The organism is Azohydromonas lata NBRC 102462, assembly GCF_001571085.1.
In the GTDB taxonomy this organism is placed as follows: domain Bacteria; phylum Pseudomonadota; class Gammaproteobacteria; order Burkholderiales; family Burkholderiaceae_C; genus Azohydromonas; species Azohydromonas lata.
In genome coordinates, this window is the sequence record NZ_BCTC01000040.1 from 1 (window position 1) to 53,425 (window position 53,425).

General features: G+C 69.5%; 49 protein-coding genes. 18 read left to right on the forward strand and 31 right to left on the reverse strand.

From position 1 onward, the window contains the following. Positions 1-103: 103 nt before the first annotated feature. From pqqB to pqqE, 4 genes are read left to right on the forward strand one after another with little or no spacing between them, the layout of a single operon-like run. Positions 104-1,024: a pyrroloquinoline quinone biosynthesis protein PqqB gene (gene pqqB, locus ALA01S_RS15065; protein WP_066337753.1), complete on the forward strand. Its 921-nt coding sequence runs from the start codon at positions 104-106 to the stop codon at positions 1,022-1,024. Positions 1,025-1,065: 41 nt separating this feature from the next. After that, positions 1,066-1,815, forward strand: coding sequence for a pyrroloquinoline-quinone synthase PqqC (gene pqqC / locus ALA01S_RS15070; protein WP_066337754.1), 750 nt, complete (start codon positions 1,066-1,068; stop codon positions 1,813-1,815). Then, on the forward strand, positions 1,812-2,096 hold the full coding sequence (pqqD, locus tag ALA01S_RS15075; protein WP_066337756.1) for a pyrroloquinoline quinone biosynthesis peptide chaperone PqqD: 285 nt from the start codon (positions 1,812-1,814) through the stop codon (positions 2,094-2,096). Before pqqC ends, pqqD begins: the two co-directional genes overlap by 4 nt. Then, complete coding sequence (gene pqqE, locus ALA01S_RS15080) at positions 2,096-3,268, forward strand: pyrroloquinoline quinone biosynthesis protein PqqE (protein WP_066337758.1); 1,173 nt, start codon at positions 2,096-2,098, stop codon at positions 3,266-3,268. Before pqqD ends, pqqE begins: the two co-directional genes overlap by 1 nt. A 73-nt stretch (positions 3,269-3,341) precedes the next feature. Here pqqE and ALA01S_RS15085 read toward each other — a convergent pair whose 3' ends face one another. The 4 genes from ALA01S_RS15085 to ALA01S_RS15100 are packed head-to-tail and all read right to left on the reverse strand — an operon-like array spanning position 3,342 to position 6,547. Then, positions 3,342-4,340 carry a S49 family peptidase gene (locus tag ALA01S_RS15085; RefSeq protein ID WP_084267594.1) on the reverse strand — a complete coding sequence of 333 codons (999 nt, stop codon included), beginning with the start codon at positions 4,338-4,340 and terminating at the stop codon, positions 3,342-3,344. A 49-nt stretch (positions 4,341-4,389) separates the two neighbouring features. Further along, positions 4,390-4,809, reverse strand: coding sequence for a Rieske (2Fe-2S) protein (locus ALA01S_RS15090; protein WP_084267595.1), 420 nt, complete (start codon positions 4,807-4,809; stop codon positions 4,390-4,392). Further along, entirely contained in the window at positions 4,802-5,464 is a 663-nt protein-coding gene (locus ALA01S_RS15095) for an HAD family hydrolase (RefSeq protein WP_066337760.1), read from the reverse strand. Before ALA01S_RS15095 ends, ALA01S_RS15090 begins: the two co-directional genes overlap by 8 nt. A 21-nt stretch (positions 5,465-5,485) precedes the next feature. Beyond that, positions 5,486-6,547 carry an RluA family pseudouridine synthase gene (locus tag ALA01S_RS15100; RefSeq protein ID WP_084267596.1) on the reverse strand — a complete coding sequence of 354 codons (1,062 nt, stop codon included), beginning with the start codon at positions 6,545-6,547 and terminating at the stop codon, positions 5,486-5,488. 550 nt (positions 6,548-7,097) lie between these two features. Between ALA01S_RS15100 and ALA01S_RS15105 the strand changes: the two genes are divergently transcribed. The 3 genes from ALA01S_RS15105 to ALA01S_RS15115 all read left to right on the forward strand — a co-directional run bounded on the left by ALA01S_RS15105 (position 7,098) and on the right by ALA01S_RS15115 (position 12,440). Beyond that, positions 7,098-10,451, forward strand: a complete 3,354-nt coding sequence (locus ALA01S_RS15105; RefSeq protein ID WP_066337764.1) for an Rne/Rng family ribonuclease — start codon at positions 7,098-7,100, stop codon at positions 10,449-10,451. Between the two features lie 259 nt (positions 10,452-10,710). Beyond that, a complete protein-coding gene (locus ALA01S_RS15110) occupies positions 10,711-10,977 on the forward strand; it encodes a PAAR domain-containing protein (protein ID WP_066337765.1) in 267 nt (88 codons plus the stop codon). A gap of 32 nt (positions 10,978-11,009) precedes the next feature. After that, on the forward strand, positions 11,010-12,440 hold the full coding sequence (locus ALA01S_RS15115; RefSeq protein ID WP_066337767.1) for a hypothetical protein: 1,431 nt from the start codon (positions 11,010-11,012) through the stop codon (positions 12,438-12,440). A 190-nt stretch (positions 12,441-12,630) separates the two neighbouring features. Here ALA01S_RS15115 and ALA01S_RS33050 read toward each other — a convergent pair whose 3' ends face one another. From ALA01S_RS33050 to ALA01S_RS15120, 3 genes are read right to left on the reverse strand one after another with little or no spacing between them, the layout of a single operon-like run. Continuing rightward, the gene (locus tag ALA01S_RS33050) at positions 12,631-13,155 is read right to left on the reverse strand and encodes a hypothetical protein (RefSeq protein WP_157119029.1); all 525 of its coding nucleotides are present in this window, start codon (positions 13,153-13,155) and stop codon (positions 12,631-12,633) included. Next, entirely contained in the window at positions 13,148-14,170 is a 1,023-nt protein-coding gene (locus tag ALA01S_RS33055) for a hypothetical protein (protein ID WP_157119030.1), read from the reverse strand. The genes ALA01S_RS33050 and ALA01S_RS33055 overlap by 8 nt, the downstream gene beginning before the upstream one ends. Positions 14,171-14,185: 15 nt before the next feature. After that, positions 14,186-16,981 carry a type VI secretion system Vgr family protein gene (locus ALA01S_RS15120; protein WP_066337768.1) on the reverse strand — a complete coding sequence of 932 codons (2,796 nt, stop codon included), beginning with the start codon at positions 16,979-16,981 and terminating at the stop codon, positions 14,186-14,188. 475 nt (positions 16,982-17,456) lie between these two features. On the opposite strand from ALA01S_RS15120, the gene tssF reads away from it, so the two are divergent. Beyond that, positions 17,457-19,391, forward strand: coding sequence for a type VI secretion system baseplate subunit TssF (gene tssF / locus ALA01S_RS15125; RefSeq protein ID WP_066337769.1), 1,935 nt, complete (start codon positions 17,457-17,459; stop codon positions 19,389-19,391). Positions 19,392-19,526: 135 nt separating this feature from the next. Here tssF and nagZ read toward each other — a convergent pair whose 3' ends face one another. The 22 genes from nagZ to ALA01S_RS15235 all read right to left on the reverse strand — a co-directional run bounded on the left by nagZ (position 19,527) and on the right by ALA01S_RS15235 (position 39,288). After that, positions 19,527-20,591: a beta-N-acetylhexosaminidase gene (nagZ, locus tag ALA01S_RS15130; RefSeq protein WP_066337770.1), complete on the reverse strand. Its 1,065-nt coding sequence runs from the start codon at positions 20,589-20,591 to the stop codon at positions 19,527-19,529. Further along, positions 20,588-21,010, reverse strand: a complete 423-nt coding sequence (gene acpS, locus ALA01S_RS15135; RefSeq protein ID WP_066337771.1) for a holo-ACP synthase — start codon at positions 21,008-21,010, stop codon at positions 20,588-20,590. Before acpS ends, nagZ begins: the two co-directional genes overlap by 4 nt. Continuing rightward, positions 21,007-21,804: a pyridoxine 5'-phosphate synthase gene (locus tag ALA01S_RS15140; protein WP_066337773.1), complete on the reverse strand. Its 798-nt coding sequence runs from the start codon at positions 21,802-21,804 to the stop codon at positions 21,007-21,009. The genes acpS and ALA01S_RS15140 overlap by 4 nt, the downstream gene beginning before the upstream one ends. Before the next feature lie 38 nt (positions 21,805-21,842). Beyond that, positions 21,843-22,613, reverse strand: coding sequence for a DNA repair protein RecO (recO, locus tag ALA01S_RS15145; protein ID WP_066337774.1), 771 nt, complete (start codon positions 22,611-22,613; stop codon positions 21,843-21,845). Then, positions 22,610-23,536: a GTPase Era gene (gene era, locus ALA01S_RS15150; RefSeq protein WP_066337825.1), complete on the reverse strand. Its 927-nt coding sequence runs from the start codon at positions 23,534-23,536 to the stop codon at positions 22,610-22,612. Before era ends, recO begins: the two co-directional genes overlap by 4 nt. Before the next feature lie 300 nt (positions 23,537-23,836). Beyond that, positions 23,837-24,541, reverse strand: a complete 705-nt coding sequence (rnc, locus tag ALA01S_RS15155) for a ribonuclease III (protein ID WP_066337775.1) — start codon at positions 24,539-24,541, stop codon at positions 23,837-23,839. Between the two features lie 31 nt (positions 24,542-24,572). Continuing rightward, the gene (locus ALA01S_RS15160) at positions 24,573-25,031 is read right to left on the reverse strand and encodes a DUF4845 domain-containing protein (RefSeq protein WP_066337777.1); all 459 of its coding nucleotides are present in this window, start codon (positions 25,029-25,031) and stop codon (positions 24,573-24,575) included. Further along, positions 25,028-25,993 (reverse strand): signal peptidase I, encoded by a 966-nt coding sequence (lepB, locus tag ALA01S_RS15165; RefSeq protein ID WP_066337783.1) that lies wholly within the window; start codon positions 25,991-25,993, stop codon positions 25,028-25,030. The genes ALA01S_RS15160 and lepB overlap by 4 nt, the downstream gene beginning before the upstream one ends. Positions 25,994-26,001: 8 nt before the next feature. After that, on the reverse strand, positions 26,002-27,810 hold the full coding sequence (lepA, locus tag ALA01S_RS15170; RefSeq protein ID WP_066337784.1) for a translation elongation factor 4: 1,809 nt from the start codon (positions 27,808-27,810) through the stop codon (positions 26,002-26,004). 505 nt (positions 27,811-28,315) lie between these two features. Beyond that, positions 28,316-29,821 (reverse strand): DegQ family serine endoprotease, encoded by a 1,506-nt coding sequence (locus ALA01S_RS15175; protein ID WP_066337785.1) that lies wholly within the window; start codon positions 29,819-29,821, stop codon positions 28,316-28,318. A 27-nt stretch (positions 29,822-29,848) separates the two neighbouring features. Beyond that, positions 29,849-30,844 carry a MucB/RseB C-terminal domain-containing protein gene (locus ALA01S_RS15180; RefSeq protein ID WP_084267598.1) on the reverse strand — a complete coding sequence of 332 codons (996 nt, stop codon included), beginning with the start codon at positions 30,842-30,844 and terminating at the stop codon, positions 29,849-29,851. A gap of 14 nt (positions 30,845-30,858) precedes the next feature. After that, positions 30,859-31,509, reverse strand: coding sequence for a sigma-E factor negative regulatory protein (locus ALA01S_RS15185; protein WP_084267599.1), 651 nt, complete (start codon positions 31,507-31,509; stop codon positions 30,859-30,861). Positions 31,510-31,525: 16 nt separating this feature from the next. Continuing rightward, positions 31,526-32,134, reverse strand: coding sequence for an RNA polymerase sigma factor RpoE (rpoE, locus tag ALA01S_RS15190; protein ID WP_066337791.1), 609 nt, complete (start codon positions 32,132-32,134; stop codon positions 31,526-31,528). Between the two features lie 7 nt (positions 32,135-32,141). Then, positions 32,142-32,615 (reverse strand): hypothetical protein, encoded by a 474-nt coding sequence (locus ALA01S_RS15195; RefSeq protein WP_066337793.1) that lies wholly within the window; start codon positions 32,613-32,615, stop codon positions 32,142-32,144. A 30-nt stretch (positions 32,616-32,645) separates the two neighbouring features. Beyond that, positions 32,646-33,890: a beta-ketoacyl-ACP synthase II gene (gene fabF / locus ALA01S_RS15200; protein WP_066337794.1), complete on the reverse strand. Its 1,245-nt coding sequence runs from the start codon at positions 33,888-33,890 to the stop codon at positions 32,646-32,648. A gap of 7 nt (positions 33,891-33,897) precedes the next feature. Continuing rightward, positions 33,898-34,137: an acyl carrier protein gene (acpP, locus tag ALA01S_RS15205; RefSeq protein WP_066337796.1), complete on the reverse strand. Its 240-nt coding sequence runs from the start codon at positions 34,135-34,137 to the stop codon at positions 33,898-33,900. 107 nt (positions 34,138-34,244) lie between these two features. Continuing rightward, the gene (fabG, locus tag ALA01S_RS15210; protein ID WP_066337798.1) at positions 34,245-34,994 is read right to left on the reverse strand and encodes a 3-oxoacyl-ACP reductase FabG; all 750 of its coding nucleotides are present in this window, start codon (positions 34,992-34,994) and stop codon (positions 34,245-34,247) included. After that, positions 34,991-35,929 carry an ACP S-malonyltransferase gene (gene fabD / locus ALA01S_RS15215; protein ID WP_066337800.1) on the reverse strand — a complete coding sequence of 313 codons (939 nt, stop codon included), beginning with the start codon at positions 35,927-35,929 and terminating at the stop codon, positions 34,991-34,993. Before fabD ends, fabG begins: the two co-directional genes overlap by 4 nt. A gap of 54 nt (positions 35,930-35,983) precedes the next feature. Then, a complete protein-coding gene (locus ALA01S_RS15220) occupies positions 35,984-36,979 on the reverse strand; it encodes a beta-ketoacyl-ACP synthase III (protein ID WP_066337802.1) in 996 nt (331 codons plus the stop codon). Continuing rightward, complete coding sequence (gene plsX / locus ALA01S_RS15225; protein WP_259375522.1) at positions 36,976-38,022, reverse strand: phosphate acyltransferase PlsX; 1,047 nt, start codon at positions 38,020-38,022, stop codon at positions 36,976-36,978. The genes ALA01S_RS15220 and plsX overlap by 4 nt, the downstream gene beginning before the upstream one ends. Before the next feature lie 210 nt (positions 38,023-38,232). Next, a complete protein-coding gene (gene rpmF, locus ALA01S_RS15230; protein WP_066337804.1) occupies positions 38,233-38,415 on the reverse strand; it encodes a 50S ribosomal protein L32 in 183 nt (60 codons plus the stop codon). Positions 38,416-38,706: 291 nt separating this feature from the next. Beyond that, complete coding sequence (locus ALA01S_RS15235; RefSeq protein ID WP_066337805.1) at positions 38,707-39,288, reverse strand: YceD family protein; 582 nt, start codon at positions 39,286-39,288, stop codon at positions 38,707-38,709. Positions 39,289-39,337: 49 nt separating this feature from the next. Here ALA01S_RS15235 and ALA01S_RS15240 point away from each other — a divergent pair, with 49 nt between their 5' ends. From ALA01S_RS15240 to ALA01S_RS15250, 3 genes are all read left to right on the forward strand, one after another. After that, the gene (locus ALA01S_RS15240; RefSeq protein WP_066337807.1) at positions 39,338-39,934 is read left to right on the forward strand and encodes a Maf family nucleotide pyrophosphatase; all 597 of its coding nucleotides are present in this window, start codon (positions 39,338-39,340) and stop codon (positions 39,932-39,934) included. 61 nt (positions 39,935-39,995) lie between these two features. After that, the gene (locus tag ALA01S_RS15245; RefSeq protein WP_066337809.1) at positions 39,996-41,309 is read left to right on the forward strand and encodes a capsule assembly Wzi family protein; all 1,314 of its coding nucleotides are present in this window, start codon (positions 39,996-39,998) and stop codon (positions 41,307-41,309) included. Then, positions 41,306-42,082, forward strand: coding sequence for an SAM-dependent methyltransferase (locus ALA01S_RS15250; RefSeq protein ID WP_066337811.1), 777 nt, complete (start codon positions 41,306-41,308; stop codon positions 42,080-42,082). The genes ALA01S_RS15245 and ALA01S_RS15250 overlap by 4 nt, the downstream gene beginning before the upstream one ends. A gap of 27 nt (positions 42,083-42,109) precedes the next feature. On the opposite strand, the gene ALA01S_RS15255 is transcribed toward ALA01S_RS15250, so the two are convergent. Together ALA01S_RS15255 and ALA01S_RS15260 are read right to left on the reverse strand one after the other, a co-directional pair. Next, positions 42,110-43,636: a DEAD/DEAH box helicase gene (locus tag ALA01S_RS15255; RefSeq protein WP_084267600.1), complete on the reverse strand. Its 1,527-nt coding sequence runs from the start codon at positions 43,634-43,636 to the stop codon at positions 42,110-42,112. Then, on the reverse strand, positions 43,581-44,765 hold the full coding sequence (locus tag ALA01S_RS15260; protein ID WP_084267601.1) for an MraY family glycosyltransferase: 1,185 nt from the start codon (positions 44,763-44,765) through the stop codon (positions 43,581-43,583). Before ALA01S_RS15260 ends, ALA01S_RS15255 begins: the two co-directional genes overlap by 56 nt. A gap of 185 nt (positions 44,766-44,950) precedes the next feature. On the opposite strand from ALA01S_RS15260, the gene ALA01S_RS15265 reads away from it, so the two are divergent. From ALA01S_RS15265 to ALA01S_RS15295, 7 genes are all read left to right on the forward strand, one after another. Next, a complete protein-coding gene (locus tag ALA01S_RS15265) occupies positions 44,951-46,918 on the forward strand; it encodes an SLBB domain-containing protein (RefSeq protein WP_238455815.1) in 1,968 nt (655 codons plus the stop codon). Between the two features lie 13 nt (positions 46,919-46,931). Beyond that, a complete protein-coding gene (locus ALA01S_RS15270; RefSeq protein WP_066337814.1) occupies positions 46,932-48,089 on the forward strand; it encodes a Wzz/FepE/Etk N-terminal domain-containing protein in 1,158 nt (385 codons plus the stop codon). Positions 48,090-48,149: 60 nt separating this feature from the next. Next, entirely contained in the window at positions 48,150-49,211 is a 1,062-nt protein-coding gene (rfbB, locus tag ALA01S_RS15275; protein ID WP_066337815.1) for a dTDP-glucose 4,6-dehydratase, read from the forward strand. Positions 49,212-49,244: 33 nt separating this feature from the next. Next, on the forward strand, positions 49,245-50,141 hold the full coding sequence (gene rfbD, locus ALA01S_RS15280; RefSeq protein ID WP_066337816.1) for a dTDP-4-dehydrorhamnose reductase: 897 nt from the start codon (positions 49,245-49,247) through the stop codon (positions 50,139-50,141). A gap of 41 nt (positions 50,142-50,182) precedes the next feature. After that, positions 50,183-51,076 (forward strand): glucose-1-phosphate thymidylyltransferase RfbA, encoded by an 894-nt coding sequence (gene rfbA / locus ALA01S_RS15285; protein WP_174548630.1) that lies wholly within the window; start codon positions 50,183-50,185, stop codon positions 51,074-51,076. A 28-nt stretch (positions 51,077-51,104) separates the two neighbouring features. Next, on the forward strand, positions 51,105-51,656 hold the full coding sequence (gene rfbC / locus ALA01S_RS15290) for a dTDP-4-dehydrorhamnose 3,5-epimerase (protein ID WP_066337818.1): 552 nt from the start codon (positions 51,105-51,107) through the stop codon (positions 51,654-51,656). Between the two features lie 250 nt (positions 51,657-51,906). Next, positions 51,907-53,337: a mannose-1-phosphate guanylyltransferase/mannose-6-phosphate isomerase gene (locus tag ALA01S_RS15295; RefSeq protein ID WP_066337819.1), complete on the forward strand. Its 1,431-nt coding sequence runs from the start codon at positions 51,907-51,909 to the stop codon at positions 53,335-53,337. Positions 53,338-53,425 lie beyond the last annotated feature (88 nt).

A 53,425-nucleotide genomic window follows, 5' to 3' on the forward strand; every position in this document is an offset into this window, starting at 1 on the left:
CGGGGCGGCACGGTGCAAGCCGTGCCGCCCCGCCCACATCCGCCAGGCGCTTTTCTTGCCGCCGCGGATGCCAGGCTCACCAGACAGACGAACACGGGACGCCATGCGCATCACCATCCTGGGCTCCGCCGCCGGCGGCGGCTTTCCGCAGTGGAACTGCAACTGCCGCAACTGCGCCGGGGTGCGCGCCGGCACCGTGCGGGCCAAGCCGCGCACGCAGTCTTCCATCTTCATCCAGCCGGACGCCGGCGGCGACGGGCTGCTGCTCAACGCCTCGCCGGACGTGCTGCAGCAGATCAAGGCCACGCCCGCGCTGCAGCCGGGCCGCGCGCTGCGCGACACGGCCATCGCCGCCGTGCTGCTGATCGACGGCCAGATCGACCACTCCACGGGCCTGTTCATGCTGCGCGAGCGCAACGGCAAGCTGCCGCTGTGGTGCACCGACGCCGTGGCCCAGGACCTCACCACCGGCAACCCCATCCTGCGCGTGCTGGAGCACTACTGCGGGGTGGACCGCCGCTGCCTCCAGCCCGACGGCACGCCGTTTGAAATTCCAGGCCTGGCGCCGCTGGTGTTCCGCGCCATTGCGCTGTCCAGCAAGGCCGCGCCTTACTCGCCGCACCGCGACGCGCCGGAGCCGGGCGACAACATCGGCCTGTCCGTCACCGACCCGCGCAGCGGCAAGACCCTGTTCTACGCGCCGGGCCTGGGCGAGATCGACGGCCCCGTGTTCGCCGCCATGCAGGCCGCCGACGCCGTGATGGTGGACGGCACCTTCTGGACCAACGACGAGATGCAGCGCATGGGCTTGAGCCGCAAGACGGCCCACGACATCGGCCACCTGGCGCAAAGCGGCGCCGGCGGCATGGTGGAGTGGCTGGACAAGCTGCCGGCAAACACGCAGCGCTTCCTCATCCACATCAACAACACCAATCCCATCCTCGACGAGGACTCGGCCGAGCGCGCCGAGCTCACCCGCGCCGGTATCACCGTGTGCGAGGACGGCATGGCCCTGGACCTTTAAGCAGCAGTACCCGACACACACGACAACAACGGAGACTTCCCATGCGCGCCGACATCCTCTACCACACCGCCCCCGCTGCCGACGGCCGCCCCGCCTGGAGCCGCGAGGAGTTCGAAACCAAGCTGCGCGAGCGTGGCCGCAGCTATCACATCCACCATCCGTTCAACGTCATGCTCAACACGGGCAAGGCGACGCCGGAGCAGGTGCGCGCCTGGGTGGCCAACCGCTACTACTACCAGATCGCGATTCCGGTGAAGGACGCCAACGTCATGGCCAACTGCCCGCACCGCGACGTGCGCCGCGGCTGGGTGCAGCGCATCCTGGACCACGACGGGTTCGAGATCGGCGGCATCAAGGACCCGGGCGGCATCGAGGCCTGGCTGCGCCTGGGTGAGGCCGTGGGCCTCAAGCGCGAGGAGATCGAGGACCTGCGCCACGTCATCCCGGCGCTGCGCTTCGCGGTGGACGCCTACATCAATTTCGCGCGCAAGGCGCCGTGGCAGGAGGCGGTGTGCTCGTCGCTGACCGAGCTGTTCGCCCCCGAGATCCACAAGCAGCGCCTGGCCACCTGGCCGGAGCACTACACCTGGATAGAGCCGGAAGGCCTGACCTACTTCCGCAACCGCGTCAGCCAGGCGCGGCGCGACGTGGAGCAGGGCCTGGCCGTCACGCTGGACCACTTCAACACCCGCGCGCTGCAGGAGCGGGCGCTGGAGATCCTGCAGTTCAAGCTGGACATCCTGTGGGCCATGAACGACGCCATGGCGCAGCGCTACGGGGTCAACGCATGAACGCGGCGCCGCAACTCGACAGCAGCCCGCGCATCAGCCGGGGCTTCCGGCTGCAGTGGGAGGAGGTGCAGCAGTGCTTCGTCCTGCTCTACCCGGAAGGCATGGTCAAGCTCAACCAGAGCGGCGGCGAGATCCTGAAGCGTTGTGACGGCACGCGCAGCGTGAAGCAGATCGTCGCGGAGTTGGAGCAGGCCTTCAACACGCAGGGGCTGCAGGGCGACGTGGTCGCCTTCATGGACATCGCCGGCAAGCAGCGCTGGCTGGAGTGGGAGGCGGCCTGATGAACGCCTCTCCCCTGCCCGCCACCAGCGCGGCGCTGGCCGCCGCGCGCCCGGGGCCGCCGCTGTGGCTGCTGGCGGAAGTGACCTACCGCTGCCCGCTGCACTGCGTGTTTTGCTACAACCCGGTCGATTTCGCGCAGCACGAGCAGGAGCTTTCCACCGCCGATTGGGTGCGCGTGCTGCGCGAGGGCCGCGAGCTCGGCGCCGTGCAGTGCGGCTTCTCCGGCGGCGAGCCGCTGCTGCGCGACGACCTGGAAGAGCTCATCGCCGAGGCCCACCGCCTGGGCTACTACACCAACCTGCTGACCTCCGGCGTGGGCCTGACGCCGCAGCGCGCCCAAGCGCTCAAGGCCGCGGGGCTGGACCACGTGCAGCTCTCGTTCCAGGACTCGACCAAGGAAGTCAACGACTTCCTCTCGCACACCAAGACCTTCGACTTGAAGCGCCGCGTCGCCGCGCTGATCAAGGAACAGGGCTGGCCCATGGTCATGAACGTGGTGCTGCACCGGCTCAACATCGACCACATCGACCCCATCATCGCCCTGGCGGACGAGTTGGGTGCCGAGTACGTCGAGCTGGCCAACTCGCAGTACTACTCCTGGGCCTTCATCAACCGCGAGCAGCTCTTGCCCACGCGCGAGCAGCTCAAGCGCGCCGAGGCCGTGACCGACGCCTGGCGCGTGAAGCTGGGCGACAGGATGAAGCTGTTCTTCGTGTCGCCCGACTACCACGAGGGCAAGGCCAAGAAGTGCGTCAACGGGTGGGGGAGCATGTTCATCACCGTCACGCCCGACGGCGACGTGCTGCCCTGCCACACGGCCAAGATGCTGCCCGGCCTGACCTTCCCCAACGTGCGCGACAGCTCGCTGCGCTCGGCCTGGTTCGACTCCGACGGCTTCAACCGCTACCGCGGCACGGGCTGGATGAAGGAGCCCTGCGCGAGCTGCGAGCACAAGGAGCAGGACTTGGGCGGCTGTCGCTGCCAGGCCTACCTGCTGGCCCAGGACGCCGCCGCCGCCGACCCCGTGTGCCCCAAGAGCCCCCACCACCACCTGGTGCAGGAGGCGGTGCAGCGCGTGGAAGACGGCGTGGCGGCGCCGGTGCGGGCGCAGCCGCTGGTATTCCGCGACCCGGGCAATTCGCGGCGGCTGAGTGAGGCGCTGAAGGGCTGAAAGCCAAGCGCTGAAAAAGGAAATGCCCGCTGACGCGGGCATTTCCTTTTGGGGAGCCGGTATCGCGGCGCCGTCAGCGCAGGTGCACCGACGACTGCAGCGCGTGCACCGCGCCGGCGCCCACCGCTGCGCCGAAGCGCTTGGCCAGGCGCTCGGCCACGTTTTCCTTGGGCGTGTAGTCGATCACTTCCTCGGCCTTGACCACCTCGCGTGCCACCATGTCCAGGTTGCCGAAGCTGTCGGCCAGGCCCTGGGCCACGGCGTCCTCGCCGTTCCAGAAGAGGCCGGAGAAGGTCTGCGGCGTTTCCTTCAGGCGCTTGCCGCGGCCTTCCTTGACCACCGCGATGAACTGCTGGTGGATCTGGTCGATCATGGCCTGCGCAAAGGCGCGCTGCTGCGGGTTCTGCGGCGAGAACGGGTCCAGCATGCCCTTGTTCTCACCGGCGGTGAGCAGCCGGCGCTCGATGCCCAGCTTGTCCATCAGCCCGTTGAAGCCGAAGCCGTCCATCAGCACGCCGATCGACCCGACCAGGCTGGCCTTGTCCACGTAGATCTCGTCCGCGGCCACGGCGATGTAGTAGGCGCCGGAGGCGCACATCTCTTCCACCACGGCGTAGACCGGCTTCTTGTGCAGCGCCTTCAGGCGGCGGATCTCGTCGTTGATGATCCCCGCTTGCACCGGCGAGCCGCCGGGGCTGTTGATGCGCAGCACCACGGCCTGCGCGCCGCGGTCTTCGAAGGCCGTGCGCAGCGCGGCGACGATGTCCTCGGCGTTGGCCTCGGTGTCGGCGGCGATCTCGCCGCGCACTTCTATCAGCGCGGTGTGCGGGCCGGTGGGCGCGGCGACGTGGGTACGCTGCACCAGCAGCGCCCAAGCCACGGCCAGGAACAGGCCCAGCCAGGCCAGGCGGAAGAAGATGCGCCAGCGCCTGTCGCTGCGGCGCTCGCGGACGAACTCCCGCGCCACCTGCTCCATCACGGCTTCGTAACTGGCGCGCGGCGCCGCGGCGGCGTCACGTTTGGGCGTGGGCATGGCCTCCGGCGCATCGCCGGGCCGGGCTTCGTCGTTCATGGCGGGGAGCTTTCAGCGGAGTGGTTTTGCCAGCGGTGCCGGCCGGAGATCAGCCGGCGCGGTCCACCGGTCGAATGTCGGCGCAAGGATACCAATACACCTCGCCACCCTTTTCCTCCACATGCAAGGGCTTGAGACGGCCCCGTCCGCACGGTCCCCAGGCGCAGCGCCCCGTGGCCGGCTCGTAGGCCGCGCCGTGTATGGAGCAGAGGATCCACTGCCGCTGCGCGTCCAGGAACTCGCCGGGCTGCCAGTCCATCTCCACCGGCACGTGGGCGCAGCGGTTGACGTAGGCCACCACCGCGCCGTCGAAGCGCAGCGCGAAGGCCGTGGCCGCCTGGCCCCACAGCAACACGTCGAACACCAGCGCCTTGCCCTTCTCCGCCAGGTCGGCGCCGGCGCACAGGCGCCGCGGCTCGGCGGGCGGCGATGACGGCGGCGCGGGCCGGGGCGGCGGCGCCTCAGGCATGGCCCAGCAGCCAGTCGCTGAGCTCGGCCGTGGAATGCAGCACCGCCAGCGGGCCGTAGGCCTCGAAAGCCTCGGGCTCGTGCGCGCCGTAGCTCACGGCCAGGCTGGGCGTGCCGGCGTTCAGGGCCAACTGCAGGTCGTGGGTGGTGTCGCCGATCATGAGCGTGCGCTGCGGCTCCGCGCCGAACTCGCGCATCAGCTCCAGCAGCATGCGCGGGTCGGGCTTGGAGGCCGTCTCGTCCGCGGTGCGGGTGCCGTCGAACAGGCCCGCGAGCTGCGAATGCGCCAGCGCCTCGTCCAGCCCCCGCCGGGCCTTGCCGGTGGCCACGGCCAGCCAGTGGTGGCGGGATTTCAAGGCTTGCAGCATCTCCAGCGAGCCTTCGAAGAGGCTCAGCTCATGCTGGCGGGCGAAGTAATGCTGGCGATAGCGCTGCGCCAGCTCCGGGTAGCGCGAGGCGTGCAGCCCGGGGACGGCGTGGCGCAGCGCGTCCTGCAGCCCCAGTCCGATGACGTAGGTGGCGGCCTCGTTGCTGGGCACGGTCACGCCCAAATCGGCGCACGCATCCTGGATGCAGCGGACGATGAGCGCCGTGGAGTCGAACAGCGTGCCGTCCCAGTCGAAGACGATCAGATCAAAGCGTCGTGGCAGGTTCATGGCGTTGCCTTCAAGCAGGGATCAGGCCACCGGGGCCGGTGCAGCCGTCCCCGCGCGGCCGGCCAGCGGTTTCAGATGCTCCAGCAGTTGCGCGCACTCCGCGGGCAGCGGCGCCTGCAGCTCGATGCGCTCGCCGCTGGCCGGGTGGTCGAAGGCCAGGCGCCGCGCGTGCAGGAACATGCGCTCGAAGCGCACGCCCGCCACCCGCTCGCCCCGCGCCAGGGCGCGGTTGAGGGCGAAGTCGCCGTACTTGTCGTCCCCGGCAATCGGACAGCCCTCGTTGGCCAGGTGCACGCGGATCTGGTGCGTGCGCCCGGTCTTGATGGTCACGTCCAGCAAAGTAAAACCGTCGTAGCGCTGGGCGATGCGCACCAGCGAGATGGAGCGGCGGCCGTCGGCGTGGTCGGCCGCCACGGCGCGCACGCGGCGCTCGCCGCCGGCGTCCAGGTATTTATGGAGCGCCACGTCGATGACCTTGCGGTTCTCCGGCCAGGGCCCCGTCACCAGCGCCGCGTAGGTCTTGCCGGTGTCGCGGGCGCGGAACTGGTCCTGCAGCGAGGTGAGCGCGCTTCTCTTCTTGGCGATGAGCAGCAGCCCCGAGGTTTCCTTGTCCAGCCGGTGCACCAGCTCCAGGAATTTCGCTTGCGGCCGCGCCTGGCGCAGTTGCTCGATGACGCCGAAGCTCACGCCCGACCCGCCGTGCACCGCCACGCCGGCGGGCTTGTCGATGACGAGCAGGTGCTCGTCCTCGAACAGCAAGGGGAATTCGCGGGCCGGCACCGGCGGCGCCTCGGTGGGCGCGGGCAGCCGCACGGGCGGCACGCGGACCTCGTCGCCGATTTCCAGTCGCGTGTCGGCGCTGGCGCGGCCCTTGTTGATGCGAACTTCCCCTGAGCGGATGACCCGGTAGACGTGCGTTTTAGGCACGCCCTTGAGCACGCGAAGCAAGAAATTGTCCAGGCGCTGGCCCTGCGAACCCTCGTCCACCGTGAGGCGCTGCACGGATGGTGCGGGCGCGACGGATGAGGTCTTGACAGACGGCTTCGCCGCGGCGGAATTGCCGCCTATAATGCGTCGGCCCATGTGTGTTGTAAGTGCTTGATTTTTCAGAGTTTACCGGCACTGCAACATGCACCGGCAGCGCGCAAGCGCAAAACCCGGTGATGCAACGCGGTCGCCCCGGCGGCGAGCCCGGTCCCCAAGTGACCCGGCAGCCGGCCCGGCGCAGCGGAAGAGACACCGTAGAAGAAGCCCCCCTGTTGCAGGGAACGAACAAGGTTTTCGGGGCCGAGAAGGTCGAAACGGCCAGCTCGCCCCACAGCGTCCAGTGACCGTGCGCATGTCGTCGCCGTCTTCCCAAAAACTGCCCACCCAGCGACCCCGGTTCTCCGGCGCGGTCGCCGTCGGCGTGCCTGTCGCCTGCGGCGACGGGCCTCGGAGGAGCGACTTCGGAGCCTGTTTTCTCTGTGCCGCGTGCAGCCCCGCTGCCGTGCCAGGCGAAGGCCTCACGGCAGCCCCGGGCGATTCCTGACCGACGCTTCTTCCACGACTCTCGTGCATCGGACAGCCGCCTGTGGGAGACACGGGCGGCAGCTGAGAGAAGCGGCCGCCCAGAACGGCCGCAGGAGTGCACATGAAGCGCATGCTGATCAATGCCACGCAGCCCGAAGAGCGGCGGCTGGCGATTGTCGACGGCCAAAAGCTGCTTGACTTCGAAACCGAAATCGAAGGACGCGAGCAGCGCAAGGGCAACATCTACAAGGCCGTCGTCACCCGCGTCGAACCTTCGCTGGAAGCCTGTTTCGTCGACTACGGCGAGGACCGCCACGGCTTCCTGCCTTTCAAGGAAATCTCGCGCCAGTACTTCAGGGAAGGCGCCGAGGTCAAGAACGCGAGGATCAGCGACGTCATCCGCGAGGGCCAGGAGCTGCTGGTCCAGGTGGAAAAGGAGGAGCGCGGCAACAAGGGCGCGGCGCTGACCACCTTCATCAGCCTGGCCGGGCGCTACCTGGTGCTCATGCCCAACAACCCGCGCGGCGGCGGCGTGAGCCGGCGCATCGAGGGCGAGGACCGCGAAGAGCTCAAGGAGGCGATGGACCAGCTCGAATACCCCAAGGGTATGAGCCTGATCGCCCGCACCGCCGGCATCGGCCGCTCCGCGGGCGAGCTGCAGTGGGACCTCAACTACATGCTCAAGCTGTGGAGCGCCGTGGACGGCGCCGCGCAGTCGAGCAAGGGCGCCTTCCTGATCTACCAGGAAAGCTCGCTGGTCATCCGCGCCATCCGCGACTACTTCACCGTGGACGTCGGCGAGATCCTGATCGACACCGACGACATCTTCGAGCAGGCCCAGCAGTTCATGAACCACGTGATGCCCGAGCTGGCACCGCGTGTGAAGCGCTACCGTGACGATGCGCCGCTGTTCAGCCGCTTCCAGATCGAGCACCAGATCGAGACGGCCTTCGCCCGCACGGTGAACCTGCCCTCCGGCGGCGCCATCGTCATCGACCACACCGAGGCGCTGGTGTCCATCGACGTCAACTCCGCCCGCGCCACGCGCGGCGGCGACATCGAGGAGACCGCCAGCCGCACCAACCTCGAAGCCGCCGACGAGATCGCGCGCCAGATGCGGCTGCGCGACCTGGGCGGCCTGATCGTGGTGGACTTCATCGACATGGAGGAGTCCAAGAACCGCCGCGAGGTCGAACAGCGCCTGCGCGACGCGCTGCGCCAGGACCGCGCCCGCGTGCAGTTCAGCTCCATCTCCAAGTTCGGCCTGCTGGAGCTCTCGCGCCAGCGCCTGCGCCCGGCCCTCTCCGAAGGCAGCCACATCACCTGCCCGCGCTGCAACGGCACCGGCCACATCCGCGACACCGAATCGTCGGCGCTGCAGATCCTGCGCATGGTTCAGGAAGAGTCCATGAAGGACAACACCGCCGCCGTGCACGTGCAGGTGCCGGTGGAGGTGACGAGCTTCCTGCTCAACGAGAAGCGCACCGAGATCACCAAGATCGAGCTCAAGCAGCGCGTGACCGTGCTGCTGGTGCCCAACAAGCACCTGGAGACGCCCAACTACAAGCTGGAGCGGCTGCGCCACGACGACCCGCGGCTGGAGAACCTGCAGGCCAGCTACACCATGATCGAGGAGCTTGACGACGAGGTCGGGATCACGCGCCGCGAGAAGACCAAGCCCAAGCAGGAGCCGGTGATCAAGGGCATCCTGCCCGACACCTCCGCGCCCATCGCCCCGCCCAAGCCGGCCCCGACGCCCGCCCCGGTGGCGGCGCCCGCGCCTGAGCCCGTGGCGGCCCCGGCGCCGGCCCCGATCGGTGGCGGCTTCTTCAGCTGGGTCAAGCGCCTGTTCGGCGTGGACAACGGCCAGCCCGCCGCCGTGGCCGCCCCGGCCGCCGCGCCGGCCGTGGCCACCGCCCAGGACGGCTACCCCTTCCCCGGCGAAGCCCGCGACAGCCGCCGCCGCGAACGCGGTGAGCGTGGCGAACGCGGCGGCGAGCGCGGTGAACGCAGCGGCGGCCGCCGCGACGGTGGCCGTGACGCTGGCCGTGGTGGCCGCGGCGACGAGCGCCGCAACGGCAGCGACGTGCGCGAAGCCCGCGGCGGCGAGCGCACCGAGCGTGCTGACCGTGGCGAGCGCAGCGAGCGCGCCGAGCGTCCGGAACGCGCCGAGCGCCCCGAGCGCAGCAGCCGCCGCCAGGAAGCCTTCGACGCCAACGGCTACGACGAGCGCAGCGAGCGCCCGCAGCGCGGCGACCGTGCCGAGCGCGCTGACCGTGCCGACCGTGCAGAGCGTGGTGACCGCGCCGAGCGTGGCGAGCGCGTGGAGCGTGCCGAGCGCCCGGAACGCGCCGAGCGTCCTGAGCGCGTCGAGCGTGCGGAACGCGGTGACCGTGCCGAGCGCGCTGACCGTGGCGAGCGCGTGGAGCGTGCCGAGCGGCCGGAACGTGCCGAGCGCACCGAGCAACGCGAAGACCGTGGCGACCGCGCCGAGCGTGGCGACCGTGCGGACCGTGGCGAAGGCCGCCGCCCCCCGCGCCCTGAGCCCGTGCGTCCGGCGCCCCTGGCCGAGGACCCGCTGGCCGTCGCGGCCGAGCTGAGCTCGGCCGAGGCGGGTGCCGCCGAGTTCGCGCCGCCGGCCGAGGAGCTGGACTACGACGCGCAGGCCGAGCAGGCCCGCCGCCGTCGCCGCCGCCGCGGTGGCCGCGACCGTGACGAGCTGCGCGCCGATGGCGAAGCCGGCCCCGAGACGGTCACGCCCGCCGAGGCTGCCGTCGAAATCGCCGCCGCCCAAGGCGCCGAGGTGATGGGCGACACGGCCGTGGCCGCCGCCCCCGTGGCCGAGCCCGCGCCGCAAGCCGCTGCCCCGGAAGCTGCCGAGTCGGAAGCTGCGCCGCAAGCCACGGCTGAAGCCGCTTCGGAGACGGTCGCCGCTGCGGAAACGCCGGAAGCCGTGGCCGAGGAAGCCGGCGATGCCGCTGAGCCGCGCCGCCGCCGCCGCAGCCCGCGCCGCGAGCGCGAGCCGGCCGTGGAGGCGCTGGAAGCCGCCGCCGTGGCCGAGGGTGGCGTGTCCGCCCGCGCCGACTTGGGCGAAGCCGCCGTGGCCGCCGCGCAGCAGGAAGCCGAGGCCGCGTCCGCCGAGCCGCACGTGGACGGCGTGCCGCTGGCGTCCGCCGCCGAAGTGCTGGCCCCGCTGGCCGACGCCGTGGTGGAAACCGTGCCGGCCGTGCCCGCCTTCGAGCTGCCGTTGGGTGACCTGCAGTCCCTGGCCGAATCCGCCGGCCTGCAGTGGGTGCACTCCGACGCCGACAAGGTGCGCGCGGTGCAGGAGGCCATGGCCGCCGAACCCAAGCCCGTGCACGTGCCGCGCGAAATCAAGCCCGTGGTGCTGCTGGACGAAGGCCCGCTGGTGCTCGTGGAAACGCGCAAGGACCTCACGCAGGTGAAACTGCCCTTCGAGCTGGAAGCGCAGTGACGCGCCGCCCGGCCGCTTGGGCCGGGTGAAGCGTCAAAAGGGCTTTCAAGCCCACAAGGAAAGAGCGCCGCGAGGCGCTCTTTTCGTTGGGGGCAGGTGTTCGCATCCCGGCAGCCAAGGCGCTCCGCCCCCTGTTGCGTCATCCCCGCCCGCCGGCCTTACCTCCAGGTCACCCCTCCCTCCGGCCCACCCCTCATAGCCTTCGGAAACAATTTGAATCACTCTTGAGCCCATCCCCACTCCCGAGAGGAGCACCCCGATGGCCAAGCCTTTCATCGTCCTGGGCGACAAGACCTCCCACGGCGGCACCGTCATCTCCGGCTCGCCCAGCACCGACAGCCACGGCAAGCCGATCGCACGCGTGGGCGACCAGGCCACCTGCCCGTGCAGGCACCACGGCGGCGTGAGCCCCATCGTCTCCGGCGACGCAAGCTGCCTGCTCGACGGCCGCCCCGCCGCCCGCCACGGCGACCGCACCGCCTGCGGCGCCACGCTGATCGCCTCGCAGAGCACCACGCTGGACTGACGGCCCCCGCCACCGCGCCGCCTGCCCGCCTCATGCGCTCCCTGCTGAAACACCTCCTCCTGCTGGCCGCCCTCGGCCTGGCGACTTGGGCCGTCGTCCTGGGCACCTGGTACGCGCAGCGCCGCGTGGTCGGCCTGGACGACGTGCTGCAGTACCTCCTCGTTCTCCCGCTGCTGCTGTTTGCCGGCGTGCTCGTCCTGCGCAAATGGCCCCTGGACAAAACCGCCACGCCCCCGGCCCCCTCGGCAGATGGCAAGGCCGCCGCTGACACCGCCGACGCCGTCCCGTCCGCCGGCACCGGCGCCGATGCAGCCCTGCCGCTGCTTGCCGCCTGGGTCCACACCCCTGCCGGCGCCGACGTCTCCACATTGCTGGCCGCCCTGGCCGAAGGCCAGCCCCGCCCGCGGCCGGACCCGCTGCTGCGCGACCAGGACGGCCTGCCCATGCTCACCGCCCGCATCGCGGCGCTGGACCTCGCCGCCGTGCAGGCCGACTGGCCCGCCCAGGACGCGCCACCGCCGTCCCCCGCCGCGCTGCGCGCCTTGGCTGCCCTCTCGCCGCTGCTGGACCAGGCGGCCCAGGCGCTGGCCGACGCCTCGCCGTCGGACATGACCGGCCCAGCGCCCACGCTGCACGTGCTGGCCCACTGGCCCGCCGAGTGGAGCGAGGCCCAGGCGCAGGCGGCCCAAACCTGGCTGGCGCAGCGCCTGTCCACGCTCGCCCCGGCCGGCTTGGCGGGGGCCGCCGACCTGCGGCCGTTGCGCGGCGGTGGCGCACTGCTGGAACAGGCGCAAACCCGCCTCACGGCGCTGCGCCGCGCCGGCCGCGACGCCCGCCTGCTGCTGCTGGCCTGCCACAGCGACCTGGACGACGAGGCCCTGCAGCGACTGGAGCGCGAAGGCCGCCTGTACGCCCTGCCCCTCCGCCCGCGCGGCCTGATGCCGGGCGAAGCCGCCGCCGCGCTGCTGCTATCCACCCGCGCGGACGACGCCCCAGCCCCGCCGTCCGACGACGCCACCAGCGCTCTCGCCCCCGTGCATCTGCGCGCCTTGCGCTTCCAACCCTGCCCTCCGGCGGATCACGCCCGCCGCCCCCTGGACGCCGCGGCGCCACTGCAGGTGCTGCTGGACGGCGCCCTGCGCGCCTGCGGCATGGACGCCGCCGCCCTGGCCTGCCTGAGCACCGACGCGGACCAGCATGGCGACGCCGCCACGGCGCTGTACGCCCTGGCGCAATCCGCGCTGCCGCACCTGGACCCCATGGACGACCTCCACCTGGCCGGCACCTGCTGCGGCCACACCGGCGCCGTGGCGCCGCTGCTGGCGCTGGCCGCAGCCTGGGGGCGATGCGCGGTGAGCGGCACGCCGGCCGCGGCACTGTCTCTCACCGGTGACGAATACCGCATGGCGGCCATCCTCGCGCCGGACGCTTCGGCGCTGTCCGCCCAAAACCGCGCCGCCTGAATCGGCGCGAATTGGGAAAGGGCCCATTACTTTTTTCCACCAACGTCCATCAGCCGGGCCGGCGCTGGAAACAATATCCGGCCCTGGAATCCCGGCCCAATTTCATCCAATATGCCGACCTTTCCTCATTTGGAATGTCGGCGCTTTTTTCATGCCGGCAAATCTCCACCCGCGACCACATCAATATCGCTTATGGTCGCCGCACAAATCGACCTTTCACAATCTTGTACCGATGCTGCATCGGAGCATCTACGCCAGGATTGGTCAATGGCGGAGTACTCCAGAATTCAATCCAATCGTCATGCATTTCAATAAATGACAGCGGCTCCACCGGCACTTCCATGGCCTGATTCGTCAACAGCACACCCTTCTCACAACTATTGATCTCCAATTTATCAAGCAACGCCAACCTGGCATTCTGATATCGAATCAGCATCAATACATCCTCCGTGCCGGCACCGCAACGACTCAAGGGCAACGAATGACTGGGCTTGCTTACATAGGCCACATATAACTCCGGCGAATGCACCGCCCCATTCAATATCGTCACATCCCCCCCCTTAACCGCTTCTCCAAGCTTCCGATCCAATCTTTTACTTTCAACAACGACACCGTCAATGTGGAATTCTCCTTTTTTCCAAAATATTCCCTGCGCCAGGCAGGCTGACTCAAACATCGACAAGGCAACCACGCCTATCAATATCTTCTTACTCATCAGCATTGCGCAAATGATCTGCATAGCAGATCCCAGAGTACTGCCAGCGATGCTCATCGTCCTGCCCCTTTTTTCCCAGCCTGTAAACATCCTTGTCGCGATCACGCAAATCAGCCTCTGTTTTCCCAGAATTTTCTGGATCAACCATATTCCAGCCAATATTGCCAGTAGAGGAATCACACAAGATATTCACACGCAGCACCCATTTATTTGCTTTCACATCCCAACCGTAATAACCACCACCATTCCACCTGGCATAGGTTTCATTTATCAGCATCTCTTCAGAATAAGGCAGGTGCGCATCAAGCATTTTCTTTGCTCTCTGCCGGCATGCAGCATATAAACTGATACCCGCCTTTATGTTTTCCTTCCAATTCCACACCTGATGGTAACTCGGAGCCGGATTTGTAAGCTGCGCCAAGCCATAACCGTTGTCAAAAGCAACCACAGGCTCTCCATCAATATCAAGAAAATGCTTAGCTTTTGTTTCTTGTTCAATTATTTTTTCGTAGCCACTAGAATCAGAAAAAGATGATAGATATGCCAATATCTCACTTTTCTCTGGATTTTTGCCACATATATGCACACTGCGCTTGTATTGATTTCCATCCACAACAATCTGAACAGTCAGAACTCCACCCAATACATCGCCATTCAAATCAAGCCTCCATTTCGGCTTGTCTGTAGTTGTTTTGCCGGATAACTTAAATGTTTTCAACAAAACACCTCTAGGAAGTTTTTCACGCAAACCACTGACCTTGGCACCCCACTGCATGCTCCATTCCCAAACAAAGGGGCCAGCAGCATCACAATCAATTTGAAATATTACTTCAGGCAAAGCTGGCGCCACACTGAGAAAGAACTTCTCACCTGCTTGCGGCGAAATCCATTTGCCAACATCTTCAAGAACCACCACCTTCACCAACGAGCCTTTCTTGTCATTGGTTTTTCCAGCGCTCTTTTTAGATGACGCCAGCTTACTCTTGCTTGCCGATTTACTCTCAGATGCAGACATATGAAGCCTCTCGATTTATTGGCCACTCAATATCTCCATAAACAACTCAACCGATTCAACCGTGTAGATCCGCTTGGTCATTCCTTGCTCGTCGGTGAGCCCTTCCCAGGTTTGACCATTGGAGCCAACAAGGCGATATCGCTGTCCTGCAATTGGTCGGTCGTTTTCGTCAACCAGCCGAAACTGCTCGTCATATCCCCCTGCATCCCAAGCACAAGCAGGTGGAAGGCATGGCAGGAGCGCGGGTGAAGAAGCTGCCCCCAAAAACTCATGCACCGCCCCCCGCACCGTCACCGTCCCCGGTGTGGCGAGCTCGATGTCGGCCCCGTCCAGCGTCAAGGCCGAATCGCCGCCCACCAGACGCACGCGGCGTTGGGCGCAGCTGCGGATCTCGTCGCCCGTGCTCACCACCGTCACAGGGCCGTCGGCCAGCAGCCGCAAGGCGTCCGCGTGGGCGCGCAGCGTCAGCGGGCCGTGCGCGGCGCGCGCCGTCACGCCGCCCTGGTGCGCGTACACGCCGGCCATGCCGCCACAGGCCGTGCAGACGCTGCCCGCGGCGCTGAATTGCGCGTCCCCTTGCGCCAGCCAAGTGAAGGCTTCGCCGGCATGAGCGTGCACGGAGGTGCTGCCGGCCAGCAGCACGGCGCCGGCACTGTCCAGCAGCGCCAGCGGCTCATTCAAGGCCGGCACGGGTTGCGTGCCTGGGCTGCGTCCGTCGCCCCCGGGCTGCAGCGCCGGCTGGCCGTTGACGCGTGCCGGGTGACGCCCAAAGCGCGTCGGGTCCAGCGCGTCCAGGAGGCGGGACAGCGGTGCCTGGCCGTCCGCCGCCGTCTCCAGCCCCGGCGCTCGCACGGCGCGCGCGGCCGCACCCAGGCGCTGCGCCAGCTCCAGCGCGGCACGGAGTTGGGACAGGCCCTCGGCCGCGTCCATCTGCGTGCCCTGGGCACTGCCATAGCGGCCCGGCCGTGCCTGCGTGCTCAGCAGCAGGCCGGCGCCGGCGCGCACGCTGCCCCAGCCTCGTGTGATGCCCTCGAAGCCGCTGCCGCGCCAAGCACCGCGCCACGCACTGGAGGCGCCTTGCTGGATCAGGTGCCCAAGCCCCCACTCGCTGCGCGCCGCGCTCGCGTGCAGCCGCATGCGCAACTGGCCGCGGCTGTCGTCCAGCACCCACTGGTTGAAGCCCTCACCCGCCACCGCCCGCGTGTGCACGCCGGACAGCGCCCCGCCGTGGTTCGCGCCGCTGTGTTGCCCTGCGGCAAAGGGTGGCGCGTCGGCGCCGTGATACAGCCCGCCGGCCACCAGCGGGCGGTCCAGGTCGCCGCTTTCGAACACCACGCCGACCTCCGCGCCCACGCGCGGCACGGCCACCGAACCCCACCCGGCCCCCGCCGCGGGGCCGAGCACGCGCAGCCAGGCACCGCAGCGCTCGTCGCCCGGGGCATGGCAAGGCGCGCCCTGGGGCGGTGAGTCCACCGATGCACCGTCCAAGGCGCCGGCCGTCCCGTGCGGCAGCCCGCCCGCGTTGGGCGCGCTGCCGCGCTGGAAGTGGAACTGCGCCTTCACCCGGTGGTCGCGGTCGCTCAGCAGCGCGCCGCTCCCGCCGTGCCGGCCCACCACGCGCGCGGCCAGCGCCGCGGGCGCCGCGCGGCGGCCCACGGCCGGCGGCACCAGCGCCGTGCCGGCGGCCACGGCTTCAAAACGGTTGCGGTAGCCGCCCTCCACTACCGGTTCATGCAGCGCCCGCGCCAGCTCAAGGCCCAGGTTGTTAGCGGCGCGGTGTTCCACGGCCAGCACCGTGAAGCCGTCGGCTTGGGCGCGGCCCAGGGCAGCGGGCAGGGATTCGTCCAGCAGCGTGAAGCGGCACCCAGGCTCCAGGCGGCGCACGCCGGAAAGCCCAATGAACCGCTCGCTCTGGAGCGCCAGCGCCTCCAGGGCCTGCGCGGCGGCGCGGTCGGCACCGTCCGCGTCGGCCCAGGGCGCGGCGTGTGAATCGCCATCCCAGCGCCACAGCGTGGGCAGCGCGCCGACGGCCGGGGCAGACCGCCGCGCGGCAGCCACGCCCGCGAGCTGCGCCGCGTCCCAGCGGCCCAGCGCCACGGCGTTGGCCGCGGCTCGGCGCGTGAAGGCGAAATCCGTCACCGGGTCTTCCAGGCCGGGCCGAAAGGCGGTGGGGTGTTGGGCGGCCCAGGGCAACGCGCCCAAGTCCGTCCCCAAGCCGGCGGCGCCCGCCATCAGCAGCTCATGCGCGGTGGCGCCCTGCCCGTCCGCCACCTGCGCGATGCGCCAGTGCAGTCCCTCGGACGCCAGCAGCCGGGTGACGAAATGGAAGTCGCTCTCGCGGTACTGCGTGCAGTGGGCGCGGGCAGCCAGGGGCGGCACGCCCACCACGCGCCAGCGCGCGCCGGGACAGGCGCCGAACACGTCGGCGACGATGGCCAGCACGTCGCGCTGCACGTAGACGCGGCTGTCCTGCCGCAGCGCCAGCGCATCCACCCAGCTGCCCAGCCCCAGGCGCCAGCGCATGAGGCGACCCACGGCGCCCGCGCACGCCGCCGTGCGGACGATGCCGTTCCACGTGCGCCGGCTCCCATCGGCCAGCTTCAACGCCAGGGTGAGCGGCTGCCCAAGCAGGCTCGCGGGACCGTTGGGCGCGGGCAGCGCCAGCACGTCCAGCTCGGCACTGAAACCCTGGTTCACCGCCTCGCGCAGCGTGGCGCGCACGGGCACCCAACGCGCAGCGGCGGGCAGCGACGGCGCCTGCAGGCGCAGCAGCCGCGTCTCGTCGCGCGGCAGGTTGAGCAGGCTGGCCATGTCGGGCTCAGCGCGGCGCGGGCGTCAGGCCGCCGCCTGGAATATCGGCACCGGAAAATATCAATACCGGACTGGAATTCAGGAAATCGCGCTGAAACTCGCGCGCACGACGGTATGCGGCCATGCTTCCCCCCGGGGAATCAATTGATCTTGGATATGTGCTCCGGCACCGCATACTGCTTTTGAAACTGCCCGCCCTGCCGGCCGAAAATACGCCGCTCATCATCGACGGCTGATCTGCCGCAGGCGTCCAGGCGCCGTACAGGGGCCAAGTTACGGGCGGCGCACGGGGCGCGCCATGGGTGATACCCCTCATTGGAGGGGGCGGCGACGGGGGTGAAATTCCATGCCTCCACCGCCGCTTCCGCGGCCCACGGAACCGGAAAACAAATTGCGCCGGGAATACCGCGCAAAGGGTTTACTGGGCCGAGGGTCTTTCACAGTGGGCGCTTTCACAGGCCTGGGGGAAACCGCCATGCATGAATTGCTGCCGCATTACGAACGCGAGTTGGCGCTGCTGCAGCAGCAGGCCGAGGAATTCGCGCAGCGCCATCCGCACATCGCCGGGCGGCTGTCGGCCAGCGGCGAGCTGCTGCAGGACCCGCAGGTGCAACACCTGCTGCAGTCCTTCGCGCTGCTGGCTGCGCGCGTGCATGCCCGGCTGGACGACGACGTGCCGGAAATCACCCACCCGCTGCTGGAGCGGCTGGCGCCGCAGTGGCTGCGGCCCCTGCCCGGCTGCGCCATCGCGCGGCTGGACAACGACGTGGCCGGACGCGAAACCTCCATCGCCCAGCGGCTGCCCGCCGGCACGGCGCTGCACAGCCTGTCGGCCGGGCCGGGCGGCGTGTGCCGCTTCACCACCACGGCCGAGGCGCAAGTGCTGCCCGTGCGCGTGGCGTCGGCCGCCTTCACCACCACGCCCAACATGCCGCCGGGCTCGCCCGTGCCGCGGCACGCCTCGGCGCTGCTGTCGCTGCAGTTGGAGCTGACGTCGGCGACGGGGTGCTGGGGGACGCTGGGCGTGTCCACGCTGCGGCTGCACCTGGGGGGCGAGCCGCGGCGCGCGGCCGTGCTGCGCGAGGCGCTCACGCGCCGCGTGTCCGCCACGCTGGTGCAGGTGCAGCCGCATGGCCCCTGGCAACTCGACGCCTGCGCGCAGCCCCTGGCCGTGGGCTTGGCCGATGCCGAATCCCTCCTGGGCGCCAGGCCCGGCTGGCCCGCCGCGCAGCGGCTGCTGGCCGAGTGGTTCTGCTTCCCGGAGAAGTTCAACTTCCTGGACTTCCCGCTGCCCGTGGCGGCCTGGCGCAGCGAGCAGCGCACGCTGTGGCTGCACTTCGCGCTCACGGGGCTGCACGAGGGCGGCGAGGCGCTGCGGCGGCTGCGCGAGGTGTCGGCGGCCGACTTCCTGACCAACTGCGTACCGGTGGTCAACGCCTTTGAGGCCGCCGCCGAGGCGCATCCCCTGCCCGGCCACCCCAGCCGCTTCGCCTTGAGCCCCGCGGCGCAGCCGCCCGCGCTGGAGGTGCTGGCCGTCACCGGCGTGCGGCTGCAGGCGCGCAGCGCCGCGACGCGGGAGGGTGCCGCTGCTGCCGATGGCACCGCCGCGTCGTCCGCCGCCGGGAGCGACGGCGAGGGCTGGCCGCTGGAGCCCTGGTGCTCGCTGGGGCACGGCCTGGAGCCGGCCTGGACGCAGGAGGCGCGGCGGCTGCCCAGTGCCTGGCCCACGCCGGAAGGCGGGCTGTACTGGGTGGTACGGCGCGAGCCGGCCACGCCCGCCAACCCGGCCGGGCTGGTGGTGGAGGTGGTGGACGAGGCCGGCGCCGCCGTGGACCTGCCCGCGGCGGTGCTCAAGCTGTCGCTGCACGCCGGCAACGGCGGGCATGCCGGGCGTCTGGTGGCCGGCCAGGCCCGCGGCGAGCTGGCTTGCGCGGGCGGCGGCCACTGGGACGCCATACGGCTGCTGCGCGAACCCACGCCGGTGCGCCGCGCGGCCCTGGGCGGGGGCATGGCGTGGCGGCTGCTGTCGCTGCTCACGCCGCGGCCGCTCTCACCCTACGCGACGGGGCTGGAGGCGCTCAAGGACGCGCTGCGGCTGCTGGACCTCGCGTGCAGCCCGCGCACCGCGGAGCTGCTGGAGGGCCTCACCGCGCTGGACAGCCAGCCCGCCCAAGCCTGCATGGCCGACGCCTTCGGCCCCCGCATGCTGCGCGGCACGGCGCTGCGGCTGACGGTGCGGGAGGAGCACTTCACAGGCTGCGGCCTGCACCTGTTCGCGCAATTGCTCTCGCGCTGGTTCGCCCAATCCGCCCGCCGCGACAGCTTCATCCGGCTGCACCTCATCTCGGCGGACACGGGAGAGCTGCTGTTCAGTGGCCCGCCGCACAGCGGGGAGATGCCGCTGATCTGAGGCAAAGGCGTTTCGCTCCCTCTCCCGTCATGCCCGCGAAAGCGGGCATGACGAAGCAGTGAGCGAAGTCCCTTAGCTGACGCGATGACAAGTTCGGCATCGCTTTCCCCGGACAGCAGCGCGGCGCTCCCTCGCTCAGGGCAGGCGCTCCAGCGCCCGCTGGTACGTGGGCTGGTGCATCAGCTCGTCCCAGGGGAAAGGCGCGCCCTGCGGCAGCAGGGCCACGCGGCGGGCTTCGCTGTCGGGCTCGCCTTGCCATTGGCCACGCTCCAGGGCGGCTTGCAGGCCGTCCAGCAACTCGTCCACCGCGGCGCCGCCGTTGAGGGACTGGTTGCACAGCAGCACCAGATCGCAGCCGGCCGTCAGTGCCGCCACGGCCGCGTCGGTGTAGCCCACCACTTCGCCGTCCAGGCGCCGCGCGCCTTCCATGCTCAGGTCGTCGCTGAACACGGCGCCGGTGAAGCCGAGCCGGCCGCGCAGGATGTCCTGCAGCCACTTGGCCGAGAAGCCGGCCGGGCGCGCGTCCACCTTGGGATAGACCACGTGCGCCGGCATCACCGAGGCCAGGCAGGTGGACAGCCATTCATACGGCTTGGCGTCGTCGCCCAGGATGGCTTTCAGGGAGCGCTTGTCCACCGGCACGTCCACGTGCGAGTCGGCCTTGGTGAAGCCGTGCCCGGGGAAATGCTTGCCGCAGCTCTGCATGCCCGCCAGCAGCAGCCCGTGCATGAGGCTCTTGGCGAGGACGGTGGCCACGCGCGCGTCGCGGTGGAAGGCGCGGTTGCCGATGACGGCGCTTTGCGCGTGGTCCAGGTCCAGCACGGGGGTGAAGCTGAAGTCCACGCCGCAGGCGCGCAGCTCGGACGCCAGCACGTAGCCGGCGGCGGTGGCGGCGTCGGTGGCCGTCATGGCGTCCTTCATCCACAGCTCGCCCAGGCGGGCCATGGGCGCAAGGTGCGTGAAACCGTCGGTCTTGAAGCGCTGGACGCGGCCGCCTTCGTGGTCCACGCAGATCAGCACGTCGGGACGCAGGCTCTTGATCTCGGCCGTGAGCTCGGTGAGCTGGCGGCGGTTTTCCCAGTTGCGGGCGAACAGGATCAGGCCGCCGGTGAGCGGGTGCTGGAGACGGCGGCGGTCGGCGTCGTCCAGCGCCAGGCCGGCGATGTCGAGCACCACCGGGGCGTGCTGGTGTGCAGTCATGGGTGTTGCGGAATGGGCGGGGTGGTGGGTTGCGTTTCGACCACGACGAAGCTCACGGCGTAGTCGGTCTCGTCGCTCAAGGTCACGTGCGCCTGCCAGCCCCGGGACTGGAACCAGGCCGCCAGCGCGCCGTGGAGCTGGAGGTAGGGCTGGCCGCTGGCGTGGTTGAGGATTTCGCAGTCGCGCCAGCGCATGGGCATGTGCATGCCCAGGCCTATGGCCTTGGAAAAAGCTTCCTTGGCCGAGAAGCGGGTGGCCAGGTAGGCCACGCCGCGCGACTCGGCGCGCGCGCGGCGCGCGGCGAACACCTGCTGCTCGTTGGGCCCAAGCACGCGCTGCGGGAAACGGTCGCTCTTGCGGCCGAGCGTGGCGGCGATGCGCCGCACGTCGCAGACGTCGGTGCCTATGCCGACGATCATCGAGCCGGCACGGGGGCGAAGGCGCGCTGTATGCAGCGCTGGTAGTCGCGCACGGTCTCGGCGTAGCCCAGCTCCAGGGCGTCGGCGATGAGCGCGTGGCCTATGGAGACCTCGGCCACGCCCGGCACTTCGCGCAGGAAGCGGGTGAGGTTGTCGCGGTTCAGGTCGTGCCCGGCGTTGATGCCCAGGCCGGCGGCCAGCGCGGCCTCGGCGGCGCGGGCGTATTGGGCGAGCACGGCGTCCTCGTCGGCGGTGCCCCAGGCGCGGGCGTAGGCCTCGGTGTAGAGCTCCACGCGGTCGGCGCCGGCTTGGGCGGCGTAGGCCATGGCTTCAGGCACCGGGTCCATGAACAGGCTCACGCGCACGCCCAGCGCCTTGACGTGCCGGATCACGGGTTCCAGCCGCTCCAGGTCGGCCGGCAGGTTCCAGCCGTGGTCGGAGGTGAACTGCTCCACGTTGTCGGGGACGAAGGTGGCCTGGTGCGGCCGCACGGCCTCGATGAAGCCGACGAGGTTGTGGAAGGGGTTGCCCTCGATGTTGTATTCGATCTGCGGCCAGCCCTTGAGCAGCTCGGCCAGGGCGTGGACGTCCTCGCCGCGGATGTGGCGCTCGTCCGGCCGCGGGTGCACGGTGATGCCCTGGGCGCCGGACTGCAGCACCAGCTCGGCCGCGCGCGTGATGCTGGGAATGCCCAGGTGGCGCGTGTTGCGCAGCAGCGCGACCTTGTTGAGGTTGACCGACAGCGCGGTGCGCGCGTCGCGCGCGGAGGATTCGGGAGCCACCAGGGGATTCATGGCGCGAGGGGTCCTGCTGGGAGGAGGAGGAAGGCGCGTCAGGCCGCGTTGGGCGAGACGTCCGTGAGCCGCTGCAGGTCGCGCATCACCTCGCGGGTGCGCAGCAGCGGGGACCCGAGATGATAGTGAAGCAGCGCGCGCAACTGCCCGCGCAGCGGCTGCAGCTCGGTGAGGCAGGCGGCCTGCAGCGCGCCCAGGTTGCCGGCGTCCAGCGCGGCCTGCACGCCGGCCCAGGCCTGGCCGGAGAGCGCGGCGTCGGCGCCGGCAACGTCCACCAGGCCGGATTCGGCGCGCAGCGCGTAGCGCGCGCGCGGCTCGGTGGCCGTCAGGCGCAGCGTGACGTGGGCCAGGTCCGGCAGCAGGCCGATGGAGCGCAGCAGCAGCAGCTCGAAGGCGCGCAGCGCGGCCTGCGCGCGCAGCTCGTTGCCGCCGGAGAGCGCGGGCAGCGTGTCGGCGTAGGCGTCGAAGAGCGCGGGGTGGGCGTCGTGGCGGGCGAGCAGCTTCATGAGCAGCTCGTTGAGGTAGAAGCCCGAGAACAGCGCCTCGCCGCTGAGCATGGGCGCGCCGCCGGCCCACTCGGCGCCGCGCAGGAGCTGCACCTCGGCCTCGGCGCTGCGGCCCAAGTGGACGTTCAGGCGCTGGAAAGGCAGCAGCACAGGGCGCAGCTGCGAGTACGGGCGCTTGGCGCCCTTGGCGACCACGGCCACGCGGCCGTGCTCGCGGGTGAAGAGGTCCAGCACCAGGCTGGATTCGCTCCAGTCCCAGCGGTGCAGCACGTAGGCCGCCTGGGGCGGGGCTTTGCTCTTCACTCGTACCCGTAAGACCTCAGGTGCTCCTCGCTGTCGGCCCAACCGGAGCGCACCTTGACCCACAGCTCCAGGAAGACCTTGGCATCCATCAGCCGCTCCAGCTCCTGGCGCGCCTCGCTGCCGATGCGCTTGAGCACCTCGCCCTTGTCGCCGATGACCATGCCCTTGTGCGCATCGCGCTCCACGACGATGGTGGCGGCAATCCGCCGCAGCTTGCCCTCTTCCTCGAACTTGTCGATGACCACCGTGCAGCTGTAGGGCAGCTCGTCGCCGGTGAGGCGGAAGAGCTTCTCGCGGATGAGCTCGGCGGCCAGGAAGCGGTCGCTGCGGTCGGTGAGCGCGTCCTCCTCGTAGAACCAGGCCTGCTCCGGCAGGTAGGGTTTCACGATGTCCACGAGGCGCTTGACGTCGGCGTCCTTGCGGGCGGAGAGCGGGACGAACTCGGCGAAGTTGCGGCGCTCCTGCATGGACTTGAGCCAGGGCAGCATGTCGTTGCGGCGGTGCACGGCGTCGAGCTTGTTGGCGATGAGCAGCACGGGTTTGTCCTGCGGCAGCAGCGCCAGCACCTTGGCGTCGTCCAGGCCGAAGCGGCCGGCCTCCACCAGGAAGAGCACCACGTCCACGTCCGACAGCACGCCCTGCACGGTGCGGTTGAGGTTGCGGTTGAGCGCGGTGCTGTGCTTGGTCTGGAAGCCCGGCGTGTCCACGAACACGAACTGCGCGTCGCCCTCGGTGCGTATGCCGGTGATGCGGTGGCGCGTGGTCTGCGCCTTGCGCGAGGTGATGCTCACCTTCTGGCCCACCAGCGCGTTGAGCAGCGTGCTCTTGCCCACGTTGGGCCGGCCCACGATGGCCACCAGCCCGCAGCGCTGGCCGGCCACGCCGGTGGCGGCGGCGGACTTGCCGCCAAAGGCGGCGTCCAGGTCGACGGCGGGGCGCTCGTCGCCCTCTTCGTCCTCGTACGCCTCTTCGTCGTCGCCGTCCTCGCCGCCGAAGTCGGCGTGGGCCAGCGCGTCGTCGTCGTCCTCGGCGCCGGTGTCGGCGCCCTCCTCCACGGCGCCGCTGGCGTCGGGGTCGGCGGCCAGACGGGCGGCGTCGGCTTGGGCAGCCGCGGCGGGGGCGGCCGCGTCGGCGGACGGGGTGGAGGGCACGGCGGCGGCGGCGTCAGCGGGGGCCGCGGCGGTGGGGTCGGAGGCGTCGGGTTTGGAATTCACGGAAATGCTTCAGGAGCGCAGCGGGCCGCCGGGGCGGTCGCTGGACTTGAGGATGTCGAGCAGGCGCCGGGCGGCGTCCTGCTCGGCGGTACGGCGGGAGCGGCCTTCGCCGGGCTCGGCCAGGCCCAGGGCGGGCACGGCGCATTCGACCTCGAAGGTCTGGGCATGCGCCTGGCCGCGCGTGGCCACGATGCGGTAGACGGGCACGGCCAGGCGGCGCGCCTGCAGCCATTCCTGCAGCTCGGTCTTGGGGTCCTTGCTCCAGCCGTCCATCTCGGTGGAGGCGATGACCTCGCCGAAGAGGCGGCGCACCAGGGCCTGCGCGGGCTCGAAGCCGCCGTCCAGGAAGGCGGCGCCCAGGATGGCCTCCAGCGCGTCGGCCAGGATGGAGGGGCGCTGCGCGCCGCCGCCGCGGGCTTCGCCCTCGGACAGGCGCAGCACCTCCGGCAGGCCCAACTGCAGCGCCACGCGGTGCAGGCTGTCCTCGCGCACGAGGTGGGCGCGCACGCGGGTGAGGTCGCCCTCGTCCGAGCCGCTGAAGCGCTCGTACAGCAGCGCGGAGATGGTGATGCTCAGGACGGCATCGCCCAGGAATTCGAGCCGCTCGTTGTGGTCGGCGCCAAAGCTGCGGTGCGTGAGTGCGCGCTGCAGCAGCCGGGGCTGCGCGAAGCGGTAGCCCAGGCGTTGCTGCAGTGCATCGATTCGGTGGTCCATAGGCTTGAATGTGCGGGCAAGTGGCGCGCCTTCAACGCGAGCGGCCGTGGTACTTGATGAGCAGGTACACAGGGTGCACGAGCTCGATCTGCTTGTCGTAGGCAAAGCGGATGACGAGGTGGTCGCCGTCGCGCCGTATGTCCAGATCATCGCCGCGCAGCACGGAAATTTCCGGGTTGGCGGCGCGCTGCTTGTCAAAGTCGGCACGAATGTCGGCCGGATTGAGGCTGGTGCCCACCAGTTTCTCCACCGCGCGGCGCACCGCGTAGTACTGGTTCACCGAAGGCAGCACCCGCAGCGCCGCCAGCACCAGCGCGACCAGCAGCACGGCCCACAGCAGCAGCGTGATCAGCGACAGCCCGCGCTGCGGGCGAAGGCTGGGGGAAAAACTGCGGGAGAAGCTGCGGGGAAAAACGGACGGCCCCCTGGGGCGCGCGCCGCCCTGCCCGCGCCCCCAGGGCTGCGGTTGGGCGGCACGCGGCGGCTTCAATGGAAGGCGCCTATGCGGCTGAGGTTGCCGAAGTTCATCCACACGAAGAAGGCGCGGCCGACGATGTTCTCGTCCGGGACGAAGCCCCAGTAGCGGGAGTCCTGCGAGTTGTCGCGGTTGTCGCCCATCACGAAGTAGTGGCCGGCGGGCACCTTGCAGCTCACGCCTTCGGCGCTGTAGCGGCAGGCCGAGCTGTTGGGGAAGGCGTGGTTGCCGGGAATGAAGGCGGGGCGCTCGCGGTCGATGAGGATGCGGTGCTCCACCTCGCCGAGCTTCTCGCTGTACTGCTGCGCGTAGCGCAGGCTGTCTTCGTCGTAGAAGTCCGGCAGTTGCGAGGTGGGCACGGGCTGGCCGTTGATGGTGAGCTGCTTGTTGAGGTAGCTCACCTCGTCGCCGGGCAAGCCCACGACGCGCTTGATGTAGTCCACGCGCGGGTCCACGGGGTAGCGGAAGACGATGACGTCGCCGCGCGCGGGCTCGTGGTTGGAAACGACCTTCTTGTTGAGCACCGGCAGCCGCACGCCGTAGTGGTACTTGTTGACCAGGATGAGGTCGCCCACCAGCAGCGTCGGGATCATGGAGCCCGACGGGATCTTGAAGGGCTCGAACAGGAAGCTGCGCAGGAAGAAGACGGCGACGATGACGGGGAAGAGCCCGGCCGTCCAGTCCAGCCACCAAGGTTGCGCCAGCACCTTGCGGCGGGCCTCGGTGACGTCGCCGTCCACCTTCTCGATGCCCATCTTGGCCAGCTCGGCGCGGCGCGAGGCGTCCTGCGCCTCCAGCTGCGCCGCGGCGGCTTCGCGCGCCGGGCGGAAGCGCAGCCGCTCGGCCAGCCAGTAGACCATGGTCACCAGCGTGAGGATGAACAGCAGCAGGGCGAAGTTGCCCATCCAGTAGCCCATGAACCAGCCGCCGAGATAGACGATCAGGGCCCCATACAGAACCGCGGTAATAGAGCTCATTCGTTGTGTCAGTCGTCCACCTGGAGAATGGCCAGGAACGCTTCCTGCGGCACCTCGACGGAGCCGATCTGCTTCATGCGTTTCTTGCCGGCCTTCTGCTTTTCAAGCAGTTTGCGCTTGCGGGTAATGTCGCCGCCGTAGCATTTTGCCAGCACGTTCTTGCGCAGCGCCTTGATGTTCTCGCGGGCGATGATGTTGGCGCCGATGGCGGCCTGGATGGCCACGTCGTACATCTGGCGCGGGATCTGCTCGCGCATCTTGGCCGCCACGGCGCGGCCGCGGTACTGGCTCTGCGAGCGGTGCACGATCATGGCCAGCGGGTCCACGCGATCGCCGTTGATGAGGATGTCCACCTTCACCACGTCCGCGGCGCGATATTCCTTGAACTCGTAGTCCATGGACGCGTAGCCGCGCGACACGGACTTCAGCTTGTCGAAGAAGTCCAGCACGATCTCGGCCAGCGGCAGCTCGTAGGTGAGCATGACCTGGCGGCCGTGGTAGGCCATGTTGAGCTGCACGCCGCGCTTCTGGTTGGCCAGCGTCATGACGGGGCCCACGTAGTCCTGCGGCATGTACAGGTGCACGGTCACGATGGGCTCGCGGATCTCGCGGATGCGGCCCACGTCCGGCATCTTGCTGGGGTTCTCGACCTCGATGACCTCGCCGTCGCCCAGCTCCACCTCGTACACCACGCTGGGCGCGGTGGTCACCAGGTCCTGGTCGAACTCGCGCTCCAGGCGCTCCTGCACGATTTCCATGTGCAGCAGGCCCAGGAAGCCGCAGCGAAAGCCGAAGCCCAGCGCCTGCGAGACTTCCGGCTCGTAGCGCAGCGAGCTGTCGTTGAGCTTGAGCTTCTCCAGCGCGTCGCGGAGCTGGTCGTACTCGCTGGCTTCGCTGGGGTACAGGCCCGCGAACACCTGGGGCTGGATTTCCTTGAAGCCCGGCAGCGCCTCGGTGGCGGGGCCGGCGTTGTTGGGCAGCTTCTTTTCCAGGGTGACGGTGTCGCCCACCTTGGCTGCGGCCAGCTCCTTGATGCCGCAGATCACGAAGCCCACCTCGCCGGCGCGCAGCGCGTCGCGGTTCTCGCTCTTGGGCGTGAACACGCCCAGGTGCTCGACGCCGTAGACGGCGTTGGTGGCCATCATGCGGATGCGCTCGCCCTTGCCGATCTGGCCGTCCACCACGCGCACCAGCATCACGACGCCGACGTAGTTGTCGAACCAGGCGTCGATGATCATGGCCCGCGGCGGGCCGTCGGGGTCGCCCTTGGGCGGCGGCATGCGGGCGACGACGGCTTCGAGGATGTCGTCGATGCCCAGGCCGGTCTTGGCCGAGCAGGGAATGGCGTCGGCGGCGTCGATGCCGATGACGTCCTCGACCTCCTCCTTGGCGCGCTCGGGGTCGGCCTGCGGCAGGTCCATCTTGTTCAGGACGGGGATGACCTCCACGCCCAGGTCCAGCGCGGTGTAGCAGTTGGCCACCGTCTGGGCCTCCACACCCTGGGAGGCGTCCACCACCAGCAGCGCACCCTCGCAGGCCGAAAGGGAGCGGCTGACTTCGTAAGAGAAGTCCACGTGCCCCGGCGTGTCGATGAGGTTGAGGTTGTAAACCTTGCCGTCGCGCGCCTTGTATTGCAGCGCGGCGGTCTGCGCCTTGATGGTGATGCCGCGCTCGCGCTCGATGTCCATCGAGTCGAGCACCTGGGCCTCCATCTCGCGGTCGCTCAGGCCTCCACAGCGCTGGATGAGGCGATCGGCCAGCGTGCTCTTGCCGTGGTCGATGTGGGCAATGATGGAGAAATTGCGGATGTGGTCCATGCGAGCGGAATGCGAGGGGCCGAAGCCTTTGGGCGGCGTCAATCGCGGCCGCCGCGCAGTCGGCGCAGCATCGCCGCGGATCGGCCCGGCGACACGCCGCCGCGCGGGCGGCCTGTCGGGGTCAGGGGTCGGGGGTCAAAAAAAAGGCACGTCGAAACGGTGACGCGCCTTCCAACAAAACGTATGGCAACTGCTTGTTGGGCCTTCATTGTAGCCAAAAGCCCCCCGCCGGCCAGCCTCAAACCGTCACCGCAACAAGTCTTGAGGGCTTCTCCGGCAGTAATTTTCAACAGTTTATCCACATGCCTGCGGCGTCTCGGGCCTTGCACGGCAAGCCCTTGGCATCGCCCGGGCAAGCCGCCCCGGGAGCGGGCCGGCGCCGGCGGCCGGCCGGCGCTGTCGGGGCCCGCAGACGCCCCAGTGCGACCCTCGGATATTGCGCATCACGAAAAGACCCGGCGCCCCAGTGGGGCGCCGGGTCTTGCGGAGCGTGCCGGGCGGCCGCTCAGCGGGCGCTGGCGCCGGGCCGGATGATGAGGAAGTTGGACTGCTCGCCGCGCCGCACCAGCACGGAGATGGGCTTGGAGCGGTCGGCCTTGTCCACCAGGGCGCTGAACTGGCGGGCGCTGGTGATCTCGACGTTGTCCATGGCGAGGATGACGTCGCCCTCGCGCAGCCCAGCGCGGGCGGCGGCGCCGTCCGCGTTTTCCACACGCACGCCGCCGCGCACCTTGAGATCGCGGCGCTGGGCATCGCTGAGGTCGGACACCGACAGGCCGATGGGCGTGGCGCTGGTGGCGCGCGGGGCGCTTTCGGCCTGCGCGGCGCGGCGCGGCTTCTCCGGCTCGATCTCGGCCACCGTCACCGCCAGGTCGCGGTAGCCGCCGCGGCGGAACACCTGCAGCGTGGTGCGCGTGCCGGGCTTGGTGTTGCCGATGACGCGCGGCAGCTCGCCGGAGCGCTCCACGGTGCGGCCGTCCACCTTGGTGATGATGTCGCCGGCCTCTATGCCGGCCTTGTCCGCCGGGCTGCCGGCCTCGACGTTCTGCACCAGCGCGCCCACGGGCTTGCCCAGGCCTATGGACTCGGCCACCTCCTTGGTCACCGGCGCGATCTGCACGCCGATGCGCCCGCGCACGACGCGGCCGTTGGTGCGCAACTGGTCGGCCACGCGCATGGCCTCGTCGATGGGAATCGCGAACGAGATGCCCATGAAGCCGCCGGAGCGGCTGTAGATCTGCGAGTTGATGCCCACCACCTCGCCGCGCATGTTCAGCAGCGGGCCGCCGGAGTTGCCGGGGTTGATGGCGACGTCGGTCTGTATGAAGGGCAGGTAGTCGCCCGTGTCGCGCTGCTTGGCGCTGACGATGCCGGCGGTGACGGTGTTGTCCAGGCCGAAGGGCGAGCCGATGGCCACCACCCATTCGCCCACGCGCAGCCGGCCCACGTCGCCGATGCGCACGAAGGGCAGCCCAGTGGCGTCGATCTTGACCACGGCCACGTCGGTGCGGGTGTCGGCGCCGACGATGCGGGCCTTGAGCTCGCGCTTGTCGGTAAGGGTGACGATGACCTCGTCGGCGCCTTCCACCACGTGGGCGTTGGTCATGACGTAGCCGTCGGCGCTGAGGATGAAGCCCGAGCCCACGCCGCGCTGCTGGGGCTCGTCGCCGCTACCGCCGTTGCCGGGCGGGCCGCGGCGCGGGTCGGGCCGGCCGGGCATGGGAATGCCGAAGCGGCGGAAGAACTCCTCCAGGCTTTCGTCCATTTCCGGCGTGCCGCGGCCGTTGCCGGCGCGCGCGCGCTCCAGGGTGCGGATGTTGACCACCGCGGGGCCGACGCGGTCCACGAGCTCGGTGAAGTCCGGCAGCACCTGCGCCTGCGCCGGCGCTTGGGCCGGACCTTGTTGGGCGCGCGCGGGCGCGGCCACGGCCACGCCCAAGCTCACGGCGGCCAGCGAGGCCAGCGCGACCCGGCGGGCCTGGTGGCCCAGCAATACGCCATCAACTCGCATGAAAATCCCTTGTGTGTTGAAGTGGTTTTACTTGGGGCCTTCCGGCCGGCGCACCAGCCCGGCCGCGAATTTCTGCAGTGTGGCCATGGGCACCTCGCCCACGACGGTGATCCACCAGGCGCCCTGGCGCTGCATCAGGGTATGGGTGGCGCCTATGGCGGTCTGCATGGGGCGCTGGTGCTCGCCGCGGTAGGGCTCAATGAACAGCGACACGTGCGTGAGCCCATCGGCATAGACGGTCTGCAGCGTTTCGCCGGCACCGCCCTCCTCGCCCGCGTCGTTGAGCACGCGCTTGACGCAACTGCGCTGCTCGAAGCCGGGCACCTCCGGCGCGCTCCAGCCTTCGGCCTCCAGCCGCGTGCGCGCCAGCGAGGTGCGCTGCACGCGGTAGCCCTCCAGCTTGCGCATGGGGCGCAGCACGCTCTCGGCCTGCGGCTTGACGCCCAGGGTGAGCTCGCTGAAGGCGGCGCTCTCCAGCACGCGGCCATCGGGGGCGATGAGGTCCACGCGCAGCGGCAGCGAGCTGTTGCTCTCCATCCACATGCGTTGGGCAAAGCGCAAGGCGTCGCGCGGCTGCAGCAAATACACGTCGGCCTCGTGGCCGGCGACGCGATCCTGCCCCTGCGGGCGCAGCTCGTAACGCTCGAAGACACGCTCGTCCGGCCGCGCGCGCATGAGCACGGGCATGGTGGTGCCGGGCTCGCGCTGTTCGATCACGGCCACGCGGCGGTCAGCCCACAGGGTGAGCACCACGTCGTCATGGCGGAAGACGCGGCGCATCTGGCCGTCCAGCATCTCCATGCGCTCGTACTGGTGGCCGTTGTCGCCGAAGTGCGCCACGCGCGAGCTGCTGGCCGTACCGCCCACGCTGTGCACCAGCGTGCCCTGGAAATTGCGGTGCTGCGCCGCCTCGCGCAGCCGCTGCAGCCACGCGGCGTTGTCCGACGACGCCGCCCACAGCGGCGGCGCGAACAAAGCCAGTGCCGGCCACACCACCGCATGCACCCACTCCCGTCTGCGCATCGTCACGATCGGGTTCAGCGCTGGGCGGCGGCGTTGTGCACCGCCACCACCGGCGTGGCGAAGCTGCTGCCCCACTGCTTGTGCGCGGAGAGATAGCGGTCCAGCCGTGCGTCGCGCAGCAGCCGGTCATCGGCCTGGACCACGGGCGTGGCCTCCGGCGCACCGGCCACCGGCAGCGTGGTGCCGACCAGCGCCTGCGGCGCACGCGGCGCCTGGGCCACCACCGCGCCGCCGCCGGGCGGCGGCAGCACGGCGTCCTGCAGCCGCGTGGCCACCAGCACGCCGCCCACGGCCATGGCGCCGGCGGCCACGGCCGAAGCGGCCCAGGCCCGGCGCGGCAGTCGCCAGCGGCGCTGTCCGCTCGGCGCGGCGGCGGCCACCGCCACGGGTTGAGGCGCCAGCAGCACGGGCTCGTCGGCCAGGCGCTCGCGCAGCCGCGACAGGAAAGCCGCGTCGTGCGCGGGGCGCTGCGCCAGGTCCTGCGAGCGCATCACGTCGCCTATGAGGTGGTAGCTGTGCCAGGCGGCGCGCAGCCGCGCGTCACCACGGCAGGCGTCGGCCAGCCGGGCGGCGGCCGCGGAGTCGAGCTCACCGTCCATCAGCGCCGACAGCGCCTGCTCGGGTTGCGATGGGTCGTGCCGGTCATCTGGCATTGGGCGCTCCATGCTTGTGCTCCAAGCCCTACCAGCGTTCGTCGCCGCGCGTGCCCAGCAAGGGGCGCAGGCGCTGCGCAATGGCCTCACGCGCGCGGAAAATGCGCGAGCGCACGGTGCCGATGGGGCAATTCATTACTTCCGCGATCTCTTCGTAACTCAGCCCCTCGATCTCCCGCAGCGTGATGGCCTGGCGCAGGTCTTCCGACAGGGCATCGATCGCAGCGTTGACCGTGGCGGCCACTTCCTTGCTGGCCAAAACCGCCTCTGGGGTCTCGCCGTCGCTTAGTTCGTTCTCGACGCGGGAAGTTTCCTCGCCGTCGTCCGACTGGTGCGCGTAGGCCGCCTCGGGGACCAGCGGATCGCGCTTGAGCTCCACCAGCGCCTTCTTGGCCGTGTTGACGGCGATGCGGTAGAGCCAGGTGTAGAAGGCGCTTTCGCCGCGGAACTGCGGCAGCGCACGGTAGGCGCGGATGAAGGTTTCCTGCGCGATGTCGGCCACAAGGTCGACGTCGCGCACCATGCGGCCTATGAGGCGCTCCACGCGGCGCTGGTACTTGATGACCAGCAGCTCGAAGGCGCGCTGATCCCCGCGCTTGACGCGTTCGACCAGCAGGGCATCGGCTTCGGCGCTCATGGGGGCGTCAATCGTGGTGCGGCGCTTGGGCCGCGGGTTCGGTGGTCGGGGGAGCATGCAGCGCGCAGCGCAGCGCATGCCAGTGGGGGGCGTGGCGTGATTGCGACAGTGCCAGCCAGCACGCGCCGCGGGCGGGCGGCGCGGGCAGCGGCGTGAAGCGCAACAGCAGCCACACTCCCAGATCCAGCATGAGTTGTACCTTGCCCGGGCAGGGCTGGGCGGCGCCGTGCGGGCAGAGCCACCACTGCGCGCCGTCCCAGGCCAGGGCGCGCCCGGCGGGCGCGGCGCGGCGCCAGGGCAGGACCAGCGCCGGCAACGCGGCCAGCGCCGCGGCCCCGAACGCCTGCAGCGGCGGCACCTTCAGCCACAGCGCCAGCCAGGCCGCGGGTACAGCCACCGCCACGGCGCACAAAAGGCAAAGGCCGACACGCCAGGGCGTGTCGGCCTCCAGGGTCAGGTGAACGGCCGGGGCCGTGTGCATTCAGCGGCGGCGTCGGACGCGGCAGGCGCGTCAAACGCGCTTGAACACCAGCGTGCCGTTGGTGCCGCCGAAGCCGAAGTTGTTTTTCACCGCCACGTCGATCTTCATCTCCCGCGCCGTGTTGGCGCAGTAGTCCAGGTCGCACTCCGGGTCCTGGTTGATGATGTTGATCGTCGGGGGCGACACCTGGTGATGCAGCGCCAGCACGGTGAACAGCGACTCCACGCCGCCGGCACCACCGAGCAGGTGGCCAGTCATGGACTTGGTGGAGTTCACAACCAGTTTCCCGGCGTGGTCACCAAAGGCCAGCTTGATGGCGTTGGTTTCGTTGAGGTCACCCAGCGGCGTGGACGTGCCGTGCGCATTGAGGTACTGCACCTCGTCGGCATTGACGCCGGCGTCGCGCAGCGCCGCGCGCATGGAGCGCTTTGGGCCATCCACGTTGGGCGCGGTCATGTGGAAGGCGTCCGCGCCCATGCCGAAGCCGATGAGCTCGGCGTAGATCTTGGCGCCGCGCTTCTTGGCGTGTTCGTACTCTTCGAGCACCAGCACGCCGGCGCCCTCGCCCAGCACGAAGCCGTCGCGATCCTTGTCCCAGGGCCGCGAGGCGGTCTTGGGGTCGTCGTTGCGCGTGGACAGCGCGCGCGCCGCGGCAAAGCCGCCCACGCCCAGCGGCGAGACGGTGCTCTCGGCGCCGCCGGCCACCATCACGTCGGCTGCGTCAAGCTGGATCTGCCGCGCGGCTTCGCCAATGCAGTGCAGGCCCGTGGTGCAGGCGGTGACGACGGCCAGGTTGGGACCCGTGAATCCGAAGCGGATGGACACGTGGCCCGAGATCATGTTGATGATCGACGACGGAACGAAGAACGGCGAGATGCGGCGTGCGCCGCGGGCCCGGTATTCGTCCTGGGTCTGCTCGATCAGGGGCAGGCCGCCGATGCCCGACCCCACGATCACGCCGATGCGCTCGGCGCTTTCCTCGGTGAGCTCGCTGCCGGTGGGCAAGCCGGCGTCTTGCACGGCCTGAATGGACGCTGCCATCCCGTAATGGATGAACGTGTCCATGTGGCGAGCTTCCTTGCCGGGGATGTACTCCTCCACATTGAAGCCGCGCACCTCGCCGGCGAAGCGACAGGACAGCCCCGACGCGTCGAACTTCGTGATGTGGTCAATACCCGACTGGCCGGCGAGCAAGTTGGCCCAACCTTCGGCCACCGAGTTGCCGACCGGGCTGATCAACCCCAGCCCGGTAATGACGACGCGACGACGGCTCATGCTCCGTTCAGCCCTTGTTGTTCTTGACGGCGTAGTCGATCGCCAGTTGCACCGTGGTGATCTTCTCGGCGTCCTCGTCCGGAATCTCGATGCCGAACTCGTCTTCCAGCGCCATCACCAGCTCCACCGTGTCGAGCGAGTCCGCGCCCAAATCGGCCACGAAGGCCTTCTCGTTGGTCACTTCGGCCTCGGGCACGCCGAGTTGCTCGGCGATGATTTTCTTGACACGTGCTTCGATATCGCTCATTGACTCCTCCAGGAGGGAATTGCTCAAACGGCCCGGATTCTACGCGTCCGAGGGGGAGACCCCTTGACGCCCCGGTGGGCCAACTCGGTGCTACTTCTCAGGGCATCTCAATGCATGAACATGCCGCCATTGACATGCAGCTCGGAACCAGTGATGTAGCCGGCCTGCGGCGAGGCCAGGAAACACACCGCATCGGCGATTTCCTGCGGCTGCCCCAGACGGCCCAGCGGAATCTGCTGCAGCAGCGCGGTCTTTTGCGCCTCGGGCAGCACTTCGGTCATGTCGGTAGCGATGAAGCCCGGAGCCACGCAGTTCACGGTGACGCCGCGGCTGCCGAGCTCGCGCGCCAGCGCCCGCGTCATGCCGGCCACGCCGGCCTTGGCGGCGGCGTAGTTGGCCTGGCCCGGGTTGCCGGAGGCGCCCACCACGGAAGTGATGTTCACGATGCGGCCATATCGTTGCTTCATCATCGGACGCATCACGGCGCGGCTCATGCGAAACACCGCCTTGAGATTGGTGTCCAGCACCGCGTCCCAGTCGGCGTCCTTCATGCGCATGGCCAGCTGGTCGCGCGTGATGCCGGCGTTGTTGACCAGCACGTGCAGCGCGCCGTGGTCCTTGACGATGGCGTCTATGGCGGCATCGGCGCCGGCGGCGTCGGTGACGTCGAGCTTCAGGCCGCTGCAGCCGGCAAAAGCCGACAGCGCCTCGGTGATGGCTTGCGCGCCCGCATCGGTCGTGGCCGTGCCTATGACCTTCATGCCGGACTGCGCCAGTGCCAGCGCGATGGCGCGGCCGATGCCGCGCGAAGCGCCCGTCACGAGCGCGACTTGTTCGTTCAGAGCAGGAGCGCTCATGCCAGGAATCCCTTCACTTCGGCCAGCGAGGCCGGATCGAACAGCGCCGCGCCCTGCAGCTCGGCGTCGATGCGCTTGACCATGCCGGCCAGCACCTTGCCCGGGCCGCACTCGACCACGTGCGTGATGCCGCGGGCCTTGAGCGCCTGCACCACTTCCACCCAGCGCACCGGGCCGAAGGCCTGGCGGTAGAGCGCGTCGCGGATGGCGTCAGGCTCCACGGGCGCGGCCACGTCGATGTTGTTGACCACGGCAATGGCGGGCACGTTGAGCGTCACCGTCGCCAGCTTCTCGCGCAGCCGCTCGGCGGCGGGCTTCATCAGGCTGGAGTGGAACGGTGCGGACACGGGCAACGGCAACGCGCGCTTGGCGCCCTTGGCCTTGAGCACCTCGCAGCCCTTCTCGACGCCGGCCTTGGTGCCGGCGATCACGGTCTGCTTGGCGTCGTTGAAATTCACGGCCTCGACCACCTCGCCGCAGGCCGCGGCGGCCTCGGCGCAGCCCTCGCGCACGGCCTGCGCGTCCAGGCCCAGGATGGCGGCCATGGCGCCGGTGCCCACGGGCACGGCCTCCTGCATGGCCTGCGCACGCAGCCGCACCAGCGGCAGCGCATCGGACAGGCTCAGCGCGCCCGCGGCCACAAGCGCCGTGTACTCGCCCAGCGAGTGGCCGGCCAGCGCCTGCGGCTGCGCGCCGCCTTCGGCCAGCCAGGCGCGCCAGCAGGCGATGCCGGCCGTGAGCATGACGGGCTGGGTGTTGGTGGTGAGGTCCAGCTGCGCCTTCGGACCCTCCTGGATCAGGCGCGCCACGTCCTCGCCCAGCGCGGCCGAAGCCTCTTCAAGCGTGCTGCGCACGGCCGGATGGTCGCCCCAGGCGTCGAGCATGCCCACGGCCTGCGAGCCTTGGCCGGGAAAGACGAATGCGAACGTAGTCATCTCTGCTGAAACGGGAAAGTGGATGCCAATGGGCGGGCGCGGGCGCTGCTCTTTTCAGAAGTCCAGCAGGACGGCGCCCCAGGTGAAGCCGCCGCCCACGCCTTCGAGCATGAGCGTATCGCCACGCTTGATGCGGCCATCGCGCACGCCGGCGTCCAGCGCCAGCGGGATGGATGCCGCCGATGTGTTGCCCTGCTGGTCCACCGTGACGATGACCTTGTCGGCGGGCAGCTTGAGCTTGCGCGCCGTGCTTTGCATGATGCGGATGTTGGCCTGGTGCGGGATGAGCCAGTCGATGTCGGCCTCGGTGCGGCCGGCCTTGGCCAGCACCGAGTGCGCCACCTCGGCCAGCACGCTCACGGCCAGCTTGAACACCGCCTGGCCGTCCATCTTGAGCACCGGATCACCAATGACCTGCCCTCCCGAAACCGTGCCCGGCGTGCACAGGATGTCGGCGTAGCGGCCGTCGGCATGCAGCTCGCTGGCCACGATGCCGGGCTTGTCGCTGGCTTCGAGCACCACGGCGCCGGCGCCGTCGCCAAACAGCACGCAGGTGGTGCGGTCGTTGAAGTCGAGGATGCGCGAGAACACTTCCGCGCCAATCACCAGCGCGCGCGAGGCGCTGCCGCAGCGGATCATGGCGTCGGCGATGGTCAGCCCGTAGACGAAGCCCGAGCACACGGCCTGCACGTCGAAAGCCGCACCGCCCGGAATGCCCAGCTTGCGCTGCACCATGCAGGCCACCGAGGGAAACACCATGTCCGGCGTGGACGTGGCGACGATGACCAGATCGATCTGCGCCGGCTGCACGCCGGCGGCCTCCATGGCCTGGCGTGCCGCCTGCGCCGCCAGGTCGCTGGAGTTGACGCCCGGGTCTGCGAAGTGGCGCGCCTTGATGCCGGTGCGCTCGACGATCCACTCGTCGGACGTTTCCAGGCCTCGCTCGGCCAGTTGTTGCACCAGGTCGGCATTGGTGAGCCGGCGCGGCGGCAGCACGCTGCCGGTGCCGGCAATGCGCGAGAGCGAGAAGCGGGATGCGTTGGAAGTCATGCAGCGTGAACCACCGGACCCGGCGCGGCCGCCTGCAGGGTACCGAGAATGCGATCGTGAACCCGGTCCAGCAGCCGGTTGCGGGCGGCATCATAGGCACGCGCCAGGGCGTTCTCGAAGGCGAAGGCGTCGGCCGAGCCGTGGCTCTTGAACACCAGCCCGCGCAACCCAAGCAGCGCCCCGCCGTTGTAGCGCCGGGGATCCACCCGCGCCTTGAAACGATTGAGCACGGGCAGCGCCGCCAGCGCGGCCAGCCGCGTGAAGACGTTGCGCGTGAATTCCTGACGTATGAAGTCGGCCATCATCGAGGCCAGGCCTTCGGAGGCCTTGAGCAGCACGTTGCCGACGAAGCCGTCGCACACCACGATGTCCGTGGTGCCTTTGAAGACGTCGTTGCCTTCGACGTTGCCATGGAAGTTGAGCTGCCCGGCGGCGGCGGCCGCGCGCAGCAGTTCGGCGGCCCGCTTGATGGTGTCGCTGCCCTTGATGGCTTCCTCGCCAATGTTGAGCAGCCCCACCGTGGGCTCTTCCTTGCCTTCCACCGCCGACACCAGCGCACTGCCCATGACGGCGAATTGCAGCAGGTGCTCGGCCGTGCAGTCCACGTTGGCGCCCAGGTCAAGCATGGTGGTGAAGCCGTCGCGCCGATTGGGCATGACCGTGGCGATGGCCGGGCGGTCTATGCCTTGCAGCGTCTTGAGCACGTAGCGCGCCACGGCCATCAGCGCGCCGGTGTTGCCGGCGGAGACGCAGGCGTCGGCGCGCGCGCTCTGGCCCTCGGCCGCCTTGAGCAGCGAAATGGCCACGCGCATGGACGAATCCTTCTTGCGCCTCAAGGCCACTTCCACCGGATCGTCCATGGTGACGACCTCGGTAGCCACCACCGGCGTGCAGCGCTCCCAGCCGCGCACCGCGGCCAGCGCCTGTTCGGTACCCACGAGCAACAGCTCAGCGTCCGGATGCTTGCGCAAAAACGACTGGCAGGCCGGCAGCGTGACGGCCGGCCCATGGTCGCCGCCCATGCAGTCGACGGCCAGACGCACCTTGGAAAGTGCAGCGTGAGACGAAGAGGACACGAGTGGATCCAGAAACGGCCTGCCCGCTGTGAACCGGCACAGGACAGACGGCAGCGCGGCAAGCGCAATGCCGCCCGGCGCGAAAACACCCGCAGGCGCCATATGCGACCAGCGGACGAGCAGCATGAGGCTCAGGCAGGCGGAACCGGCAGCGCAGCGCCGGCCCTCAGATCACGCTCAGGCGTCGGACTTGGTGGCCAGCACCTTGCGCCCACGGTAGAAACCGTTGGGGCTGATGTGGTGACGCAGATGCACTTCACCGGTGGTGGGCTCGACCGCGGTGCCCGGCTGGGTCAGCGCATTGTGCGAGCGGTGCATGCCACGCTTGGAAGGGGACTTCTTGTTTTGTTGAACGGCCATGTTGGATTCTCCTGCGCTCTTGCCGAGCAGAACCTGCGCCGGCCGGAAAGCACCGGATCCGAGTGCAGCGACGGCCCCCACGCGACATGAAGCAGGCAGCGGGCACGGCGAAACAACTGCCGTGCAAAAAGGAAGAAGGCTCCTTGAAATGCCTTCTTCCCTGCTGCCCCGCCTCCCGGTTTGCGCAACCCAACCATCGGGCAGCGCCATGGGGCACCAATGAACGAAGCCCGCGAGTATAGCAGGCGAGCTTTCCCAGCCCAAGTACCGGACTTTGCCGGCCGTCAAAAATCAGGCGTCGCTGCCATCGGAACCATTGCCGGAGCCCTGCGGGCGCCTGCGCAGCCGGGCCAATGCGGCAAAGGGATTTTCCCGGGCAGGCTCTTCCTCTTCCTCCGGCTCGGCCGGGACGGCCAGCGGCTGCGGGCACTGCTCGTGGCGCGGCACCAGCGGCATGTCCAGCAGCAGCTCGTCTTCTACCAGGGCGCGCAGGTTGAAGGCGCGCTCCAGTGCCAGCACGTCGTCCTCGCTCTCGCTGTCCAGCCGCGCGGCCTCGGCCTCGTCGCGCACGAAGCGCAGGCTGCGCTGCAGCGACAGCGGTACCGCCACGGGCTGCAAACAGCGCTGGCAATCGCGCCAGACCTGCGTGTGCGCCTCCAGGTGCAGCCAGCGCTCGGGCTCCAGCGACTTGGGCTTGCGCAGCTCGCCGCTGGCGGACCACTGCACGTCGCCGTCGGCCGCCGGCGCCTCGGCGGGCCAGCCATCCAGCAGCCGCTCGAACTGCGTCAGCGGCCAGCTTCCCTGCAGCGAGGCCTCGTCGGCAATGAAGTTTTCGAGGTCCAGGCGCAGGGGATCATGGGAACGGGCTTTCATCGCGGGCAGTTTAAGCGGGCACACAGCCCCTTCCGGGACGGATGGGACAATGCCGAGGATGAAGCCCTCGCTGATCCTTGCCTCCACTTCGCGCTACCGGCGCGAGCTGCTGCAGCGGCTGCGGCTGCCCTTTACGGTGCAGGCGCCGCACACCGATGAAACGCCGCTGCCGGGCGAAAGGCCGGCCGCGCTGGCCCTGCGCCTGGCGCTGGCCAAGGCCCAGGCGGTAGCGGCGGAGCATCCTGAAGCCATCGTCATCGGTTCGGACCAGGTCGCCGACCTGCATGGCGAGCCCATAGGCAAGCCCGGTGACTTCGAGCGTGCCGTTCAGCAATTGCGCCGCATGAGCGCGCAGCAGGTGGTGTTTCAAACCGCGGTGGCCGTTGTGCGGCGCGACACCGGCTTCGCGCAGGCGCTGCTGGCGCCCGTGACGGTGACGTTTCGCGCACTCTCCGACGCCGAGATCGAACGCTACCTGCACCTGGACCAGCCCTTTGACTGCGCTGGCAGCGCCAAGAGCGAAAGCCTCGGAGTGACACTGCTGCAGCGCATAGACTCCGACGACCCCACCGCGCTGGTCGGCCTGCCGCTGATGCGCACCTGCGAACTGCTGCGCCAGGCCGGCCTCGATCCGCTGGCCACTTGACCCCCGTGGCCGCCGCACACAGCCGACCACTCTCCCCTTCGACGAAAAGCCGCAAGCGCCGATGTCACAGCTCTTTTCTTACCGTCCCCTGTGTGGCGCTGCGGCGCTGCTGGCCTGCGCCGCGGCGCTGCCCGCCCACGCCGGCCCGTCGCTGAGCCAAGCCCTGGCGCGCAATCAACAGATGCTGGAACGCGACGCCGCCCCAGAAGGCGGCTTCGCCGAAACGCTGCCCACGCCGCCCGACGGCGTGCTGCTGGCCGGCGGCAACAAGCTGCAAAAGCAGCCCAAATTCGTGGCCTCACCGCTGGGCACGCCCGGCAGCGGGCTGCGCCTGCTGCACACCTTCGGCGAATCCCAAGACGGCGCCGTGCTGCGCCTGGGCGTGCTGGGAAGCACCGGCGCAAGGCGCCAGTGGACGCTGGAAGGCACGGAAGCCGCCCTGCCGCTTGGACCCGGACAGCTCTACGCTTCGGTGCAGCGCCGGCATTGGGGCCCGGCCTGGAGCGGCAGCCTGATCCTCGACGCCGCTGCTCCTGCGGTGCCCGCACTGGGCTGGCGCAAGACGTCGAACTCCCCCTTCGAGAGCCGCTGGCTGTCCTGGCTCGGCCCGTGGAACGCCGACGTGTTCTTCGGCGGACTGCAAGGCCACACCCAGCCGGCACATCCTTACCTCGTCGGCATGCGGCTGCAGGTGCAGCCCCTGCCGTCACTGCAGATCGGCGCCTCGCGCACCATGCAATGGGGCGGCCGCGGGCGCGACCAGAGTTTCAAGTCCATGGTCAACGGGCTGCTGGGCCGCGACAACCAGGACGCCAGCGACCAGCAACCCGGCAACCAGCTCGCCGCCATCGATGCTCGCTGGCACCATGCCCTAGGCACCGGACACCAGGTGGCCCTGTATGCCCAAATCACCGGCGAGGACGAGGCCGGCTACCGCCCGGCCAAGAACATGAAGCTTGCCGGCGCCGAATGGGCGCTGCAGCGTGACGGACGCAGCATGCGGCTGTTCGTCGAGCGCGCCGACACGGTCGCGGGCGTGCTGGGCGTGGCCTACCGCCACCACATCTACCTGCAGGGCTACACGCAGGACGGCGTGGTGCTGGGCTACCCCAGCGGCGGCGACACCAAGGTGACCACCGTGGGCGCGCTGCTGGATGCCGGCAGCGTCAGCGGCGAGATCGTGGCGTACCGGGGCGACGCCGCCATCGCCTCCTCCACGCAGCGGCTGACGCCGGGCTCACTCAGCGGCATCAATGCCGCCATGGCCTGGAGCCCGCGCAGCGGCCAGGCACTGGGCTTGTCGCTGTGGAGCGGCAAGGACGGCGCCGGGCGCGACAACGCTGCGCAACTGTGGTGGCAGACCACTTGGCGATGAAAGGCCACCTGCTGCTCATTCCCAGCCCGCTGGATTTTGGAACCGGCGGCACGGGTGAGGCCGGCGGTGCAGCCGTGCCCGATATCCGCCAGGTGCTGCCCATGGGCGCGCTGGAGGCTGCGGCCGGGCTGCGGCACTGGGTGGTGGAAAACGCTCGCACGGCGCGTGCCGTGCTCAAGCGCGTGAATGCCGTGGTGCCGCTGGCGGTACCGCTGCAGCAACTGCAGATCGCGGAGCTGCCGCGCCCGCCCAAGGGCCGCGCCGCTCAGCCGGCGGCCGACCTGCGACCGCTGCTGCAGCCGGCGCTGCAGGGACACGACATTGGCTTGATGTCCGAAGCCGGCATGCCGGCAGTGGCCGATCCGGGCGCCGCGCTGGTAGCCGCAGCCCATGGGCTGGACATCGCCGTGCGCCCGCTACCGGGGCCCAGCGCGCTGCTGCTGGCGCTGGCGGCCAGTGGGCTGGACGGGCAGCGCTTCGCCTTCAATGGCTACCTGCCCGTGGACGCGGCTGAGCGCGCTGCCCGCATCCGCGAACTCGAAGGCCTTTCGCGCCGCGCCGTGCAGGCGCAACTGGTGATTGAAACGCCCTACCGCAACGAGCCTCTGCTCGCCGCGCTGCTGTCCACGCTGCAGGGCAGCACGCGGCTGTCGGTGAGCTGCGGGCTGACGCTGGCTGGCGGCTGGACGCGCAGCGACACCGTGGCACGCTGGCGCGCACAGCCGCGCACGCTGCCGGCCGACGTGCCGGCGGTCTTCGTGTTCCAAGCTTGAGCCGGGGGCCCGCAGGGCCCCGGCCGGTCAGGAGGCGGCCGACGCCGCGCTCTTCTTGGCGCCGAACAGTGCAGCGATCTTCTTGCGCGGCTTGTGGTGCAGCGCACCGGGCTGCACCACGCTGGGCGCGTCCTGCTCCCACGCCGGCGTGCCGGACGTGGTGCTGGGCTCGTAGGGCCGGTCGAAGAAAGGGTCCGACGCCGGCGCGGAGTTGCGCCGCGGCGCGGCCGGGCGCTCGGCGCGCTCGAAGCGTTCGCGCTCCGGACGGCGGAATTCGCCACGGTCGCCGCCGCCGGCAGGCGCCTCGCTGCGGCGCGGGGGGCGCCAGCGGTCATCCTCCAGCTCCAGCGGCTCCAGCTCCAGCTTCTTCTTGATGAGCTTTTCCACCTCGGCTACCAGCCGCGCGTCCTCGCGCGTGACCAGCGTCACAGCCAGACCGGAGGCGCCAGCGCGGCCCGTGCGGCCGATGCGGTGCACGTAGTCCTCGGCGTTGAAGGGCACGTCGAAGTTGAAGACGGCCGGCAGGTCGGCGATGTCCAGGCCGCGGGCAGCCACGTCGGTGCACACCAGCACATCCACCTCGCCGCGCTTGAAGGCGTCCAGCGCCTTGAGCCGCTCGTCCTGCGACTTGTCGCCGTGCAGCGCATTGGTGCGCAGCCCGTCGCGTTCGAAGGAGCGCGCCAGCCGCGCGCAGCCCAGCTTGGAGTTGACGAAGACAATGGCCTGCTTGATGTCGCGATCGCGCAGCAGCTTGAGCACGGCGGCGCGCTTGTCGTCGGCGGACACGCTGTAGAAGCGCTGCTCGACCGTGGAGGCCGTGGCGTTGGGCCGCGCCACTTCCACCAGCACCGGCTCCTGCAGGTAGCTCTCGGCCAGGCGCTTGATCTCCGGCGAGAACGTGGCCGAGAACAGCAGCGTTTGCCGCGTCTTGGGCAAGTAGCTCAGGATGCGCTGCAGGTCGGGCAGGAAGCCGATGTCGAGCATGCGGTCGGCTTCGTCCAGCACCACGTACTCGACCTGGTTGAGCACCGCGTTGCGCGCCTCGATGTGGTCCAGCAGCCGCCCCGGCGTGGCAATGAGCACCTCCACGCCGGCCTTGAGCTCGGCCGTCTGGGGCTTCATGTCCACACCGCCAAACACCACGGCCGCGCGCAGCTTGGTGTGGCGCGAGTAAGCCTTGACGTTGTTGGCCACCTGGTCGGCCAGCTCGCGCGTGGGCGCCAGCACCAGCGCGCGCACCGGATGGCGCGCCGGCGACATGCTGCTGTTCTCGTGGCGCAGCATGCGCTGCAGCAGCGGAATGGAGAAGGCGGCGGTCTTGCCCGTGCCCGTTTGGGCCGCACCCATCACGTCACGGCCGGCCAGCACCACCGGAATGGCCTTGGCCTGTATGGGCGTCATGGTCGCGTAGCCCTGGTCGGCTACGGCGCGCAGCAGCTTGGCGTCGAGCGGCAGCGTGTCGAAGCGGGCTGCCGCGGCGGGAGTTTCGGTGTGCGCCTCAGTGGGGGCGCTGGGGGCGGCAGCCGGTGCCGCGGTTTGCGTGGGATCCATCATGTCGCGCGATTATCCCCGCTGCGGCCATGCCACGGCGGCGGCGGCGATGCAAGACCATCCAGCGCGGAGCCCTGAAACGCACGATACGCCAGTACAGCGTGACGTAGCTCACGCCGAACAGCACGATGAAACCCGCCAGCACCGCCGTGTTGTCCCACCACAACATCGCCGGAACGACGGAGAGCATGCACAGCAGCCACAGGTAAGGCGCCGTCATGGAATTGCGCCGGGTGAGCTCGCGTGCGGTGCGCTCGCCCGCGGCCCAGCGCAGCAGCCTGCGGTAGATCAGGCTGTGCAGGTGTGCGCCGTCGGGCATGCCCACCGGGCGCCCCTGCAGCCACTTGCGCCGGTACATGGAGAACACTGTCTCGAACACCGGGTAGATGACCAGCATCAGCGGGAACATCGGCGACACCTCGGGGTTGCGCGCCAGCAGCAGGATGGACAGCTCCGAAAGGTAAAAGCCCAGGAAGTACGCCCCGCCGTCGCCCAGGAACACCAGCCCGGCCGGGAAGTTCCAGACAAAAAAGCCCAGCACCGCGCCCACGCCCACCAGCGCCATCACCGCCACGAGACGGTCATCCACGGCGAAGCCGACGTAGGCCAGGCTGCCCAGCATCATCAGCACGCACATCGATGACAGGCCGTTGAAGCCATCGATCAGGTTGACGGCATTGGCAATGCCAGCCACAGCCAGCACCGTCAGCAGCAAGGCACCGATGGAGAACGACACCACCCAGTCCAGACCCGGGATGTCGGTGCGGCGGATGAGCGCGTCCAGCAGCCAGCCCGCCAGCAGGGCCGACACCGCGGTGAACAACAGCCGCTGGCGCGGGCTCACGCGCTTGGTGATGTCTTCGGTGATGCCCGCGCCAAACGCCGGCAAGGCACAGGCCAGCAGCAGCAATCCCGTATCGCCCACGCTCCGGTCCTGCCACCACAGCGACAGCGCACCGGCGACCACCGCGCACACGATGCCCAGGCCGCCCACGCGGGGCACAGGCCGGACGTGGAACTTTTGCGGTCCTTCGCCGTGGTCATTGACCAAGTGCGCATGCGTACGCGCCAGGCGCACGACGCCCATCGTCAATAGGAATGCCACGACAAATGCGGTGAACAGCAGACTCATTCACTCATTATCACAGGCTGCTGCAACGCAACAAAGATTGAGGCAGGTCTGCGATGACGGCGGCCGTCATCAGCCGCACCGCTAGAATCCCCTTACACATCGTGCAATTGCACGCGCCGCAGCACCCCCATTCCATTGAGCCCCGGGCCGCGCATCGGCCCTGGATTGCGCCTGCTCCAACACCAATGAGACCCTCCCCCCGCCTGCCCTCCATTGACTGCCACCGTGCTTTGCGCGCGGGCAGCCTGCGCAAGACCGTCGGCGCAGCGCTGCTGGCGCTGACCGGTGCGGTACAGGTCTGCGCGCAGACTCAGCCCGCCACCGACTCCAGCACGACAGGTCCCATCCGGCTGCGCCAGCCGCTGACCGGCGGCTCCAACAACAGCGTCAGCAGCAACATGGACGCCGCGCTGCTGCTGCAGCAGGCGGCCGGCGCCAGCACCCCTGCGGGTGCGGCGCCGACCCAGCCAGCCGCCCAGGTGCCCTACAAGCCCAGCGAATTCGAGCTGTTCGTGCAGCGGCGCGCGGGCGTCGTCGAGCTCGGCGAGGGCGCCGATGCCCTCGTGGTGCGCCGCCTGGGCGCCGAGCTGCTCACGCGCGCCGACGACCCCGACAGCGCCGACTACAACCCGCAGATTCCGCCGGACTACCTCATCAAAAGCGGCGATGAGATCGTGGTCACGCTCTGGGGTTCGGTGGACGCGGACGTGCGCCTGGTGGTGGACCGCAGCGGCCGCGTGAGCATCCCGCGCGTGGGCCCGGTGCTGGTGGCCGGCGTGCGCTACGCCGACCTGACCGACGTGATCCGCCGCCGCGTGGGCCAGGTGTTCCGCAACTTCGAGCTCAGCGTCTCGCTGGGGCAGCTGCGCGGCGTGCGCGTGTACGTCACGGGCTTCGTGGCGCACCCGGGCGCCTACAGTGTCAGCAGCCTCTCCAGCGTGCTCAATGCGCTGCTGCGCGCCGGCGGTCCCTCGGCCGCGGGCAGCATGCGCAACGTCACCGTGCAGCGCGGGCGCCAGACGGTGGCGCGGCTGGACCTCTACGACTTCCTGCTCAAGGGCGACCGCGGCGCGGACATGCTGGTGCAGCCCGAGGACGTGATCCACGTCGGCCCGGTGGGCGCGCAGGTGGGCGTGATCGGCAGCGTCAACCGCCCGGCCATCCTGGAGATCAAGCCCGGCGAAACGGTGGACGACGCGCTGCGCATGGCCGGGGGCTTCACCACCGTGGCCGACCGCAGCCGGCTGGCCGTGGAGCGGCTGGAGCAGCGCAGCGGCGAGCGCATCGCCGAGCTGCCGCTGCCCATCAGCACACGGCTGCCCCTGAGCGGCGGCGACGTGCTGCGGGCCTTCAGCGCCGTGGAGTCGACGCTATCGGTGCAAAAGCAGAACAAGCGCGTCATTGTGGAAGGCGAGGTGCTGCGTCCCGGCGAGTATGTGCTGCCCCCGGGCAGCTCCATCGGCGACGCGCTGCGTGCCGCCGGCGGCCTGAGCCCCTCGGCCTACGTCTTCGGCACCCAGTTCACCCGGCAAAGCGTACAGCGCACGCAGCAGGAAAACTACGACCGCGCGCTGCGCGACCTGGAAACCGACCTCTCGCGCAACAACGCCACCCAGCGCACCACCTCTACCCAGGAAGTGGAGGCGCAGAGCGCTCGCGCCGCAGCCACGTCGCAGCTCATCACGCGGCTGCGCACGGTCAAGCCCAACGGCCGCATCGTCCTGCAAGTTCAACCTGAGAACTCCACGTTGCCGGACATGCCGCTGGAGGATGGCGACCGCATCACCATCCCCACGCGCGGCAGCACGGTGGGCGTATTCGGCAGCGTCTTCAACGCGGGCAGCTTCGTCTGGAGCGGCCCGCGCAGCATCGACGACTACCTGCGCCAGGCAGGCGGTCCAACGCGTGGCGCCGACCGCGGCAGCGTGTTCGTCATCCGCGCCAACGGCAGCGTGGTCAGCGCGCTGCAGGACGGCGGCTCCTGGTTCAGCCGCAGCCACGGCATGAACAACATCGCCGCGCTGCCGGGCGACACCATCTTCGTGCCCGAGGAAATGAACAAGACCACCTTCACCCAGTCCGCCCGCGACTGGACGCAAATCCTCTATCAGCTCGGCCTGGGCGCGGCCGCCATCAAAGTGTTGCGTGACTGATATGCGAGACGACATGAGGGCCGACGCCGCCCCCTTCAATGCGGACGACAAGGACGAGGGCGTGGGCTTGCTCGACCTGGCGATTCCGCTGGCAGCCAACCGCAAGCTACTGGTGCTGGGCCCGCTGCTGGCAGGCGTCGTGGCGCTGGGCGTGACGTTCATCATTCCGCCCACCTACACGGCCAAGACCACGTTCTTGCCGCCCCAGCAGCAGCAAAGCGCCGCAGCCGCGGCCCTGTCCTCGCTCAGCGTCCTCTCCGGCCTGACGGGAGGGACCAGCATGAAGAGCGCTGCGGACCAGTACGTGTCGCTCATGAGAAGCGTCACCGTGCAGGACCACATCGTGAACCGCTTCAAGCTGATGGACGTGTACGACGCCAAGTACAAGTTCGAAGCCCGCCAGACCTTGGACCGCAACGTGCAGATCAGCCTGGGCAAGAAAGACGGCCTGATCAGCGTCGAAGTGGATGACACGGACCCGCAACGCGCCGCCGAGATGGCCAATGCGCATGTCGACGAGTTGCGCCAGCTCACCAGCGGGCTGGCGCTGTCCGAAGCCCAGCAGCGCAGGGCTTTCTTCGAAGTGCAGCTCAATCAAACGCGCGACCGCCTCACGCAGGCCCAGCAGGTTCTGCAGGCCAGCGGCTTTGACGCCGGGGCGCTGAAGACCGAGCCGCGCGCGGCCGCCGAGAGCTACGCCGCGCTGCGCGCCGAAGCCACCGCCGCGGAAGTCCGGCTGCAGGTGCTGAGCCGCTCGCTGGCCAACGATGCGCCGGAGGTGCAGCAAATCCAGGCGCGGCTTGGCGCGCTGCGCAGCCAGCTGGCCCGGGCCGAACAGAACTCCGACCGCAGCGGCGGCCCGGACTACGTCAACAAGTTCCGAGAGTTCAAGTACCAGGAAACCTTGTTCGACCTCTTTGCGCGCCAATACGAGATGGCGCGCACGGACGAGGCCAGCGAGGGCGCGCTGATCCAAGTGTTGGACACCGCCATGCCGCCGGAGTGGAAGAGCAAGCCCAAGCGCGCGCTCACGGCCGTGGTGACCATGCTGGTCACGCTGCTGCTGCTGGCCGGCGGCATCCTAGTGCGCCACCTCTGGCAGCGCTCGGCCGCCGATCCCCAAAATGCCGAGAAGCTGGCCCAGTTGCGCACCGCGCTGCGCCGCTCCTGATTCATCCCGGGCGACTGCACCTGCCACACCACCTCCTTTCAATTTGATTACGGGCTCACCATGACGATCCTGGTCACCGGCGGCGCCGGCTTCATCGGCAGCAACTTCGTGCTCGACTGGATTGCTCAAGTGGGCGAGCCCGTCGTCAACCTCGACGCGCTGACCTACGCGGGCAACCTGCGCAACCTGGCCTCGCTGCAGGGCGATGCGCGCCACGTGTTCGTGCACGGCGACATCTGCGACCGTGCGCTGGTGGACAAGCTGCTGGCCGAGCACCGCCCGCGCGCGGTGGTGCACTTCGCCGCCGAGAGCCACGTGGACCGCAGCATCCACGGCCCCGGTGCCTTCATGCGCACCAACGTCGAGGGCACCTTCACGCTGCTGGAGGCCGCGCGCGCGCACTGGGGCGCGCTGCAGGGCGACGAGAAGGGCGGCTTTCGCTTCCTGCACGTCTCCACCGACGAGGTCTACGGCAGCCTCAAGCCCGGCGCCCCGGCCTTCACGGAGGAGCACCCCTACGAGCCCAACAGCCCCTACTCGGCCAGCAAGGCCGCCAGCGACCACCTCGTGCGCGCCTGGCACCACACCTACGGGCTGCCGGTGCTCACCACCAACTGCTCCAACAACTACGGCCCCTATCACTTCCCCGAGAAGCTGATCCCGCTGATGATCGTCAACGCCCTGGCGGGCAAGCCGTTGCCGGTGTACGGCGACGGGCAGCAGATCCGCGACTGGCTCTACGTGCGCGACCACTGCAGCGGCATTCGCGCGGTACTGGTCGGCGGTCGCCTGGGCGAGACCTACAACATCGGCGGCTGGAACGAGCAGGCCAACATCGACATCGTGCACAAGGTCTGCGGCCTGCTCGACGAGCTGCGCCCCGACCCCGCCGGCCCCTACGCGCGGCTCGTCACGCACGTCACCGACCGCCCCGGCCACGACCGCCGCTACGCCATCGACGCGCGCAAGCTCGAGCGCGAGCTGGGCTGGCGCCCGGCCGAGACCTTCGACAGCGGCATACGCAAGACGGTGCAGTGGTACCTGGACCACGCCGACTGGGTGGCCGAGGTGCAAAGCGGCGCCTACCGCGATTGGCTGTCCACCAATTACGCCGCGCGTTGACAAGACGAAGACGACGAACCGGAGAGAGCGGCCATGAGGATTCTGCTGCTGGGCAAGAGCGGCCAGGTGGGCTGGGAGCTGCAGCGCGCCCTGGCCCCGCTGGGCGAGGTGGTGGCGCTGGACCACGAGGGCGCGCCGGGACTGTGCGGCGACTTCCGCGACCCCGAGGGCGTGGCCGCCACGGTGCGCGCACTGCGCCCGCAGGCCATCGTCAATGCCGCGGCCCACACCGCCGTGGACAAGGCCGAAAGCGAGCCGGAGCTGGCACGGCTGCTCAATGCCGCCACACCCGGCGCCATCGCGCGCGAGGCCGCCGCGCTGGGCGCCTGGCTGCTGCACTACAGCACCGACTACGTCTTCGACGGCAGCGGCCACGCGCCGCGCGACGAGGACGCGCCCACCGCCCCCTTGAGCGTCTACGGCCGCACCAAGCTCGAAGGCGAGCAGCTCGTGCGCGACAGCGGCTGCCCTCACCTCATCCTGCGCACGAGCTGGGTCTACGCCGCGCGCGGCGGCAACTTCGCCCGCACCATGCTGCGCCTGGCCGCCGAGCGCGAGGCGCTCAACGTCATTGACGACCAGATCGGCGCGCCCACCGGCGCGGACTTCCTGGCCGACGTGGCCGCGCACGCCCTGCGCGCGGCCCTGGCCAACCCGCAGCTCGCCGGCACCTACCACGCCGTGGCCGGCGGCGAAACGAGCTGGCACGGCTACGCCCGCTTCGTCATCGACTGGGCGCGCGAACACGGATTGCCGGTGAAGGTCGCCGCGGATGCGCTGCGCCCCATTGCCACCAGCGACTACCCGACGCCCGCGCGCCGCCCGCTGAACTCGCGGCTGAGCACGGCCAAGCTGCAGGCAGCCTTCGGCCTGGTGCCGCCGCCCTGGCAGCTGGGCGTGCAGCGCATGCTCACCGAGGCGTTCGCCTGAAAAATGAAGTGCGGGGCCTGGGGCCCCTGGAGGGAGAAGGCATGACATCCGAGATCCAGCGCAAGGGCATCATCCTGGCCGGCGGCTCCGGCACGCGGCTGCACCCGGCCACCCTGTCCATCAGCAAGCAACTGCTGCCGGTGTACGACAAGCCCATGGTGTACTACCCGCTGACCACGCTGATGCTCGCCGGGATGCGCGACATCCTGCTCATCAGCACGCCGCAGGACGTGCCGCGCTTCCAGGCGTTGCTGGGCGACGGCAGCCAGTGGGGCATCAACCTGAGCTACTGCGTGCAGCCCAGCCCCGACGGCCTGGCGCAGGCCTTCATCTTGGGCCGCGACTTCGTCGGCGGCGCTCCCAGCGCGCTGGTGCTGGGCGACAACATCTTCTACGGCCACGACTTCTACAGCCTGCTGCAGCGCGCCTCGCTGCGTACCGAGGGCGCGTCGGTCTTCGCCTACCACGTCAACGACCCCGAGCGCTACGGCGTGGTGGAGTTCGACCAGCGCCAGCGCGCGCTGAGCATCGAGGAAAAGCCCGCTGCGCCCAAGAGCAACTACGCCGTCACGGGCCTGTACTTCTACGACAACCGCGTGTGCGACATCGCCGCGGGCATCCAGCCCAGCCCGCGCGGAGAGCTGGAGATCACCGACGTCAACGCCGCCTACCTGCGCGAAGGGCTGCTGGACGTGGAGATCATGGGCCGCGGCTACGCGTGGCTGGACACCGGCACGCACGACAGCCTGCTCGAAGCCGGCCAGTTCATCGCCACGCTGGAAAAGCGCCAGGGCCTCAAGGTGGCCTGCCCCGAGGAGATCGCCTGGCGCGCGGGCTGGATAGACGCCGCGCAACTGGAGCGGCTGGCCAAGCCCATGCTCAAGAACGGCTATGGGCAGTACCTGATGAAGCTGCTGCGCGAAACCACCTTCTGACACGGCATTTTTTCGCCAAGGCAAGCACATGAACGTCATCAAGACTGCGCTGGAAGGCGTGCTCATCCTGGAGCCCAAGGTGTTCGGCGACGAGCGCGGCTTCTTCATGGAAAGCTTCAACCAGCGCGCCTTCGACGAGGCCGTGGGCCACCACGTCGACTTCGTGCAGGACAACCACTCGCGCTCCTCGCGCGGCGTGCTGCGCGGGCTGCACTTCCAGCTGCCGCCGCACGCGCAGGGCAAGCTCGTGCGCGTGACGCAGGGCAGCGTCTTCGACGTGGCCGTGGACATGCGCAAGAGCAGCCCGACCTTCGGCCGCTGGGTGGGCGTGGAGCTCACGGGCACCAACCACCGCCAGTTCTGGATTCCGCCGGGCTTTGCCCACGGCTTCGTGGTCACCAGCGACAGCGCCGACTTCCTCTACAAGACCACCGACTACTACGCACCGCAGGCCGAGGGCGCGCTGCGCTGGGACGACCCCACGGTGGGCGTGCAGTGGCCGCTGCAGGACTTGACGCCGCTGCTGTCGCCCAAGGACGCGCAGGCGCCGCTGCTGGGCCAGGCGCCCTGCTTCGACTGAGCCAAGACCGGGATCAGGGTCGGGGTCAAAGCGTGCGGCACAGCACGCCTTGTGCACCGGCGCCATGGTTTCGACAGCGCCACCCCAGCAAGCTCAATGAAAGCCTGGGGTCAGTCGGTAAACTCCATACTTGACGCCGTTTGAGGCGTTGCGCCATGCGCAGCGCCCTTTCCATGCCGGGGTCCAGAGATCAGGGCGTCGCACTGCGCCCAACGCTTCATACCTGCCCCGTCAGTCCGAGCCCCTCATCATGAACTCTTCGATTCGCCTGCAACCGGTCATCATGGCTGGAGGCAGCGGCACGCGGCTGTGGCCGCTGTCGCGTGCCGGTTATCCCAAGCAATTCCTGGTGCTCGCGGGCAACCAGAGCCTGTTCCAGCAGTCGGTGCTGCGCCTGCAGGGGCTGGGGGCCGAGGACATCAAGCTCGATGCGCCGCTGGTGGTGGGCAACGACGAGCACCGCTTCCTGGTGCTGGACCAGTTGCGCGAGCTGCGCTGCGATCCCGCGGCGGTGCTGCTGGAGCCCGTTGGGCGCAACACCGCGCCGGCGATGACGCTGGCGGCGCTGCAGGCACTGCAGGACGACGCGGACCCGGTGCTGGTGGTCACGCCCGCGGACCAGACCGTCACCGATGCCGCGGCCTTCAGCGCCGCCGTGCAGCAGGCCGTGCGCATGGCCGCCGACGGCACCATCGTCATCCTGGGCATCACGCCGGATCGGGCCGAGACCGGCTACGGCTACATCCGCGCCGAGGGCAGCGCGGTGGCGCAGTTCGTGGAGAAGCCCGACGCCGCCACGGCGCAGCGCTACGTGGACGAGGGCGGCTACTACTGGAACAGCGGCATGTTCGTGCTGCGGGCGTCGAGCTGGATGGCGGCGCTGGAGCGGTTTCGCCCCGACATCGCCGCGGCCTGCCGCGTGGCCTTCGCCTCGCGCAAGACGGACGACCGCTTCGTGCGCCCGGGCCGCGAGGAGTTTGCCGCCGTGCCCAGCGAGTCGGTGGACTATGCCGTGATGGAGCACTGCCCGGGCAGCGGCATCGCGCTGCGCATGGTGCCGCTGGCCGCGGGCTGGAACGACCTGGGCGCCTGGGACGCCGTGTGGCAGGTGGCGGACAAGGACGCGCAGGGCAACGCCGCAGCGGGCGACGCCATCATCGAAGACAGCCGCAACACCCTGGTGCACGCCACCAGCCGCCTGGTGGGCGTGGTCGGCCTGGACGACGTGGTGGTGGTGGAGACGCCCGACGCCGTGCTGGTGAGCCGGCGCGAGTGCAGCCAGGACGTCAAGAAGATCGTGAGCCGCCTGGACGGCCAGCAGCGCGGCGAGCACACCGCGCACCGCAAGGTGCACCGGCCCTGGGGCTGGTACGACAGCATCGATGCGGGCGCGCGCTTCCAGGTCAAGCGCATCATGGTCAAGCCCGGCGCGTCCTTGAGCCTGCAGATGCACCACCACCGCGCCGAGCACTGGATCGTCGTCAGCGGCACGGCCGAGGTGACCTGCGGCGACAAGGTGATGCTGCTCAGCGAAAACCAGAGCACCTACATCCCCTTGGGCGAAACGCACCGCCTGCGCAACCCGGGCCGCCTGCCGCTGGAGCTCATCGAGGTGCAGTCCGGCTCCTACCTGGGCGAGGACGACATCGTCCGTTTTGAAGACACCTACGGGCGCAATTGAAGCCATGGACAAGGCAGCCAAGATTTTCATCGCCGGCCACCGCGGCATGGTGGGCAGCGCGCTGGTGCGGCGGCTGCAGGCCGGCGGT

Bases quoted from the DNA above. Each gene is read 5' to 3' on its own strand.
- pqqB (WP_066337753.1), top strand. From the start codon at position 104: ATGCGCATCACCATCCTGGGCTCCGCCGCCGGCGGCGGCTTTCCGCAG.
- pqqC (WP_066337754.1), top strand. From the start codon at position 1,066: ATGCGCGCCGACATCCTCTACCACACCGCCCCCGCTGCCGACGGCCGC.
- pqqD (WP_066337756.1), top strand. From the start codon at position 1,812: ATGAACGCGGCGCCGCAACTCGACAGCAGCCCGCGCATCAGCCGGGGC.
- pqqE (WP_066337758.1), top strand. From the start codon at position 2,096: ATGAACGCCTCTCCCCTGCCCGCCACCAGCGCGGCGCTGGCCGCCGCG.
- ALA01S_RS15085 (WP_084267594.1), bottom strand. From the start codon at position 4,340: ATGAACGACGAAGCCCGGCCCGGCGATGCGCCGGAGGCCATGCCCACG.
- ALA01S_RS15090 (WP_084267595.1), bottom strand. From the start codon at position 4,809: ATGCCTGAGGCGCCGCCGCCCCGGCCCGCGCCGCCGTCATCGCCGCCC.
- ALA01S_RS15095 (WP_066337760.1), bottom strand. From the start codon at position 5,464: ATGAACCTGCCACGACGCTTTGATCTGATCGTCTTCGACTGGGACGGC.
- ALA01S_RS15100 (WP_084267596.1), bottom strand. From the start codon at position 6,547: ATGGGCCGACGCATTATAGGCGGCAATTCCGCCGCGGCGAAGCCGTCT.
- ALA01S_RS15105 (WP_066337764.1), top strand. From the start codon at position 7,098: ATGAAGCGCATGCTGATCAATGCCACGCAGCCCGAAGAGCGGCGGCTG.
- ALA01S_RS15110 (WP_066337765.1), top strand. From the start codon at position 10,711: ATGGCCAAGCCTTTCATCGTCCTGGGCGACAAGACCTCCCACGGCGGC.
- ALA01S_RS15115 (WP_066337767.1), top strand. From the start codon at position 11,010: ATGCGCTCCCTGCTGAAACACCTCCTCCTGCTGGCCGCCCTCGGCCTG.
- ALA01S_RS33050 (WP_157119029.1), bottom strand. From the start codon at position 13,155: ATGAGTAAGAAGATATTGATAGGCGTGGTTGCCTTGTCGATGTTTGAG.
- ALA01S_RS33055 (WP_157119030.1), bottom strand. From the start codon at position 14,170: ATGTCTGCATCTGAGAGTAAATCGGCAAGCAAGAGTAAGCTGGCGTCA.
- ALA01S_RS15120 (WP_066337768.1), bottom strand. From the start codon at position 16,981: ATGGCCAGCCTGCTCAACCTGCCGCGCGACGAGACGCGGCTGCTGCGC.
- tssF (WP_066337769.1), top strand. From the start codon at position 17,457: ATGCATGAATTGCTGCCGCATTACGAACGCGAGTTGGCGCTGCTGCAG.
- nagZ (WP_066337770.1), bottom strand. From the start codon at position 20,591: ATGACTGCACACCAGCACGCCCCGGTGGTGCTCGACATCGCCGGCCTG.
- acpS (WP_066337771.1), bottom strand. From the start codon at position 21,010: ATGATCGTCGGCATAGGCACCGACGTCTGCGACGTGCGGCGCATCGCC.
- ALA01S_RS15140 (WP_066337773.1), bottom strand. From the start codon at position 21,804: ATGAATCCCCTGGTGGCTCCCGAATCCTCCGCGCGCGACGCGCGCACC.
- rnc (WP_066337775.1), bottom strand. From the start codon at position 24,541: ATGGACCACCGAATCGATGCACTGCAGCAACGCCTGGGCTACCGCTTC.
- lepB (WP_066337783.1), bottom strand. From the start codon at position 25,993: ATGAGCTCTATTACCGCGGTTCTGTATGGGGCCCTGATCGTCTATCTC.
- lepA (WP_066337784.1), bottom strand. From the start codon at position 27,810: ATGGACCACATCCGCAATTTCTCCATCATTGCCCACATCGACCACGGC.
- ALA01S_RS15175 (WP_066337785.1), bottom strand. From the start codon at position 29,821: ATGCGAGTTGATGGCGTATTGCTGGGCCACCAGGCCCGCCGGGTCGCG.
- ALA01S_RS15180 (WP_084267598.1), bottom strand. From the start codon at position 30,844: ATGCGCAGACGGGAGTGGGTGCATGCGGTGGTGTGGCCGGCACTGGCT.
- ALA01S_RS15185 (WP_084267599.1), bottom strand. From the start codon at position 31,509: ATGGAGCGCCCAATGCCAGATGACCGGCACGACCCATCGCAACCCGAG.
- rpoE (WP_066337791.1), bottom strand. From the start codon at position 32,134: ATGAGCGCCGAAGCCGATGCCCTGCTGGTCGAACGCGTCAAGCGCGGG.
- ALA01S_RS15195 (WP_066337793.1), bottom strand. From the start codon at position 32,615: ATGCACACGGCCCCGGCCGTTCACCTGACCCTGGAGGCCGACACGCCC.
- fabF (WP_066337794.1), bottom strand. From the start codon at position 33,890: ATGAGCCGTCGTCGCGTCGTCATTACCGGGCTGGGGTTGATCAGCCCG.
- acpP (WP_066337796.1), bottom strand. From the start codon at position 34,137: ATGAGCGATATCGAAGCACGTGTCAAGAAAATCATCGCCGAGCAACTC.
- fabG (WP_066337798.1), bottom strand. From the start codon at position 34,994: ATGAGCGCTCCTGCTCTGAACGAACAAGTCGCGCTCGTGACGGGCGCT.
- fabD (WP_066337800.1), bottom strand. From the start codon at position 35,929: ATGACTACGTTCGCATTCGTCTTTCCCGGCCAAGGCTCGCAGGCCGTG.
- ALA01S_RS15220 (WP_066337802.1), bottom strand. From the start codon at position 36,979: ATGACTTCCAACGCATCCCGCTTCTCGCTCTCGCGCATTGCCGGCACC.
- rpmF (WP_066337804.1), bottom strand. From the start codon at position 38,415: ATGGCCGTTCAACAAAACAAGAAGTCCCCTTCCAAGCGTGGCATGCAC.
- ALA01S_RS15235 (WP_066337805.1), bottom strand. From the start codon at position 39,288: ATGAAAGCCCGTTCCCATGATCCCCTGCGCCTGGACCTCGAAAACTTC.
- ALA01S_RS15240 (WP_066337807.1), top strand. From the start codon at position 39,338: ATGCCGAGGATGAAGCCCTCGCTGATCCTTGCCTCCACTTCGCGCTAC.
- ALA01S_RS15245 (WP_066337809.1), top strand. From the start codon at position 39,996: ATGTCACAGCTCTTTTCTTACCGTCCCCTGTGTGGCGCTGCGGCGCTG.
- ALA01S_RS15250 (WP_066337811.1), top strand. From the start codon at position 41,306: ATGAAAGGCCACCTGCTGCTCATTCCCAGCCCGCTGGATTTTGGAACC.
- ALA01S_RS15255 (WP_084267600.1), bottom strand. From the start codon at position 43,636: ATGATGGATCCCACGCAAACCGCGGCACCGGCTGCCGCCCCCAGCGCC.
- ALA01S_RS15260 (WP_084267601.1), bottom strand. From the start codon at position 44,765: ATGAGTCTGCTGTTCACCGCATTTGTCGTGGCATTCCTATTGACGATG.
- ALA01S_RS15265 (WP_238455815.1), top strand. From the start codon at position 44,951: ATGAGACCCTCCCCCCGCCTGCCCTCCATTGACTGCCACCGTGCTTTG.
- ALA01S_RS15270 (WP_066337814.1), top strand. From the start codon at position 46,932: ATGAGGGCCGACGCCGCCCCCTTCAATGCGGACGACAAGGACGAGGGC.
- rfbB (WP_066337815.1), top strand. From the start codon at position 48,150: ATGACGATCCTGGTCACCGGCGGCGCCGGCTTCATCGGCAGCAACTTC.
- rfbD (WP_066337816.1), top strand. From the start codon at position 49,245: ATGAGGATTCTGCTGCTGGGCAAGAGCGGCCAGGTGGGCTGGGAGCTG.
- rfbA (WP_174548630.1), top strand. From the start codon at position 50,183: ATGACATCCGAGATCCAGCGCAAGGGCATCATCCTGGCCGGCGGCTCC.
- rfbC (WP_066337818.1), top strand. From the start codon at position 51,105: ATGAACGTCATCAAGACTGCGCTGGAAGGCGTGCTCATCCTGGAGCCC.
- ALA01S_RS15295 (WP_066337819.1), top strand. From the start codon at position 51,907: ATGAACTCTTCGATTCGCCTGCAACCGGTCATCATGGCTGGAGGCAGC.